Annotated in this window: 48 protein-coding genes and 1 pseudogene (1 of these 49 running past the window's edge); 24 read left to right on the top strand and 25 right to left on the bottom strand. The window is 70.5% G+C overall.

Features of this window, described 5'->3' with window-relative positions:
* A protein-coding gene (locus ACWDYJ_RS14455; RefSeq protein ID WP_451565844.1) for a helix-turn-helix domain-containing protein crosses the window boundary here: on the top strand, positions 1-2,201 show its 3' portion. Its footprint begins 79 nt before the window's first position; only the last 2,201 of its 2,280 coding nucleotides appear in the window; the start codon falls outside the window, past its left edge; it ends in the stop codon at positions 2,199-2,201.
* A 1,478-nt stretch (positions 2,202-3,679) separates the two neighbouring features.
* Here the strand turns inward: ACWDYJ_RS14455 and ACWDYJ_RS14450 are convergent.
* The 3 genes from ACWDYJ_RS14450 to ACWDYJ_RS14440 all read right to left on the bottom strand — a co-directional run bounded on the left by ACWDYJ_RS14450 (position 3,680) and on the right by ACWDYJ_RS14440 (position 6,944).
* A complete protein-coding gene (locus ACWDYJ_RS14450; RefSeq protein WP_451565843.1) occupies positions 3,680-4,351 on the bottom strand; it encodes a hypothetical protein in 672 nt (223 codons plus the stop codon).
* Positions 4,352-4,473: 122 nt separating this feature from the next.
* Positions 4,474-6,516 carry a hypothetical protein gene (locus ACWDYJ_RS14445; RefSeq protein ID WP_451565842.1) on the bottom strand — a complete coding sequence of 681 codons (2,043 nt, stop codon included), beginning with the start codon at positions 6,514-6,516 and terminating at the stop codon, positions 4,474-4,476.
* Entirely contained in the window at positions 6,513-6,944 is a 432-nt protein-coding gene (locus tag ACWDYJ_RS14440) for a hypothetical protein (protein WP_451565841.1), read from the bottom strand. Before ACWDYJ_RS14440 ends, ACWDYJ_RS14445 begins: the two co-directional genes overlap by 4 nt.
* A gap of 574 nt (positions 6,945-7,518) precedes the next feature.
* Between ACWDYJ_RS14440 and ACWDYJ_RS14435 the strand changes: the two genes are divergently transcribed.
* The 4 genes and pseudogenes from ACWDYJ_RS14435 to ACWDYJ_RS14420 all read left to right on the top strand — a co-directional run bounded on the left by ACWDYJ_RS14435 (position 7,519) and on the right by ACWDYJ_RS14420 (position 11,698).
* Positions 7,519-8,994: an ATP-dependent nuclease gene (locus tag ACWDYJ_RS14435; protein WP_451565840.1), complete on the top strand. Its 1,476-nt coding sequence runs from the start codon at positions 7,519-7,521 to the stop codon at positions 8,992-8,994.
* Positions 8,995-9,132: 138 nt separating this feature from the next.
* Positions 9,133-9,512: pseudogene (locus ACWDYJ_RS14430) on the top strand (DUF5958 family protein).
* Positions 9,513-9,696: 184 nt separating this feature from the next.
* Positions 9,697-10,719 (top strand): hypothetical protein, encoded by a 1,023-nt coding sequence (locus ACWDYJ_RS14425; protein ID WP_451565839.1) that lies wholly within the window; start codon positions 9,697-9,699, stop codon positions 10,717-10,719.
* 469 nt (positions 10,720-11,188) lie between these two features.
* Complete coding sequence (locus ACWDYJ_RS14420) at positions 11,189-11,698, top strand: hypothetical protein (protein WP_451565838.1); 510 nt, start codon at positions 11,189-11,191, stop codon at positions 11,696-11,698.
* A 300-nt stretch (positions 11,699-11,998) separates the two neighbouring features.
* Here the strand turns inward: ACWDYJ_RS14420 and ACWDYJ_RS14415 are convergent, their stop codons facing one another.
* The 5 genes from ACWDYJ_RS14415 to ACWDYJ_RS14395 form a co-directional block, all read right to left on the bottom strand.
* Positions 11,999-12,478, bottom strand: a complete 480-nt coding sequence (locus tag ACWDYJ_RS14415) for an N-acetyltransferase family protein (RefSeq protein ID WP_451565837.1) — start codon at positions 12,476-12,478, stop codon at positions 11,999-12,001.
* Between the two features lie 11 nt (positions 12,479-12,489).
* Positions 12,490-12,813: an ArsR/SmtB family transcription factor gene (locus tag ACWDYJ_RS14410; protein ID WP_451565836.1), complete on the bottom strand. Its 324-nt coding sequence runs from the start codon at positions 12,811-12,813 to the stop codon at positions 12,490-12,492.
* Positions 12,814-12,876: 63 nt separating this feature from the next.
* The gene (locus tag ACWDYJ_RS14405; RefSeq protein WP_451565835.1) at positions 12,877-13,290 is read right to left on the bottom strand and encodes a PaaI family thioesterase; all 414 of its coding nucleotides are present in this window, start codon (positions 13,288-13,290) and stop codon (positions 12,877-12,879) included.
* A 47-nt stretch (positions 13,291-13,337) separates the two neighbouring features.
* Complete coding sequence (locus tag ACWDYJ_RS14400; protein ID WP_451565834.1) at positions 13,338-14,183, bottom strand: alpha/beta fold hydrolase; 846 nt, start codon at positions 14,181-14,183, stop codon at positions 13,338-13,340.
* A 26-nt stretch (positions 14,184-14,209) separates the two neighbouring features.
* Entirely contained in the window at positions 14,210-16,252 is a 2,043-nt protein-coding gene (locus ACWDYJ_RS14395) for an oxidoreductase (RefSeq protein ID WP_451565833.1), read from the bottom strand.
* 190 nt (positions 16,253-16,442) lie between these two features.
* On the opposite strand from ACWDYJ_RS14395, the gene ACWDYJ_RS14390 reads away from it, so the two are divergent.
* The gene (locus tag ACWDYJ_RS14390) at positions 16,443-17,906 is read left to right on the top strand and encodes an alpha/beta fold hydrolase (RefSeq protein ID WP_451565832.1); all 1,464 of its coding nucleotides are present in this window, start codon (positions 16,443-16,445) and stop codon (positions 17,904-17,906) included.
* 9 nt (positions 17,907-17,915) lie between these two features.
* On the opposite strand, the gene ACWDYJ_RS14385 is transcribed toward ACWDYJ_RS14390, so the two are convergent.
* The 4 genes from ACWDYJ_RS14385 to ACWDYJ_RS14370 all read right to left on the bottom strand — a co-directional run bounded on the left by ACWDYJ_RS14385 (position 17,916) and on the right by ACWDYJ_RS14370 (position 24,160).
* Positions 17,916-20,939, bottom strand: a complete 3,024-nt coding sequence (locus tag ACWDYJ_RS14385; RefSeq protein WP_451565831.1) for an alpha-mannosidase — start codon at positions 20,937-20,939, stop codon at positions 17,916-17,918.
* Between the two features lie 97 nt (positions 20,940-21,036).
* Entirely contained in the window at positions 21,037-21,912 is an 876-nt protein-coding gene (locus ACWDYJ_RS14380; RefSeq protein WP_451565830.1) for a carbohydrate ABC transporter permease, read from the bottom strand.
* Positions 21,909-22,802 (bottom strand): carbohydrate ABC transporter permease, encoded by an 894-nt coding sequence (locus tag ACWDYJ_RS14375; RefSeq protein ID WP_451565866.1) that lies wholly within the window; start codon positions 22,800-22,802, stop codon positions 21,909-21,911. The genes ACWDYJ_RS14380 and ACWDYJ_RS14375 overlap by 4 nt, the downstream gene beginning before the upstream one ends.
* A gap of 23 nt (positions 22,803-22,825) precedes the next feature.
* Positions 22,826-24,160, bottom strand: a complete 1,335-nt coding sequence (locus ACWDYJ_RS14370; RefSeq protein WP_451565829.1) for an ABC transporter substrate-binding protein — start codon at positions 24,158-24,160, stop codon at positions 22,826-22,828.
* 597 nt (positions 24,161-24,757) lie between these two features.
* Here ACWDYJ_RS14370 and mdlC point away from each other — a divergent pair.
* The 6 genes from mdlC to ACWDYJ_RS14340 all read left to right on the top strand — a co-directional run bounded on the left by mdlC (position 24,758) and on the right by ACWDYJ_RS14340 (position 32,777).
* Positions 24,758-26,365, top strand: coding sequence for a benzoylformate decarboxylase (gene mdlC / locus ACWDYJ_RS14365; RefSeq protein ID WP_451565828.1), 1,608 nt, complete (start codon positions 24,758-24,760; stop codon positions 26,363-26,365).
* Positions 26,366-26,427: 62 nt separating this feature from the next.
* Positions 26,428-27,840, top strand: coding sequence for an FAD-binding oxidoreductase (locus ACWDYJ_RS14360; protein ID WP_451565827.1), 1,413 nt, complete (start codon positions 26,428-26,430; stop codon positions 27,838-27,840).
* Positions 27,837-29,192: a cytochrome P450 gene (locus tag ACWDYJ_RS14355; RefSeq protein WP_451565826.1), complete on the top strand. Its 1,356-nt coding sequence runs from the start codon at positions 27,837-27,839 to the stop codon at positions 29,190-29,192. Before ACWDYJ_RS14360 ends, ACWDYJ_RS14355 begins: the two co-directional genes overlap by 4 nt.
* A 54-nt stretch (positions 29,193-29,246) precedes the next feature.
* Positions 29,247-30,611: a hypothetical protein gene (locus ACWDYJ_RS14350; RefSeq protein ID WP_451565825.1), complete on the top strand. Its 1,365-nt coding sequence runs from the start codon at positions 29,247-29,249 to the stop codon at positions 30,609-30,611.
* Positions 30,612-30,621: 10 nt separating this feature from the next.
* Positions 30,622-32,532 (top strand): peroxidase family protein, encoded by a 1,911-nt coding sequence (locus ACWDYJ_RS14345; protein ID WP_451565824.1) that lies wholly within the window; start codon positions 30,622-30,624, stop codon positions 32,530-32,532.
* Positions 32,529-32,777: a hypothetical protein gene (locus ACWDYJ_RS14340; protein ID WP_451565823.1), complete on the top strand. Its 249-nt coding sequence runs from the start codon at positions 32,529-32,531 to the stop codon at positions 32,775-32,777. The genes ACWDYJ_RS14345 and ACWDYJ_RS14340 overlap by 4 nt, the downstream gene beginning before the upstream one ends.
* A gap of 25 nt (positions 32,778-32,802) precedes the next feature.
* Here ACWDYJ_RS14340 and ACWDYJ_RS14335 read toward each other — a convergent pair whose 3' ends face one another.
* Positions 32,803-33,738 (bottom strand): serine/threonine dehydratase, encoded by a 936-nt coding sequence (locus ACWDYJ_RS14335; protein ID WP_451565822.1) that lies wholly within the window; start codon positions 33,736-33,738, stop codon positions 32,803-32,805.
* Positions 33,739-33,760: 22 nt separating this feature from the next.
* Positions 33,761-34,402 (bottom strand): TetR/AcrR family transcriptional regulator, encoded by a 642-nt coding sequence (locus ACWDYJ_RS14330; RefSeq protein ID WP_451565821.1) that lies wholly within the window; start codon positions 34,400-34,402, stop codon positions 33,761-33,763.
* Between the two features lie 166 nt (positions 34,403-34,568).
* Here ACWDYJ_RS14330 and ACWDYJ_RS14325 point away from each other — a divergent pair, with 166 nt between their 5' ends.
* The 3 genes from ACWDYJ_RS14325 to ACWDYJ_RS14315 all read left to right on the top strand — a co-directional run bounded on the left by ACWDYJ_RS14325 (position 34,569) and on the right by ACWDYJ_RS14315 (position 38,985).
* Positions 34,569-36,257 carry a ricin-type beta-trefoil lectin domain protein gene (locus tag ACWDYJ_RS14325; RefSeq protein ID WP_451565820.1) on the top strand — a complete coding sequence of 563 codons (1,689 nt, stop codon included), beginning with the start codon at positions 34,569-34,571 and terminating at the stop codon, positions 36,255-36,257.
* Positions 36,258-36,302: 45 nt separating this feature from the next.
* A complete protein-coding gene (locus tag ACWDYJ_RS14320) occupies positions 36,303-38,564 on the top strand; it encodes an alpha-N-acetylglucosaminidase (protein WP_451565819.1) in 2,262 nt (753 codons plus the stop codon).
* A gap of 244 nt (positions 38,565-38,808) precedes the next feature.
* Positions 38,809-38,985, top strand: a complete 177-nt coding sequence (locus ACWDYJ_RS14315; RefSeq protein WP_451565818.1) for a hypothetical protein — start codon at positions 38,809-38,811, stop codon at positions 38,983-38,985.
* Between the two features lie 9 nt (positions 38,986-38,994).
* On the opposite strand, the gene ACWDYJ_RS14310 is transcribed toward ACWDYJ_RS14315, so the two are convergent.
* Positions 38,995-40,293 carry a cytochrome P450 family protein gene (locus tag ACWDYJ_RS14310; protein ID WP_451565817.1) on the bottom strand — a complete coding sequence of 433 codons (1,299 nt, stop codon included), beginning with the start codon at positions 40,291-40,293 and terminating at the stop codon, positions 38,995-38,997.
* Positions 40,294-40,407: 114 nt separating this feature from the next.
* Between ACWDYJ_RS14310 and ACWDYJ_RS14305 the strand changes: the two genes are divergently transcribed.
* Positions 40,408-41,343 carry an SDR family oxidoreductase gene (locus ACWDYJ_RS14305; protein WP_451565816.1) on the top strand — a complete coding sequence of 312 codons (936 nt, stop codon included), beginning with the start codon at positions 40,408-40,410 and terminating at the stop codon, positions 41,341-41,343.
* A 10-nt stretch (positions 41,344-41,353) separates the two neighbouring features.
* Here the strand turns inward: ACWDYJ_RS14305 and ACWDYJ_RS14300 are convergent, their stop codons facing one another.
* Positions 41,354-42,121, bottom strand: coding sequence for a TetR/AcrR family transcriptional regulator (locus ACWDYJ_RS14300; protein ID WP_451565815.1), 768 nt, complete (start codon positions 42,119-42,121; stop codon positions 41,354-41,356).
* A 97-nt stretch (positions 42,122-42,218) separates the two neighbouring features.
* Between ACWDYJ_RS14300 and ACWDYJ_RS14295 the strand changes: the two genes are divergently transcribed.
* The 3 genes from ACWDYJ_RS14295 to ACWDYJ_RS14285 all read left to right on the top strand — a co-directional run bounded on the left by ACWDYJ_RS14295 (position 42,219) and on the right by ACWDYJ_RS14285 (position 45,607).
* Positions 42,219-42,677: a VOC family protein gene (locus ACWDYJ_RS14295; RefSeq protein WP_451565814.1), complete on the top strand. Its 459-nt coding sequence runs from the start codon at positions 42,219-42,221 to the stop codon at positions 42,675-42,677.
* Between the two features lie 42 nt (positions 42,678-42,719).
* Complete coding sequence (locus ACWDYJ_RS14290; protein ID WP_451565865.1) at positions 42,720-44,954, top strand: ATP-binding cassette domain-containing protein; 2,235 nt, start codon at positions 42,720-42,722, stop codon at positions 44,952-44,954.
* An 89-nt stretch (positions 44,955-45,043) separates the two neighbouring features.
* Positions 45,044-45,607, top strand: a complete 564-nt coding sequence (locus tag ACWDYJ_RS14285; RefSeq protein WP_451565813.1) for a dihydrofolate reductase family protein — start codon at positions 45,044-45,046, stop codon at positions 45,605-45,607.
* Between the two features lie 9 nt (positions 45,608-45,616).
* Here the strand turns inward: ACWDYJ_RS14285 and ACWDYJ_RS14280 are convergent, their stop codons facing one another.
* The 4 genes from ACWDYJ_RS14280 to ACWDYJ_RS14265 all read right to left on the bottom strand — a co-directional run bounded on the left by ACWDYJ_RS14280 (position 45,617) and on the right by ACWDYJ_RS14265 (position 47,559).
* Complete coding sequence (locus tag ACWDYJ_RS14280) at positions 45,617-46,093, bottom strand: ATP-binding protein (RefSeq protein ID WP_451565812.1); 477 nt, start codon at positions 46,091-46,093, stop codon at positions 45,617-45,619.
* A 61-nt stretch (positions 46,094-46,154) separates the two neighbouring features.
* Complete coding sequence (locus ACWDYJ_RS14275) at positions 46,155-46,520, bottom strand: STAS domain-containing protein (protein WP_451565811.1); 366 nt, start codon at positions 46,518-46,520, stop codon at positions 46,155-46,157.
* 106 nt (positions 46,521-46,626) lie between these two features.
* The gene (locus ACWDYJ_RS14270) at positions 46,627-47,082 is read right to left on the bottom strand and encodes an SRPBCC family protein (RefSeq protein WP_451565810.1); all 456 of its coding nucleotides are present in this window, start codon (positions 47,080-47,082) and stop codon (positions 46,627-46,629) included.
* Positions 47,083-47,139: 57 nt separating this feature from the next.
* Positions 47,140-47,559, bottom strand: a complete 420-nt coding sequence (locus ACWDYJ_RS14265; RefSeq protein WP_451565809.1) for an SRPBCC family protein — start codon at positions 47,557-47,559, stop codon at positions 47,140-47,142.
* Positions 47,560-47,678: 119 nt separating this feature from the next.
* On the opposite strand from ACWDYJ_RS14265, the gene ACWDYJ_RS14260 reads away from it, so the two are divergent.
* Together ACWDYJ_RS14260 and ACWDYJ_RS14255 are read left to right on the top strand one after the other, a co-directional pair.
* Complete coding sequence (locus ACWDYJ_RS14260; protein WP_451565808.1) at positions 47,679-47,993, top strand: ArsR/SmtB family transcription factor; 315 nt, start codon at positions 47,679-47,681, stop codon at positions 47,991-47,993.
* A complete protein-coding gene (locus ACWDYJ_RS14255) occupies positions 47,990-48,451 on the top strand; it encodes an SRPBCC family protein (RefSeq protein ID WP_451565807.1) in 462 nt (153 codons plus the stop codon). The genes ACWDYJ_RS14260 and ACWDYJ_RS14255 overlap by 4 nt, the downstream gene beginning before the upstream one ends.
* Positions 48,452-48,526: 75 nt before the next feature.
* Here the strand turns inward: ACWDYJ_RS14255 and ACWDYJ_RS14250 are convergent, their stop codons facing one another.
* The 5 genes from ACWDYJ_RS14250 to ACWDYJ_RS14230 form a co-directional block, all read right to left on the bottom strand.
* Positions 48,527-49,870 carry a phytase gene (locus ACWDYJ_RS14250; protein ID WP_451565806.1) on the bottom strand — a complete coding sequence of 448 codons (1,344 nt, stop codon included), beginning with the start codon at positions 49,868-49,870 and terminating at the stop codon, positions 48,527-48,529.
* Positions 49,819-50,349: a GNAT family N-acetyltransferase gene (locus ACWDYJ_RS14245; RefSeq protein ID WP_451565805.1), complete on the bottom strand. Its 531-nt coding sequence runs from the start codon at positions 50,347-50,349 to the stop codon at positions 49,819-49,821. Before ACWDYJ_RS14245 ends, ACWDYJ_RS14250 begins: the two co-directional genes overlap by 52 nt.
* 86 nt (positions 50,350-50,435) lie before the next feature.
* Entirely contained in the window at positions 50,436-51,881 is a 1,446-nt protein-coding gene (locus ACWDYJ_RS14240) for a glyceraldehyde-3-phosphate dehydrogenase (RefSeq protein ID WP_451565804.1), read from the bottom strand.
* A 58-nt stretch (positions 51,882-51,939) separates the two neighbouring features.
* Entirely contained in the window at positions 51,940-52,941 is a 1,002-nt protein-coding gene (locus ACWDYJ_RS14235) for an MASE1 domain-containing protein (RefSeq protein ID WP_451565864.1), read from the bottom strand.
* 45 nt (positions 52,942-52,986) lie between these two features.
* Positions 52,987-53,847 carry a PP2C family protein-serine/threonine phosphatase gene (locus tag ACWDYJ_RS14230; RefSeq protein WP_451565803.1) on the bottom strand — a complete coding sequence of 287 codons (861 nt, stop codon included), beginning with the start codon at positions 53,845-53,847 and terminating at the stop codon, positions 52,987-52,989.
* Positions 53,848-54,099: 252 nt separating this feature from the next.
* On the opposite strand from ACWDYJ_RS14230, the gene ACWDYJ_RS14225 reads away from it, so the two are divergent.
* The 3 genes from ACWDYJ_RS14225 to ACWDYJ_RS14215 all read left to right on the top strand — a co-directional run bounded on the left by ACWDYJ_RS14225 (position 54,100) and on the right by ACWDYJ_RS14215 (position 57,447).
* Positions 54,100-54,516, top strand: coding sequence for a YciI family protein (locus ACWDYJ_RS14225; protein ID WP_451565802.1), 417 nt, complete (start codon positions 54,100-54,102; stop codon positions 54,514-54,516).
* 17 nt (positions 54,517-54,533) lie between these two features.
* Positions 54,534-55,775: an RNA polymerase sigma factor gene (locus ACWDYJ_RS14220; RefSeq protein WP_451565801.1), complete on the top strand. Its 1,242-nt coding sequence runs from the start codon at positions 54,534-54,536 to the stop codon at positions 55,773-55,775.
* Between the two features lie 127 nt (positions 55,776-55,902).
* Positions 55,903-57,447 carry a fused MFS/spermidine synthase gene (locus ACWDYJ_RS14215; protein ID WP_451565800.1) on the top strand — a complete coding sequence of 515 codons (1,545 nt, stop codon included), beginning with the start codon at positions 55,903-55,905 and terminating at the stop codon, positions 57,445-57,447.
* Positions 57,448-57,671 lie beyond the last annotated feature (224 nt).

The raw sequence follows: 57,671 nt of genomic DNA, 5'->3' as shown, positions 1-57,671 counted from the left end.
CCTGCCAGGTGCCCAAGGCGACCGTGCACCGGCTGCTCGACCAGCTGGTGGCGCTCGGCGCCGTCGAACGCCGTGGCAGCCGCTGCCTTGGCCCCGCATCCGGCGGCTCTACGGGCAGAGGAATCGCACGTTGCGGGGCGAGCCTCGCCCAGGCCTCAGCACTGCCACTCCCAGCGGACCATCCCGCCCTGCGAGCCTGCGCCGTCGTCCAGCAAATCATCGAGCGGGACCACGCCGACTTTGGTGTCTACGCCAGTGATCCGCAGCCTGCTCGCACGGTGCTCTCGGATGTACGCGTCCTTGCTTCCCGGGTCCTTGGTCATGCGATGCGGGACCAACTGGCGGAGAGAGTCCCTGAAGATCTCGTGGCTGCGTACGAAGAGGCACTCACCCGGCCTCGCCGCCACGCCCGCAATCCTGAATCCAACAGGCCTGAAGTCCCTGGGTTCATGGCACCCCCGTACGCCATCGACGTGGCGATCGGTGTCACCGCCGCATTGCAGATCCTCTCGCAGTCCACTCCCCAGGAGGCCGGGGAGGCGCTGCGCTTCCTTGCCCGGCTCAGGAGCGACGGAGTGCCTCCGCCAACGCCCGGCGATCTCGCCCGGCGGGGAAACGGCATCAGCCACCACCTCAGCAGCATCCGACTAGCGGCCATCGGGCCGGGGCTGAACCCCAGCAGTCAGCTGCGCTACCGCACCACTACTACACGTCCCCGTATCCCGCGGTCCTCGCCGGCCCAGATCCGGGCGCGGGCCCGCTCGATTCCTTCCTTGCTGTGGGCCGAGCCAACGCTCCGACTAAGTCCAAGGGAGAGTCCTCGTGCCCGTGTGCTGCGCCCGGGCCTGTCGGGACTGCTCCTGATGGTCGACTCCCAGATGAAACCGGCCGACCTGACGGACCTCCTCGGCGGAGTAATCAGCGGGCGGACCCTGAACTACGTGCTGAAGGTGCTGCACAAGGATCCGCAGTGGCCCAACGTCCAGGCCCTCCTCGTCCGGCTCGCCGATCACTTGGACAACCAGAGCGCACCGATCAACTATGGGCGGCGCCGCCACCTCGACTACACCGCCCTCCTCCCCGAACGTGCGTGGCGTGACATCTGCCGACGCTGCGATGCGGAGCCCGGAAAGGAAGACCGGCACCTGTCCGCGCAGCGACGCCTCTACGAACTGCTGAGCGGTATGCCCGCGGACCGGGCGCCGGCCTCCTTCGCCACGATCAGCTCCATGGACCGCACCAGGCTCGCGCTGTTCACCGCGGCCCTCACGCCCCAGCAGACCCGTGAACTCGACCAGGCCGGATCCCACTTCCTGTCTCTCCACGACATTGTCGACGAGCCCGCCTCCTGGCAACCGCCTTCAGAGATCTACAGCGGCTTGTGCCTGCCGGGCATCGACCCCACCGCTTTCGACACCACCGCTATCCATCGCCTGCAGCGCGACCAGCGGGCACTCAGCGACATTGCCGAGCAGCTTGCCATCTCTCTCGATGCGGCTCGCCACCTACTGGAACTCCACCCCATACCTGCGGAGGCGACGTCGGGCCCGTGGACGAGCATGCACGGATCAGCCCGCCGCTACCTGAGTGAGCTTCTGCCTGAAGGGGAACTGCGGAGCCTGTACAGCACCATGTCTCTGGAACGGATCGCCGACAGCTTCGGCGTAAGCCGTCACCTCATCAGCGCGCTCGCTGACGACTACGGCGTCGATCGGCGCACGCCCACTCAACGCCTCCGCCGCGAGATCGATCCCGCTTGGCTCTACGACCAGTATGTTCTTCATCAGCGCACCTTCCGCGAATTCGGCGGCCAGATCGGCATGACCGGATCAGCACTGCGCGCAAGGGCTCGCTCCTACGGCATCCCCGTCCGCCGCAAGGGCGCCACTCACGTGACGGCCCTGCGCATCACCGCGCAGGTTGCAGACGGGCCCTTGCCTGAAATTCTTCTGCCCGCCCTCAGCACCCCTCGAGGCCACGAACTGCTGTTCCGATTCGCAACCGCGGCGAGCTACCCCACCCTCCAAGCCGCCGCGCAACACCTCGGTATCAACCCGGCCACATTCAATTACCAAATGCGGAGCCTGGCCAAGACCCTCGGCGGTCGCCTGTTGGAGACCGCCTATCGGGACCACCCTCAGCGCTTGACTGATCTCGGCGTCGCGGTCATTGAAGCGACCGCCCAGCTCACCAGCCCCTAGCGTCGTCAGGATGCTCTCCAGGCCGCGTCGCACGATGCGGGCCAGTCGCGGCCCGGCCACCCAACCGACCCTCCAACCTTGCCTCCTGGTGCTCTCAGTACGCGACGGGCCCAGCAAGTAGCCAGTGCACCTCGTCCACTGCTGTGTCGATAGTCACGGAACGCGCAGCACCGCTCGCTCGGAGAGCTTCCAGCACAACTGCGAGGTCAGTCATCGACAAGGCGCAACACCGAGCCAACCGCTCCACGTCCGCCCCGCCGGTAGTTGTCCCTGCCGGAGTGTGGGCAGCCAACACGAGGAACACAAACTGCTCTACGGTATCCAGGCCGTGGCGACGGGCAATGGCCGTCGTCCTCAGCGCCCAGTCAGCGGCACGCCCTCTCTGGACTCGCCCAGATGCCTGGTCGAGCGCGATGCGGTCAAACACACGGGCCTCATCCGAGACACCTGCGAGCCTCCGCGAATGGGACAGCGGGAAGTGGTGGAGCCAGCCTTCATGCTCCAGTGCCTTCCACGCTGAGCTGTGCAGCCGGCGTCGGCTGTTCGCGACGCTCCTTCAGCGGCGAGGAGAGAATCGCCGCCTCCGGGATGGCGTGGGCGACGCGATCAGCATCGCCAGCCAGACATCACCTGAAAGGCCACTCCTGTCGGAGGCCATCCGCACGGCCCGAGAGGAGCTCGTACGCCGCCACCCGGACCTGTACCAGGTGATCCGAGATGTTCTCGCGCCACACGAAACGCGGTACGGGCGGCTCACTCTTCGTACTCCCCATCAACGGCACGAGGTTCGAGACGAAGCCATCCTGGCGCTCACACGCGCGATGGCTCCCGGTACACCGCGACACATCAGCCGCAGCAGCTGAGTCCCTCAACGGTCGACTGCGCTACGACGCTCGAGGAGAACGACGTCGCGCCAGCGACCGTGGTGACCGCCGATGCATTCGCGTAAAGGTGACCGAAAGCGCATCTCTGTTCTTTCCGGAAGGCAGACCTCATCGCCGCAGGTCAGAGACCCGAAGAACTCACCCCATACCTCATGCCAAATTGGCATGCGATCAGGGCCACGGCGGGACGGTCGCGGTCCCTCGGATGGACGCGTAGGTACCGTCACTCCCCACGGCTCGATTGCTCCGTTCGCCGACCCCAGTCGACCACGCTCAGACCAGCCCGCTCGATCACTTCCTCATCCAGTCCGAGTCGCTGGATGGGTGATACTTGCCGGCGCTGGAGCCAGTGGTCTCTGCGAGCACGCTCCCGTCCGCTGAGCGTGCTCCAGTCGTCATGCCTGACTCCTGGGGCATCAAGCACACCCGCCTCGCGTACGGCCTGCTGAGCAAAAAAGAACTCGTTGGGGGCATGTCGCAAGGCGATCAGAGCCCACGCGGTCGGGTAGGCAAGGGAAGGCCCATGCTGCTTCATGAGCCGGTGGGTACGCCACTGCCGGGAGGGGGCGAGGAGCCAGCGTCTGGTGCGCATGTTCATGCGGTATCGCCTCCGGAATCGGTCAGGTGGGTGGGCAGCCAGGAGGTCGCCGCCTGCTGGAGTTCCGTGCTGCCGAGAACGTGCAGAGCCTGGGTGAGAGCCCGCAGGAACACCTCGCGCTGCTGCGGAGTGCGCATGTCAGTGAGCAGTTGGTCGACGAAGCGGACAACCTCGCCCCGGACGACGTCGCTGTCCGTGGCATGAGGGGCTCTGAGGCCCTTCACCTGTTCCTTCAAGTCCTTCAGAGCATCGAGGTGGTCTGGATGCTGATCGATCCACCACACGCGGCATAGGTCCGGGTCAGCCAGGAGGCTTTGAAGGAAGACAAGACGGCGTTGGGCATCGCGCTGATCAAGGTCGGTCAGCTGCGCTTTGCGCAGGTGCTCCTGAGCGACATTCCAGTCCGCTTCATCCACAGTCAGGTGTGCGGAGCCGAACGCGGCGAACCCTCCAACCGGATGGATAGGACGGGCCATTGTCAGGTTCACATCGTCCTGCGCGGCCGGTAGTTCGAGCACCGAGTAGCGGGAGAGAGTGCGGCGGACACAGTCGCGGAGGACGTGACGAGCCCGTGCCGGCAGCACGGCGAGGTCGAGCTGTTCCTGCGGCCCCTCCCCCGGTACCTGCCAGGATCCGTGGATGTGCGCGGTGAAGAAGATGCTGGGCACACTGCTGGCAAACCGTTCGCCATGGAGTTCAACGACTCTCTCTGACGCAGCCTCCGAGACCGCCGCCGGGCCGGTTGAGGCCGGCGGCGGCTTCGGACGTCCGAACCGACGGGAGAGGAAACTCATGCGGTCGCGGCGTCAGCTACTTCGGAGGCAGGGGTTGCAGGGCCCCCACCCGCGGCTGCGGGGGCGGGTTCGGGTGACGCGGAGGGAAGGAGTCGTTCGAGCACGACGAGGCGGCGTCGAATCCCGGCGCTCGTGGTGACGCCCTCTTTTCCCACGAGCAGGTTCGATACCCCTGGGGCTCCGACTGTGCCCTTGAGGACGGCTTCAGCGATGTCGATGCACTGGCTCTCCGGTACTGCGGAGGAGTCCAGCCAGGCGGCCAGTGACTCCACAGCCCTATCGGAGGCCTGGCGCCATGCAGCTCGCCAGCCGCGTACGAACAAACTGTCCTCGATCGCCAGGTCCATCGCGCCCGGCTCGCCCACGAGCGACAGGGCGATGGGATGCTCGCCGGCCAGGCTGGTCAGAGCGAGGAAGGCAGTTGCCCCGGCCTGCCTGATCTGGTCGTCGTCGTCCTCGGCCCACCCGACGATCTCGCTGATGACAAGATCCCGCAGTCCAGGATCCTGGGCCAGCGTGCGGATGGCTTGGGCGACGGCGTCAGTGCCGCTTCGATCAGCGCGAGAGGCCAAGAGCCGGAGTCTGGTGAGCGCTACCCGCGGAAAGGCGTGCCCCAGGCTGCCCGCGCAGACCTCGGCGACCGTCATGGCCTGTGCCTCAGCAAGGTTCTTCTGCTTGGCCGTGTCATAGAGGTACTTGCGGACCGCCACGCCTATCCCCGGGTGGGTCGCCGTGTTCTCCAGGACGCCCACCGCGAGCCTGCGGTGGGCGGCGCTGTCCATGGCGGTCCACTCCTTGACGATGCCCAGAACCGCCTGCCCTCCAGGTCCGGCGGCGAGACGAGTGATCGCCTCGGCGACTCGCTCCCTGTACTTTCCAGCGACTCCACCTTGAGCCGTGATATCCGAGGCCCAACGCAGCAGCACTTCACGCAGGGGTGGACGCTGCGACCAGACATGAGACAGCACCGCTTCATGCAGCCCGTGGCGGTCCTTGCTCAGAGATAGGCCGTCCCCTCCGACCCGCCTTGCGCCGACGTTGTCCAAACGGACCTGAAGATCCGGCCCGGCCAGCGGGCCGCCCGGTGGAAGGATTCCTTCGACCAGATTGAAGAGCTTGTCCGCGGCAGCCATCACGACCCCGGCCGGCAAGCCCTCCAGGAGTGCGGTGGCGATCAACAGGGCCCGATCACGGAGATGTTCCACGCCTTCGTGGAGGTTGAACCAGTCCGTGAGGTAGTCCTGCCAGTCCCCGAACTCGCCCTTGGCGTTCTGTTCGCCATCGGGCTCGCCCTCGGCAACGATCCGGGCAAGCCGCACCGCGTCGGACGGCTGCGTCGTCGGGCCGAGGAGACCGGCGAGATCCGTACCGTCGGCAAGCCATCCGAGCCGGTCGGATTTGACGTAACGGAGGTGGGCCCTGGCGACCTCGATCGCCGAGGGCTGCACTTGGTCAACACGAGGCACCGACGCCCGCGTGCCCGGCCTCCATGCCTCAATCGTGGTCAGGATGACTAGGTACGCCCCACGGGCAGCACTGTCCTTCTGATAGCTGCTCAGCCCCTGATAGAAGTCGGCAGGCAGGATGCTGTATCCCGACAGGTCCAGGATGAAGCCGTGGTCGGGCGTGGACGGGATCTGCTCGGTCCGCGGGCGATCCCAGTCCAGGACCAGGCTGCGAGTGTTGTCGCCCTTCACACCCACGTCCCGCAGGACGCGCAGGGCTGTGGTTCGCCGCCCCGATCCGGCCTCACCAGTCAGGACCACCACACTGTGCTGGCCTGCCGGACGCTTCAGTAGCCGGGTCGCCCGGGCGACCGGGCCTTCCTGCCCGCCGGCCGGCTCAGCGTGGACGTACTCACTCTCGACGAGGGCGATCTCGTCCGCGTCGACGCCGACGGCTTTCAGGTACTGCCACTCGCGGACGTACTTGTGATGGTGCTCTTCGTAGTCACCGGCCACCTGGGTGACCCGCGCATTCTCTGCTGCCTCTGCCTCTTGGTGGACGCCTTCCCCCGGCCCCGGCTCACCCTCGTTCATGAGCGCCCCGGATTGATGACGGTCTGGCTGCCACCGACCTGGTTGATCCGAGCCTTACCGCTGGCTTTGGCACTCTGCCGGACCACGGACGCCTTCTCCGCGGCTTCGGGGCTCTGCTCCCTCCACCGGTTGACGAACTCCAGCAGTGCGCGGCCCGCTTCCTGATCTTCGTCGGCGAGATCCTGCAGACGAACCGTCCAGGACGCCGATACCTCCCCCGACCGGTCCTCGCCTTCCGGAGCAGCCAACAGCAGTTCCCTGTCGCGATCCAGGCGGGCAACGTGGCGCGCCTCAGCTTCCACCTGCCCATGCCCGAGCAGGCGCGCCACCCAGTCCCTGACGCCGCGCCACCCGTCCGACATCATGGCTGCGACCAGCGCCGAGGCGCCCGCCACCCCCACGGTCGCCAGCTCTCCGGATACGTCCAAGTCCGTCCCCTCCCGTGCGGCAACAGTGACAAGCCCCATCTGTTCCCCTACTCCATCCCTTCATGAACGCGGGGCGAAATTAGGCGAGTTCACTGCGTTACACGGCTGAAAGCTGCAGTCGCCATCACTGTCCGGTTGCACCGAGGACAGTTTGTCCGGATGCGGATGCCCTACATCCGGTGGCCGCGCCTTCGACGGAAGTGTCAGCTTCCGGACAGTCCCAGGAGCGGCGCGCCCGGTCCACGGGCACCGGCACGGCGGGTCTGAAGACCGACTTGGAACTGGCCCGTCAGGAGAGCGCCTCGATGCGGGGCCGCCCGGGACAAACTCACTGAGGTCTTGCGGCGCCAGCTCGGCCAGCGGCTCGACCAAGTCTCCGCCGGCGATCTCTTGACCCGCGTGAACGAGCTCACCGCTCAGAACCAATGGCTCTCTGACGACCTCGCCGCGGCCCACGGCAGTCTGCGGAAAATCATCCGCGCCGAGAACCACGGCAGGCAAGATGATGTCTGGAACAAGGGAACCATCGCACTTTCCGGCCGCTGCGCGAGTCGGGGCAGAGGGAGAATACTGAGTGAGCACTCCACGCAAAACACCCCCCACGCTTTCACCACTTACACACGAGTGGAACACAGCACGGAACACGGCAAAGGGATGGCCGCAATTCCTGGAAGCCGTGCATGTTGACGGACTGCGGGGATGGAACGGTGAGACCGTAGAATTCAGATTCCCAGTCGTTGCAGTTGCTGGCGAAAACGGGGCCGGAAAGAGCACTGTCCTCAAAGTTGCAGCTGCCGCTTATGTGGCAAACCAAGAGGACGGATTGACTTTCTACCCGGACGACTTCTTTCCTAATACACCATGGGAAAGCGTCGAAGGCGTTGCCTTGGGTTACCAGATCAGGCGCGGAAATTCCGTCACCAACCTAGCCTTGAGGAAGCCTACCAAGCGATGGCGTGGAATGCCTGACAGATTTCGGCGCCCCGTATTCTTTCTCGACATCAGCCGCACACAACCCATCAACACTCTAGTCGGCTATGGAAAGATCGCTAAGGAGCTGAATTTCCCCGGGGATATCACTCCATTTAGCGAGTCTGACCGGGCGCTGCTATCTCGGATCATGAACAAGTCGTACACTGCGAGCGGCATGGCGAAGTACGAAAACAAGCAGGTCGGAGTCCTTACCACCGATGCGGGCGAGTACTCCAATTTTCATCAAGGTGCTGGCGAGGACGCCACTACAGACCTGGTCGCATTGCTCCGCTCCGCTCCTGCACAGTCCCTCGTCATCATTGATGAGGTTGAAGCCTCTCTCCACCCAAGGGCTCAGCGTCGCCTGATGGCAGAACTGTTCGCCATCTCGAAAGAGAGGAAGATTCAATTCATTCTGTCCACCCACTCGGCCACCATTCTTGAACAACTGCCTACTGAGGCTCGCGTCTACATTCAGGCTCAGCGCAAGGGGCCGCGAAACATTATCTATGGAGTGACTCCAGAGTTCGCTATGTCACTCATGGATGATGTTGACCATCCAGAGCTCACGCTATATTGCGAGGACGAGCAGGCACAGACTCTTACTGACGCATTGATCTCCCAGGAAATGCCTGAAATCAGGAACCGAGTGGCAGTGATACCGGTGGGTGCTGCTTCCACAGTGAAAACACTCGGGGAGCTAGCATCGAAAGATAAGCTCCCCAATCGGTCGCTCGGAATTCTCGATGGAGACCAGGAGAAGAGCGCAGGCTGCATTCTACTCCCAGGCACTCAGGCGCCCGAGAAAGAGGTCTTCAGCGCCCTTGATGAACCGGCGTGGGAGAAGGTTGCCAATCGCCTCGATATCAGATTTGCTGATCTACTAGAAGCCGTCGACGACGCACGCCAGATCGTCAACCACCATGCGTGGGCTCGCAAGGTAGCAGAACGGCTTGGCCCGCGAGTTCGCATTGGACGGGTTTGGGAAGACATCGCCTCGGTGTGGTCCAAGGAAGTAGTCGATCCAGTCGAGCGATCAGCGTTCGTCGAGGCGATCTTCCAGCATCTGATCAAGTGACCGGGTGCGCGCCCAAGCGTGATCGCGTCGGGCGCGCCAGCCAAGGCGTCGGCTCGTCATCTTGCCGGCCTACATGGCAACACTGCTCGGAATCCTGATCACCACGGCGGAGCGCCGCCTGTACAACGGGAGGCAGTCATGGCCGAACGCGACGTCATACTCAACGAGCTTGTCCGAGGGCTGCGCCCGATGTCACAGGGCATCGAATGGTTCCACACACTGGGTCCCGAGGAACAGTCCGAGACTCTGCTGTTTCTGCGTGGGCCGTCGCCGAAGATGGATCGGAGAGTATCCGCCGCGCCTGGCTGCGCCCGACGCATACACCCGCAGTACTAATCACGCGCGGCCGGATCGGCCAGCAACTGCGGAAGACGTCCTCGCTCACGCCGCTCGGAGAACGCCGCAAGGCGTTCCGTCTGGTCATCGCGGTACTCGCGATCGCAGACGAACGGCGCGGCGAGCGCTTCCACTCCGGCGGATGCGGTCACTGGTGGCACAGGCTGTCCGTCGCTGACTGATTGCGTGCGAACCATCCGCACCCATCTGAAACAGAGGCACTCCTGTGATCGCCATAGGTGGCCGTACGGGCCGCCTACGGCGATCAGTCACAGCCCATCTCGACGATTCTTACGGTCATATGCCCGATGAAGGTGCAGACAGCGCGTAACTGGGGATAACCAGGGCGAGACGAAGGGAGTACTGATGAAAGAGAAGTCCCTGAAACAACTCCTCGAAGAGGCCCGCCACCAGATCGAGGTCACCGACGACGAGCTCGCCGAGGCAAAACGCCGAAGACAGCTTCTCGCCAGCGCACTTGGACGCGCCTTTCCCGGATCAACCATCTACTTCAACGGCAGCGTCGCCCACGGGGACGCCAACACCCCCCTGACCGATGTCGACCTCGGCGCCAAGCTGAGCCCGGAAGACGCGCAAGGATTCGGACCCGATGGCGACGATGCGCTCCCCCTGATGGAGCGCGCGCGGGACGCGGTACGGGAGGATCTGGCCGACGAATTCCCCAAGCTCACCGTAGAAGTCGCGGGTCGACGACGAGCCGTGCTCGTACGCTTCGGCGACCCGGTGAGCGCCAGCCAACCGGACTTCACAGCCGACGTGATGACTGCGATCCCGCACCCTTCCGGCAAGGGCCTCTTCATCCCCAACATGGAGATCGCCGACAGGTGGGACCGGGCCGACCCGATCACGCATACCGGGATGGTGCTGGAAGCCATCGACAGAACAGAGAACACGTTCGCCCGGACGGTGCGACTGCTGAAGCACTGGAACTGCACCCACAGCAAGCCGCTCTGCTCCTGGAACATCAAAGCGCTCGCGCTGGAGTGCATCACGACGCCGATGCCGCTGGCCGAGGCACTCCAAGCCTTCTTCGCCCACGCGACCCAAGAGCTCAAATCCGGGCCGACTGACGACCCGGCCGGTGTCGCCGGCCTCATCCCGCTCAACCTGCCGATCGGTGAAGTCCGCAAACGACTCGACACAGCCCGGGAATACGTCGACCTCGCCATAGAGCACGAGGCCGAGAACCGACCGCTGAGCGCCCAGCACGTCCTGAGCCGGGTCTTCCCCGAGATCGTCCCGGATGCGGACCCCACTCAGGAGGAGGCCGCCCGGCTCCGTCGGGACGTGATCCTCACCGGGAGTGCAGCATCCGGACTCGGGCTGGTGGTCCCGCGAGTCACCCCCACCCGGGCCTGGGCGCCGTAGAGATGGGGATCTGGTACGGGGTTCATCCTGCCTGGTGGGCCCCACTGGAACGGGACGCTCGGCATCGTTTCGGCGACGACCTCCGGCATGCCTACGGCAGCGGTCGGCTCACCTATCGGTTGAGCGGACTCGACGTGATCGGCGAACCGACTCCTGTGTCAGTGACCGTCCGCTTCTTCGACGAGCCGTGCTACCCCACGTTCGGGCAGCGCCCTCAGGACTTCCCGCGGGTCTACGCGAAGCCCGGCGCTGCATCAAAGCACCGACACGACACCGACGACGCCCTGTGCCTCTGGCAGCCGTACGATCCTGAGGAGCGGCGGTGGACCAGCTCGAAGGGCCTCCTCGACCTGTTCGAGATCGTCCGGACCCACTTGTTCATGGAGCACTGGTGGCGCCTCACCGGCGGAGACGACGGGGGCGAATGGCTCATCGAGGACGCACCACACGGCCTGCCGGGGAGTAACACGTGGGCACCGTCGTCATCATCTCGGCCGCGCCGCAGGCGGGCAGCTGGACGTGGGCCCAGACCACCGCTCTGATCGTCCCCGCCATCGCACTGGTCGGCGTGTACATCACCTTCGCCCTCAACCAGCGTGCAGCACGGCGTGAACGCCGCTCCAAGACGTTCGCAGAAGCGCTGACGGCGGTCGAGGAGTATCTGGAGATGCCGTACCGCATCCGTCGCCGGTCGGCCTCACCAGACGCCCGACGGGAGCTGACCGACGATGCCAGCTCCCTTCTCGCCCGCATGGCTTTCCACCACGCCTGGCTCCAGATCGAAGCCTCGGCGGTCGCCGAGCCGTACGCCGCCCTCGTCGCCGCCGCGCGCTCCGAGGCCGGCGTTCACATGAGCGAGGCATGGCAACAGCCACCGATCGACACAGATAGCGGCATGAACCTCGGCACCGCCTACCCTCGCGACCGCTCGATTGCGGCCCGAGCTGCCTGTATCCAGGCGATGCGCCGACACCTCTGACGAAGGTTCCAGCCATAACGCGCAGGCACGCAAGTTCGATGACAGTGACCGCAGTACTGGCGTACGTCACTCCGGATCTGTTTCACGTCCGGATTGGTCAGCCGACCTGGACACCAAAATGAGGAATCACGATGGACACGCCGCAGAATCCGAGGTCACAGCTGCGGCATTGGTCAGAGGATTCTGGACCCTACAGTGCGTCAACCCGACCGAACTCCCGTTCTGTACTCCGCCGTTGGAACCGCGACGGACGGTACGCGACGAGCTCCCGGCCTGTCACTCGCGTTTTCGCGCTGCGGCTCAGTCGCCGACCGCGTCGCTACGGCGCTCCAGCAGGACGACGTCCCGCCAGCGGCCGTGGTGGCGGCCGACGCGTTCGCGGGTTCCGATGACGCGGAAGCCGGCGCGCTGGTGGAGGGCGAGACTCGCGGTGTTCTCGGGGAAGACGCCGCACTGGACGGTCCAGATGCCGGCCGCCTCGGTGGAGGCGATGAACGCGGCGAGGAGGGCGTGGGCGACGCCCCGGCCACGAGCAGCGGGGTGGACGTAGACGGAGTGCTCGACGACGCCCGCGTAGGCGCGGCGGTCGGAGACCCGGCTCCCGGCGATCCAGCCGAGGACGTGTTCGCCGCCGCTTTCCAGGGCGGCGAAGCGGTGTCGGGGAAATTTCGCCGTGTCGAAGGCGGGCCAGTCGGGGGCTTCGGTCTCGAAGGTCGCGTCGCCTTCGTCGATGCCGTGCTGGTAGACGGCCAGGACCTGCCGGGCGTGGGCGGACGTCATGGGGGCGATGTTCACGACTGCCCCATGATGGCGCGGACGGCCGCCGGGAAGCAGTCGAGGCAGGCCGTGTTGACCTCGTGGCGGGTGCTGGTTCCCTGCCGCTCGGGCAGGACGAAGCGGACCTCGGCCAGCAGCTTGAGGTGGTGCGAGACGGTCGACTGCCCGATGGGGAGGCGCGCCGTGATCTCGCCGACGGTCATCGGTCGGCGTTCGGCGGCGAGCAGGTGCAGCAGCCGCACGCGCATGGGGTCGGACAGGGCCTTGAACCAGCCCGCGTAGGTGGCGGCGTCTTCGTCGGTCAGCGCGGCGAGGGCCCGCTGCGGAGTCTCATTCATCGGTCATCGACGATAATCGATGAATGGTCGGTGCGAAAGCCCTGGTTCCCACCGGCCGCGGGCTCAGCCGAGCAGGGCGTAGACCGTGGACGCCTTGGCCGCCGGCTCCGCGGAGCCCTCGGGGGTCAGGGTGATGTCGGCGAAGGCCATCCGCTTGCCGAGCTTGGTGATGCGTACGTCGATCAGCACGTCCGCGCCGACCACGGGCCGCTGGAAGCTGGTCGACTGCTGGACGGTGGTCATGGGCCCGTACCCGCCGCGCGCGGCGGAGATCGCCACGACGGTTGCGGTGTCGGCGGCGGCCATGAGGGCCTGGCCGCTGAGGCCGCCACCGTCCCGGGCCAGCGTGTCGGACCAGGGCAGCCGCAGCACGGCGTGCCGCTCACCGGTCTCCTGGACCGTGAGGCCGAGGGCGAGCACCCAGGGGGCGAAGTTCTGGCTGAGGATCTGGTCCGCGTCTGCCGGTGTCAGCGTCACCCGGTGATTGTGGCGGTCCGGGCGGGCCGCCACAACTCCCCGGACGGTCAGGGCAGTACGCGCTCCAGCCAGGCCAGCAGGTCGGCGACGACCTCGGCGCGGACGGTCTCGTTGAACAGCTCGTGCCGGGCACCCTCGTACGTGCGGTACTCGACGTCGGGGTGGCCGGCCGCCCGGTAGCGCTCCACGACCAGGTCGCTCAGCTCCAGCCCGTAGTTCAGCGGGTCGGCGGAGCCGACGGCCACGTACAGCGGGACGTCGGGCCGTACGCCGGCCGGATCGTGGAACCGGGTCGTGGCGGCGGCGTACAGATCGCCCATGGACCGGTCGTCGAGGGCGAATCCGCACAGGGGGTCGGCGAGGTACGCGTCGACCTGGGCGGTGTCGCGGCTGAGCCAGTCGGCGGGCGTCCTGGCGGGCTGGAAGGGCGCGTTGAAGGCGCTCAGCGCGTCCCCGCCGGCCTGCGCGACCCGCAGGAACATCAGGTCCACGGCGGTCGTGCCGAACAGCGCGACCGCGTCCGCGCCGCCCGGCCGCTCCAGCAGCTGGTGCTGCGCGGCGAACGAGCCGAGGCTGTGGCCGAGCAGCGCGAGCGGGATGCCGGGGTAGCGGCCCCGCGCGGCCGCGCCGACCGCCGCGAGGTCGTCGACGAGCAGCTGCCAGCCGTTCTCGCCGAGCACCCCCGCGCCGGCGGCCGTCGTCAGGCCGTGGCCCCGGTGGTCGGGCGCGTAGACGGCGTACCCGCGCGCCGTCAGGTCGTGCGCCAAGGGGGCGTAGCGCAGGGCGTGTTCACCCATGCCGTGGGCGATCAGTACGATCGCCCGCGGCGGGCCGTCCGGGAGCCACTCGTGCACGGTCACGGTGATGCCGTCGGTGCTGTCGAAGGTGAACATTCCCGTCGCTCCTCCTGGAGGGTGGCCTACAGAGTGGCGGCCAGTTCGGTGCCCTGGCGGATGGCTCGCTTGGCGTCCAGTTCGGCGGCCACGTCGGCGCCGCCGATCAGGTGGGCTTCCACTCCGGCCGCGCGCAGCGCCTCGTACAGGTCGCAGCGCGGTTCCTGGCCGGTGCAGAGCACCACCGTATCGGCGGGCACGAGCCGCTGCTCGCCGTCGACGGTGATGTGCAGGCCCTCGTCGTCGATCCGCTCGTACGTGGCTCCGGCGACGGAGACGACGCCGCGGTGCTTGAGCTCCGCGCGGTGGATCCAGCCGGTGGTGGTGCCGAGGTTGGCGCCGACCTTGGTGGTCTTGCGCTGGAGCAGGTGCACCTGGCGCGGCGGTACGGGCCGCTCGGGGCGCGTGAGGCCGCCGGGGCCGGCGTACTCGGTGTCCACGCCCCAGTGGCGGAAGTAGACGGCGGGGTCCTGGGAGGCGCCTTCACCGCTGTCGGTGAGGAACTCGGCGACGTCGAAACCGATTCCGCCCGCGCCGACGACGGCGACGCGCTCGCCGACGGGGGCGCCGTCGCGCAGGACGTCGAGGTAGCTGACGACGTTGTCCCGGTCCACGCCCTCGATGGCGGGGGTGCGGGGGGTGACGCCGGTGGCGACGACGACCTCGTCGTAGCCCTCCAACGTGGCCACGTCGGCGCGGGTGCCCAGGCGGACTTCCACCCCGCTCTCGACGAGCTGGGTGCCGAAGTAGCGGATGGTCTCCTCGAACTCCTCCTTGCCCGGGATGCGCCGGGCGACGTCGAGCTGTCCGCCGATGCGGTCGGAGGCCTCGAAGAGGGTGACGGCGTGACCGCGCCCGGCGGCGGAGACCGAGCAGGCCAGACCGGCCGGACCGGCGCCGACGACGGCGACGCGCTTCTTGCGCCGGGTGGGCGCGAGGACCAGCTCGGTCTCGTGGCAGGCGCGCGGGTTGACCAGGCAGCTGGTGATCTTGCCGCTGAAGGTGTGGTCGAGGCAGGCCTGGTTGCAGCCGATGCAGGTGTTGATGGTCTCGGAGCGGCCGGCGGCGGCCTTGGCGACGAAGTCGGCGTCGGCGAGGAAGGGGCGGGCGAGCGAGACCAGGTCGGCGCGGCCGTCGGCGAGCAACTCCTCGGCGATCTCGGGGGTGTTGATGCGGTTGCTGGTGACGAGGGGGACGGAGACCGCGCCCATCAGCCGCTTGGTGACCCACGTGTAGGCGCCGCGGGGCACGGAGGTGGCGATGGTGGGGATGCGGGCCTCGTGCCAGCCGATGCCGGTGTTGATGATGGTCGCGCCGGCGGCCTCGACCTCCTTGGCGAGGTGGACGACCTCGTCGAGGGTGGAGCCGCCGGGGATGAGGTCGAGCATGGAGAGCCGGTAAATGAGGATGAACTCCTCGCCGACGGCCGCGCGGGTGCGGCGGACGATCTCCAGCGGGAAGCGCACGCGGTTCTCGTACGCGCCGCCCCAGCGGTCGGTGCGCCGGTTGGTGGCGGCGGCGATGAACTCGTTGATCAGGTAGCCCTCGGAGCCCATGATCTCGACGCCGTCGTACCCGGCGAGCTTGGCGAGGCGGGCGGCGCGCACGAAGTCCTCGATGGTGCGCTCGACCTCGATGTCGGTGAGCTCGTTCGGGACGAAGGGGCTGATGGGGGCCTGGAGGGGGCTGGGGGCGACCAGGTCCTTGTGGTAGGCGTAGCGGCCGAAGTGGAGGATCTGCATGGCGATCTTCCCGCCCTCGGCGTGCACCGCCTCGGTGATCACCCGGTGCTCGGCGGCCTCGTCCTCGGTGGTCAGGCGGGAGCCGCCCTCGAAGGGGCGGCCGGCGTCGTTGGGGGCGATGCCGCCGGTGACGATCAGGCCGGCGCCGCCGCGGGCGCGCTCGGCGTAGAAGGCGGCGAGGCGCTCGAAGCCGCCCTCGTGCTCTTCGAGGCCGGTGTGCATCGAGCCCATGACCACGCGGTTCGGCAGGGTGGTGAAGCCGAGGTCCAGGGGGCTCAGCAGGTGCGGGTACCGGCTCGGGGAACTCTGCGGACTCTGCGCACTCATCAGGGACTGCCTTTCGCACGGGGTGATGACCCTGTTCTAGCGAGGCGCGGGCGGTTTTGCAACTAAGTGCAAAACCGGGCGGAGGCCCGTCCGCTCCCGTATCCCGAGGCCACGGGCCCGGCCGGTCGGGAGGTGTGGCGCAGTTCACGGGCCGTACCGGAGGTAGCCGCCCCGCCGGTACGGTCGTCGCGTGATCGAACGACGTGCGGTGACGGTCGGCGGGGTCCGGCTGGCGTACGAGGTGGCCGGGCCGCCGGACGGCGAGCCGCTGGTGCTGCTGCCCGCGCTGGGCGAGAGCGCCGGCGACTGGGCCCCCGTACGGGACGCCCTCGCCGGGGAGCGGCGGGTGTACGCCCTGGACCTGCGCGGGCACGGCCGCAGCGAGCGGACTGCGGCGTACTCGCTGGAGCTGATGCGGGACGACGTACTGGGCTTCCTGGACGCCCTCGGGCTCGAGCGGGTGGAGCTCGCCGGGCATTCGATGGGCGGAGTCGTCGCCTACCTCGCCGCGCAGGAGCAGCCGCACCGGGTGGTGCGGCTCGTGCTGGAGGACGTACCGCCTCCCCTCCCGCGCGAGGCGGCGGCGCCGGTCCGGCCCGAGGGGCCGCTGACCTTCGACTGGGACATGGTGCTCGCGGTCCGGCGACAGCTCGACCGGCCCGATCCGCTCTGGCTGGAGCGCCTGGACCGGATCACCGCGCCGACCCTGGTGGTGGCGGGCGGGCCCACCAGCCACATCGCACAGGACCGCCTCGCCGAGCTGGTCCGCCGGATCCCCGACGCGCGCATGGTCACGATCCCCGTGGGCCACCTGGTGCACGCCGCCGCGCCGGACGAGTTCACCGAGGCGGTGGCCGGTTTCCTCGACGACCGGACGGACCGGACGGACACGGCGGACCGGACGGAGCGGACAGACGGCGCGCTCGCGCGGCGCTGGCTCGCCGAGGACGGCATCACCGAGGCCGGGGGCGGCGTGTGGGCCGACGCCGACTCCCCCGGCGAGGTGCTGACCAGGGACGACGTCGCGGAGGGACTCGGGTGGCAGGCCTTCACGGACGAGCGGCTGGACCTGGCCGGGCGCCTGCGGGTGGCGATGGGACTGATGGACCTGCTCGGCAGCCACACACGGGTGACCGTGCAGGTTCACATGGCACATATCGGGCCCGAGGGGCCGCTGCCCCCGGACGTGCTCTGGGACGGCTACCGGCGGCGGCTGGAAGCCGCCGAGGAGTGCGAGGCGTTTACGGACTCGCTCTGGTTCGACTGGTTCGAGGACCGCAGGACCTCGGCCGAGGCCTTCGCCGAGGTCCTCGGCAACGACCTGGGACAGCTGTCGCCCGGGGCGCCGGAGCCGCTGCTCCGGCGGGCCCGGCGCGTCCTGGGGCGCTCCGGCCCGGTGCCGTGGCCGGTCAAGGCCGCCGCCTGCGAGACGGCGGCCCTGGTTCCGGCGCTGCGCATGGCCGTGTTCCGGGCCCTGCTGGCGGGCTACCACGACCTCTACGGCGGTCTCGAACCGGCGCCGGCGCTGGCCCTGCTGGACCGGCTGCGCCTTCCTCCGGACACCGAACACCTGGCCCCGCTGCGCAGGGTGCTGGCCGAGGGGCACCGCAACCACTTCCGCGGCCCGGACGCGTGGGACCGGGCCGCGGAGTGATCCGACCGGTCAGGCGCGGTGGAGGCGGACCGTGACGATCTGGAACGGGCGCAGGGTGAGCGCGACCGTGCCGTCCGCCGCCGGGGCGGCCACGGCCGCGCCCTCCAGAGGGCGTTCGAGCAGGTCGCTCTCGACCGCCGCCGTGACCGGGAAGCCCGCCGCCAGCGTCGCCGTGGCGCGCCCGCCCCGGGACTCGTAGAGGCGGACGATCACGTCGCCGCTGCGGTCCTCGGCCAGTTTGACCGCCTCGACGACCACCGCGTCCTGGTCCACCGCCACCAGCGGGGCGACCGGGCCCGCGCCGGACACCACGCGCTCGGGCAGGTTCAGGCCGTGGCCCTCGCGGACCGCGTCGCCGATGGTCGCGCCGGGCGCGAGCGAGAAGCGCAGCGTGTGGCGGCCCTGGTCGGTTTCGGGGTCGGGGTAGCGGGGGGCCCGCAGCAGGGAGAGCCGTACGGTGGTGGTCTGCCCACCGCCGGCTCGCATGTCACGCGTGACATCGTGGCCGTACGTGGAGTCGTTGAGCAGCGCCACACCCCAGCCCGGCTCCTGCGCGTGGATCCAGCGGTGGGCGCAGATCTCGAACTTGGCCGCCTCCCACGAGGTGTTGGTGTGGGTGGCCCGGTAGACGTGCCCGAACTGCGTCTCGGAGGCGGACCGTTCGGCCTTCACGTCCAGCGGGAAGGCGGCCTTGAGGAACTTCTCCGTCTCGTGCCAGTCCACGTCCGTGACGATGTCGACCGTCTTGGCGCCGGCCCGCAGGGTGACGGACTGGACCGCCTTCGAAGCCCCGAACGAGCGGACCACCCGCACGGTCACCGACTCCGGTCCGCTCTCGGTGACCTCCAGCGCGTCCAGCTCCACGAGGTCGGTGACCTTGTTGCGGTAGAAGGCGTCGATGTCCCACGCGTCCCACATGTTCGGGAAGTCGGGATGGATCTGGAGCAGGTTCGCCGCGGCGCCCGGAGCGAGCGACTCCCGGCGCGCTTCGAGGTCGTAGGCGCGGACGATCAGGCCGCGGCCGTCGATCTCGACCCGCAGCCGCCCGTTCGCCAGGACGTGCCCGCCGCCGTGCCGCTCCTCCACCGTGACCGGCTGCCCGGCGGCTGACGGAATGCCCGCGCCGCCGGCCGGGATGCCGCGCCGGGTGTGCGGGGCGCAGTTGAAGACCAGCTCCTCCTCGCCCTCCCCCGCCAGCGCGAGCTGCGCGGCCAGGGTGATCCCGCGCAGCTCGTCGCGTACACGTGCGTACGTGGCACGCGCCTCGCGGTGCACCCAGGCGATGGAGGAGCCCGGCAGGATGTCGTGGAACTGGTGCAGCAGCACCGTCTTCCAGATCCGCTCCAGGTCCTCGTACGGATAGCCGAAGCCCGGGACACGTACCGCCGCCGTCGCCGCCCACAGCTCGGCCTCGCGCAGCAGCGACTCGCTGCGGCGGTTGCCCTGCTTGGTCCTGGCCTGGGAGGTGTAGGTGCCGCGGTGCAACTCCAGGTAGAGCTCGCCGGCCCAGACGGGCGCGTGCGGGTACTCGGCGTGGGCCTTCTCGAAGAAGGCGTCGGGCCGTTCGATCTCCACGCGCGGGGAGCCTTCGAGGTCCCGCTGCCGCTTGGCCCGGGCCAGCTGCTCGCGGGTGGGGCCGCCGCCGCCGTCGCCCCAGCCGAAGGGGGCCAGCGAGCGCGTACCCCTCCCCTTCTCCTGGTAGTTGCGGGCGGCGTGGGCGAGCTGGGCGCCGCCGAGGTCGCTGTTGTAGGTGTCGACGGGCGGGAAGTGCGTGAAGACGCGGGTGCCGTCGATGCCCTCCCACCAGAAGGTGTGGTGCGGGAACTTGTTGACCTGGGACCAGCAGATCTTCTGGGTCAGGAACCAGTGGGAGCCGGAGAGTTTGACGATCTGCGGCATGGCGGCGGTGTATCCGAAGGAGTCGGGCAGCCAGACGTTGCGGGTCTCGATGCCGAACTCGTCCAGGAAGAACTTCTTGCCGTAGAGGAACTGGCGGGCCATGGCCTCGCCGCCGACCATGTTGGTGTCGGACTCCACCCACATGCCGCCGACCGGCACGAACTGACCGTCCGCGATCTTCTTCTTGACCCGCTCGAACAGCTCGGGCCGGTGGGTCTTGATCCAGTCGAGCTGCTGCGCCTGCGACATGGCGAAGACGAACTCGGGGTGCTCGTCCATCAGGTTGACCATGTTGGAGGCGGTACGGGACACCTTGCGGACCGTCTCGCGCAGTGGCCACAGCCAGGCCGAGTCGATGTGGGCGTGGCCGACCGCGCTGATCCGGTGCGCGGAGGCGTTGGCCGGCGCGGCGAGCACCCCGGCGAGGCAGGCGCGGGCGGCGGGCGCCGTGCCGGGGACGTCGGCCAGGTCGACCTCGTCCAGGGCGGAGTCGATGGCGCGCAGGATCTCGTAGCGCCGGGCGTCGCTCTCGCCGAGCTGTGTCATCAGGTCGTAGAGGACTTCCAGGTCCTGCACGAGTTCCCAGACCTCGGTCTCGAAGACGGCGAGGTCCATCCGGGCGAGCCGGTAGAGGGGCTGGTCGCCGCTGGTCTGCCGGTCGCCCTCGTACGTGGGCACGTGGTCGACGAGGACGGGGTTGGAGGCGGCCTCGACGTACCACTCGACGGACTCACCGCCCATGGCGCGGTCGGTGACGCGCACCCAGTCGTTGTACGGGTTGAGCGCCTTGATCTCGCTTCCGTCGGCGCGGTGGACCAGGCCCTCGCACTGGAAGCCGGGCATCATCCGGTCGAAGCCGAGGTCGAGTACGGCTTCCACGGTGCGGCCCGCCCAGTCGGCGGGTACGACGCCAGTGACCTTGAACCAGGTCGTGCCCCAGGCAGGGCCCCACAGGTCGCCGGTCGAGCAGGGCTCGTAGGTGGCGGCCAGGCCCTCAGCGGCGGGGACGGGCTCGCCCGGGGCCTCCCAGCGCTCGACGGTCAGCGGGACCGGGCGGGAGTGGACGGCGGGCTTGATGCGCTCCTTGAGGACCCGGCGGAGGCGGTGTTCGGTGACGCTGCGGTCGTCATGCATGGCGGCTGCTCCAGGGAGGGAGAGGCGGTGCAGTGTGAACGGTGAAAGTGCAGTGTGGTGGGTGAAGGTGCGGCATGCGGTGTGAAGCTGCGCGCGGTCAGGTCTTGACCGCCCCCTCGCCCACGCCCTTGAAGAAGAAACGCTGGAGGGCGAAGAAGAGGAGCATCATCGGGATCAGCGCGGCCATGGCACCGGCGGCGATGATCCGCTGGTCGCTGGTCGTGGTGGCCCCGGCCAGGGTCTTCAGACCGAGCTGGAGGGTGTAGTTGTCGCTGTTGGTGAGAACGAGCAGCGGCCACAGGAAGTCGTCCCAGGCGCCCATGAAGCTGGTGATGCAGACGACGGCCAGGGCGCCCTTGGCCGCGGGCAGGAAGACCCGCGTGAAGCGGGTCCACTCCCCCGCGCCGTCCAGCACGGCGGCCTCCTCGACCTCCTTGGGTACGGAGAGGAAGGCGGCCCGCATGATCATGATGTTGAGGACGGAGACCGCGCCGGGCAGCCAGACACCGATGAGGGTGTCGACCAGCCCCATCTCGCGCACCGTGAGGAACATCGAGATCATCACGGACTCGAACGGGAACATCAGGGTCGCCACGAGCACCGTGAAGACGGCCTTGCGGCCCTTCCACGCGGCCCGGGAGAGCGCATAGCCGCCCATCGCGGCGAACAGCATGTTCGAGGCGATGGCGAGCAGCGCCACCGTCAGGGTGTTGCCGACGTACTGGAGCAGCGGGAAGGACTCCGCGACGCGGAGGTAGTTGTCGAGGGTGGGCCGTGAGGGCAGCACCCCGTCGTACACGTTCTCGGTGCGGCCCCGGATCGACGTCAGGAACTGCCAGACGATCGGCCCGAGCATGATCACGAGCATCAGGACCAGTGTGGCGTACCGGGCGGCGAGACCGACCCGGCGGCGCCCGCGGTCGGCCCCGGAGCGCTCGGCCGCCTCGCTCCCGAAGGAGGACCGGGTGCTCAACTCTCGTCTCCCTTCGACAGACGGCGGCCCAGCAGGCTGAAGACCAGCGTCAGGAGGAACAGCAGGATGGAGATGGCCGAGGCGTAGCCCGTCTCGCCGGCGAAGCCCAGGCCGGCCTGCCGGATGAGGAAGGGCAGGGTGCGGGCTCCGCCGCCGGGGCCGCCGCTCTCGCCGCCGAGGATGTAGATCTCGGTGAAGACGCGCAGCGCCGAGATGGCGGAGAGCGTCCCGACCAGCAGCATCATCGGCTTGACCTGGGGGATGGTGATGCTGAAGAAGCGGCGTACGGCTCCGGCACCGTCGATGGCGGCCGCCTCGTAGAGGGAGGCGGAGACGTTTCCGAGGGCCGCCAGGTAGAAGACCATGTAGTAGCCGAGGCCCTTCCACACGGTCACGATCATCGCGGAGACCAGCAGCATGGTGCTGTCGGTCAGGAACGGGATCGGCTCGGAGATGACGCTGAGCTTCTGGAAGACGGTGTTGATCAGGCCGTCGCTGCGCAGCACCCACTGCCAGATCAGGCCGACGACCACGGCCGAGGCGATCACGGGCGTGTAGAAGGCGGAGCGGAAGAAGCCGATGCCGGGGATCTTCGTCTGTACGAGGACCGCGAGGGCCAGCGGCAGCAGGACCAGGCACGGTACGACGACCACCAGGTAGAGAACGCTGTTGCCGGTGGCCACCCAGAAGTCGGGGTCGGCGAAGGCGCGGGTGTAGTTGTCGAAGCCGACGAAGGTCCCGCCGCGCAGGATCTGCGAGTCGGTGAAGGAGAGGACGACGGTGTTGACGAACGGCCAGAGGCTGAAGAGCGTCACCATCGCCAGGCCCGGGGCGAGGAAGAGGTAGGGCGTCCACCACGCGCGGTGGCGCAGCCCGGTGTCGGCCTCCATGGCCCGCAGGGCCTTCGTACGGGTCACTTCTTCGCCGCGGCGGCGAGCAGCTTGTTGGCTTCCTCCTGGGCCTTCCTCACCGCCGTCCGGGCATCCTGCTCGCCCTTGATGGCCTTCTGCATCTCGCGCACCACCGCGTCACCGACCTGGTTGGTCCACTGGACGGGGGTGTTGGCGTCGAGTGCGGCACTCTTGAGCTGCTCCGCGCCGATCGCACGGGCCAGCGTCTCGGCGTCCTTGCCGTCGCCCTTGTCGGCGAAGTACGGGTCGGCCAGGCCCTGGGCGTTGGACGGGTAGATGGTGGCCTTCCTGGCGAACTGCACCTGGTTGGGGCCGTTGGTGACCCACTTGGCGAACTCGGTCGCCGCGTCCACGTGCTTGGTGTCCTTCTTGATGCCGAGCGACTGGGCGTAGATGCCGATGTGGCCGAGTCTGCCGGTGACGGCGCCCGCGACCTGGGTGCGCTCGTAGACCTGGGGGGCGTTCTGCTTGATGTCCTTGACGAAGCCCGGGGAGCCGGGGCCGAAGACGAGCTTGCCGCCGCCGTAGAGCTGGTTGATGTCGTCGGACTTGAGGAGGGACTCCTTGGGCATGGCGCCCTTGGCGTAGAGGTCCTTCATCCGCTCGACCCATCCGACGGCCTGGTCGGTGTCGAAGGTGAACCGGTCCTGCTCGGCGTTGAGGATGGGCACGCCCATCTTCTGCCAGTCCCCGGGGAGGCGGCCCTTGGGGTCGGCCATGAAGGCGGAGTACTTGCCGCCGGAGGCGGCGGCGATCCGCTCGGCGTAGTCGAAGAACTGCTCGACGGTGACCGGCGGTTTGCCGACGTCGAGCCCGGCTTTCTCGAAGAGGTCCTTGTTGTACGTGAGGATCTCGGGGGTCACGTACCAGGGGTAGGCGTACACGCCGTCGCCCTTGCCGGGCAGTTTGAACTGTTCCCAGGCGCCGGGCACGTAGTCCTTGGCCACCTCGCCGTCCAGCTTGGCGACGTCGGCGAGCATGCCGCGGTCGCCGAGGAGCTGGAAGGAGTCGGTGGAGAGGTTGACGACGTCGGGGAGGGCTCCGGCCTGGGCGTCGGCGACCAGCTTCTCGTTGTACCCGTCGCCGGGGACGTCCTCCCATTTCACCTTGACGTCGGGGTGGCGCGCCTCGAAGGCGTCGATGACGCCCTGGACGTAGGCCGTGAACGTCGGCTTCAGCTGCAGGGTCCGGAACGTGATCTCGCCGGCCACCTTTCCGGTCTTCTCCGCCTCCTTCACGTCACCTCCGCCACCGCTCATGCCGCACGCGGAGGTCGAGAGGAGCGTGCCTGCCGCCATCATGGCGATGGCAATACGGGTCAGGTTGAAACGAGTCATCGTCGCCGCCTTCAGGGGGAGTTCCGGCCTCACTGCCGGAGCGCGCCGCCCACGCTGTCCGGAAACCGAGATCCCGTCAATGTGCCCGAAGTCCCCATGGCCGACGGTACATACGTCCCGAAACGAGACAGGGGGACCCGCAGGTACGCAAAGGCGCTCACCACCTGGGCCATTGACCTGGACTGATGCGCTTTAGTTGAGAACCCTCCCGCGATCATATCGTTTTCATAACGAAGGGGATCGCCAGCCGGGGTTTGACTTCTTATCGCCGGTCCGTGAAAGGCCCGCACTAATGCGGTTTACCGCACATACCGCGAAACCGCTTTACGTTCCGCCACCGGCGCCGCCCCGGCCGGCGCACCGGCGTCCCGCTCGACCCTCCCCACCGGCCCGTTACAGGCACTCGCCGCCACGCACACCCGCCGCACCGAACACCACCGGCCGAGCGGCGTGACGACCCGTTAACACGCCCGCCGGGCAACCGGTCGATCTTCACGGGCGACGACCCGAACGGATCATGGAGCTTTGCCTTGGGGCAACGCCATGTGATGCATTGGTCACTCAACGTTCCCGTCAGCCCTTGCGGAGGAACCTCCCATGCGTACGGTCCGAGAGTCGGTTCTGGATGTTCTGCGTACGCGCGGCATGACCACGATGTTCGGGAATCCCGGCTCCACAGAGCTGCCCATGCTCAAGGAGTTCCCGGACGACTTCCGTTACGTACTGGGCCTCCAGGAGGCCGTCGTCGTCGGCATGGCCGACGGCTTCGCCCTCGCCTCCGGCACCACGGCCCTGGTCAACCTGCACACCGGCCCGGGTACCGGCAACGCGATGGGCGCCATCCTGGGCGCTCGCGCCAACCGCACGCCCATGGTGGTCACCGCCGGTCAACAGGTCCGCGCCATGCTCACCATGGAGGCCCTGCTGGCCAACCCCCAGTCCACCCTCCTCCCCCAGCCCGCCGTGAAGTGGGCGTACGAGCCCCCGCGCCCGGCGGACGTCGCCCCGGCGCTGGCGCGCGCGGTGCAGATCGCCGAAACGCCGCCGCAGGGCCCGGTGTTCGTCTCCCTGCCCATGGACGACTTCGACGTGGTGCTCGACGAGGCCGAGGACGGGGCGGCGGCGCGGACGGCGGCCCGCACCGTGACGCACGCCGCCGCGCCCTCCGCCGAGGTCGTCCGGCAGCTGGCCCAGCGGCTGGCCGGCGCCCGCGACGCCGTACTCGTCGTGGGCAACGACGTCGACGCCGCCGGAGCGTGGGACGCGGTCGTCGCGCTGGCCGAGCGCACCGGCCTGCCCGTCTGGTCGGCGCCCACCGAGGGCCGCGTCGCCTTCCCCAAGTCGCATCCGCAGTACCGCGGGACGCTGCCCCCGGCCATCGCGCCGCTCTCCCGCTGCCTCGAAGGACACGACCTCGTCCTCGTCATCGGCGCCCCGGTGTTCTGCTACTACCCCTACGTCCCCGGCGGCTACCTGCCCGAGGGCGCCGAGCTGGTCCAGCTGACGCGCGACGCCGACGAAGCGGCCCGTGCCCCCGTCGGGGACGCCGTCGTCGCCGATCTCGCCCTGACGGTACGGGCGTTGCTCGCCGAGCTGCCCGGACGGCAGGCCCCGCCCGCGCCCCGGATCGCGCCGGCCGAGTCGGTCGAGGAGATCGACGGAGTCCTCACCCCGCTCGCCGCGATGACGGCCATCGCCAAGGGCGCCCCCGAGAACACCCTCTGGGTCAACGAATCCCCTTCCAACCTCGGGCAGTTCCACGCGGCGACCCGCATCAGCGCCCCCGGTTCCTTCCTCTTCACCGCGGGCGGCGGCCTCGGCTTCGGCCTCGCCGCGGCCGTCGGCGCGCAGCTCGGAGCCCCCGACCGGCCCGTGGTCTGCGTCATCGGCGACGGCTCGACGCACTACGCCGTCCAGGCGCTGTGGACCGCGGCCGCGTACAAGATCCCGGTCACCTTCGTCGTGCTGAGCAACCAGAGCTACGCGATCCTCCAGTGGTTCGCCCAGGTGGAGCGGGCGCAGGGCGCCCCCGGTCTCGACATCCCCGGGCTGGACATCACCTCGATCGCCACGGGCTACGGCGTGCGCGCCCACCAGGCGTCCGGCGCCGGTGAACTGACCAAGCTGGTACGGGAGTCCGCCCTCCAGCAGGACGGCCCGGTGCTCATCGACGTGGCGGTCACCACCGAGCTTCCCTCCATGTGATCAACGCGGTCCAGCTGTTCCCCGTACCCGGCGTCGCCCCCGTACCGTCCCGGAAGGCCGGCATGTCCCTCACCACCGACACCCCCCTCCTGCTCACCAGACTCCGCTCGGAACTCCCCGCCGAGGTCCTGCTGACCGATCCGGCGGCCCTCGCCGCGCACTCCCGGGACTCCGCTCCCTTCTCCGACTGCGGAACACCCGCGGTCGTCGCCGTCCCCCGCAGCGCCGAGCAGGTCGAGCACATCATGCGGACCGCGTACGCGCTGGGCGTCCCCGTCGTGCCGCAGGGTGCCCGTACCGGACTCGCGGGCGCCGCCAACGCGATCGACGGCTGCGTCGTCCTGTCCACCGCCGCGATGAACCGGATCCTGTCCGTCGACCCCGCCAACCGCCTCGTGCGCTGCGAACCCGGGGTGACCACACGCCGCCTGGGCGAGGCCGTCGCCGCGTACGGACTGACGTACCCGCCGGACCCGGCTTCCTGGGAGCAGTGCACCATCGGCGGCAACATCGCCACCGGTGCGGGCGGCATCTGCTGCGTGAAGTACGGGGTCACCGCCGACTACGTCCTCGGGCTGGACCTCGTACTGCCCGACGGGCGGCGCATGCGTACCGGCCGGGACACCGCCAAGGGCGTCGCCGGATACGACCTGACGCGCCTGATCGTCGGCTCGGAGGGCACCCTGGCCGTGGTCGTCGGCGCCACCCTCGCCCTGCGACCCGCCCGGCCGCCGGCCCTTTCCCTGCTCGCCCAGTTCCCCAGCCTGACCGCCGCCGGCGACGCGGTCGCCGCGATCACCGCCGCCGGCCACACCCCCTCCGCGCTCGAACTCCTCGACCGGGCGACCACCGAGGCCATCGTGGACCTCGGCCGCCACCGGCTGCTGCACCCCGGCAGCGCCGCCACCCTCATCGTCGAGAGCGACACCGCCGACCCCTCGGCGGACCTGACCGCGATGGAGCTGCTGTGCAAGGAGGCCGGGGCCGACCACGTGGCGACCTCGGCCACCAGTGAGGAGGCCCGCGAGATCATCGAGGCGCGCCGCCTCGTCAGCCCGGCGCTCGCCGCGTACATGGCCTCCCACGGCGGCGGGCTCACCGCCTTCATCGAGGACGTGGCGGTGCCGCGCTCCGAACTCCCCCAGCTGATCGGCCTGATCGAGGGGATCGCCGACCACCACCGGCTGAAGATCTTCACCCTCGGCCACGCCGGGGACGGCAATCTGCATCCCACGGTCGTCTTCGACGCCTCCGACCCCGACGAACTGGGCCGGGCCCGGTCCGCCTACGACGACATCATGGCCGCCGGCCTCGCCCTGGGCGGTACGACGACCGGGGAACACGGCATCGGCACCCTGAAGCGAGCATGGCTGGAGCGCGAGCTGGGCCCGGTCTCCCTGGAACTCCAGCGCGGACTCAAGCGGCTCTTCGACCCGAAGAACCTGCTCAACCCCGGCAAGGTCGTGGCGGCATGACGCACACCACCGAGGAGCGGGACGCCGTCGGCCAGGGCCCGGCTCCCCTGCGGCCACCGGTCCGCGCCGGGCGGGCCGAGACCATCCGCTTCGTCGCCACCCACACCCTGCCCGTCTTCGTCCGCGGGGTCGCCAACCCCCGGTTCAAGATCATGGCCCTGTACTCGCGCGTGAACCAGCCCGGCTGGTCCAGCGCGACCCTGCGCGCGATGAAGCTCCGCCACGGCGGCGCCCCGGTCCAGGTGCGCGCCCTCTCGGGCGAGATGCTCGTGCTGTTCGACCGGGCGGACATCGAGCGGTTCTTCGAGGAGCCCGTGGAGCTCCTCGCCATGGACGCGGAGGACAAGTACAACAGCCTGGCCGTCTTCGAGCCCACCGGCGTGATCTGCTCGCACGGCGCCCAGCGCGAGGACCGCCGCCGGGTCAACGACGAGGCGCTCGCCGCCGGGAAGCCCGTCCACCCCTCCTGCAAGGAGTTCCAGGCCGTCGTCGAGGAGGAGTGCCGGCGGCTTACGCAGAGCCGCACCATCGACTTTCCCCTGATCTGGCAGACCATGACCCGCATCTCGCGGCGGGTGGTGCTCGGCGACCGGGCGGCCGACGACGAGGAACTGGCCGACTGGCTCGTCACCCTCCGCGCCCAGGCCAACTGGATGGGCAGGAGCAGGCCCGAGGCGAACAAGGCGCTGTACGCGAGGATCGAGGCCCGGATCGCGCGGTACGCGGCCGACGCGCCGGCGCACACCCTGGCCGCCCGCGCGCTGAGCGTGCCCTCCCCGCAGGACACCGATCCGCTGGGCCAGACCCACCACTGGCTGCTCGGCATCGACCTCGCCGCACCCGTCGTCGCCCGTACCCTGCTGCTCCTGGCGATGCACGCGGCCGAACAGGACGCGGTCCACGCCGAGGCGGTGGAGGGCGTCGCGGGGCTGCCGCGGCTGCGGGCCTGTCTGCGGGAGTCGGTGCGGCTGTACCCGATCGTCCCCGACCTCGTACGGGTCACCCGCGGCGAGACCGAATGGCGCGGAGTGCGCTACCCGCCCGGTACGAACCTCCTCGTCCCGATCGGCTTCCACCAGCGCGACCCCGACCAGGTGCCGGGCGGCCATCTCTTCGCGCCGGGTCGCTGGCTGGCTCCGGACGCGGAGGCGGACACCCGCATGGCCCCGTTCAGCCACGGCGGCGCCCGCTGCCCCGGCGAGAACGTCGGCCTGCTGGTGACCTCGCTGGTCTGCGCCGAGGTGCTGCGCGGCCACCGCCTGACCGGGGCGCGCCCCGTTCTCGACGTTGGGCGCCCGCTGCCGGGGATCCTCGACACGGCCGGCATCCGGCTGCGCCTCACCCGCCTCTAGGGAGTGTCCTCGCCCGTTCCCGTGCCCCGTGCCGCCCCACTGGAGGAGCACCCCATGCCCGAAGCCGTCAGGTCCGCCACCGAACCGGACGTCGCCTCCCTGCACCTCGTCTGCCGCGAACTCGGCGAGGCCGCCGACGCCGTACGCGAAGCCGCGCGCTACGCCTCCTCGCTCGCCCTCGGCCCCCGCCTGCCCCTGGCCGCGACCGGTCCCCGCCGGGCCCGGATCGCCCAACGCACCCTGCTGAGAACCCTGATGGACCCCAAGGGCCTCGGCTGGTCCGCCCGCGGGCGCACTCCGCTCGCCGGCGCCGTCTGGCTGGCGGGTGTCCTGACCAGCCGGGAGAACCTCGCCGTCAGCCTCGCCGTCGCCGGGCTCAAGGCGCGGATCCGGGCGGCCGCCGTGCGCCACCCCGAGCTGCTCGACCACCCCACCACCTCCAAGGTGATGCGCGCCATCGACGAGGACCGCCAGGCCGAGGCCGCGCGGGTCTTCAAGGCACTGCTCACGGAGAAGGGCGCCGAGTACGCGCTCGCCCTGCTCGCCCCGTCCTTCGCCGACATCATGGCCTGGAACGCCCTGACCGACGAGAACCCCCTCAACGACAACGCGGGCTGGCAGATCGCCACCGGCCGGGCCCTGACCTCGGACTACCTGCTGGGCCTGAGCAGTTCGGTCTGGGCCTTCCTCGACCGGGGCAACGGCCGCGCCGAGCCCCACACCCCGTCGGCCGAACTGCGCGACGGCCTCGACACCTCCGGCACCATCGTGGGCTACATCCGCAACATCGGGCTGATCGGCACCCGGGGCCTCCTCCTCGTCCAGCAGACCGTCGGACCGGACGGACTGCGCCGGTTCGTGGTCCAACTGGCGGGTATGGCACGCGGGTTCAACGAGGAGTCCCCTCAGGACCTCGTCGGCAGCCTGGACGCGGTCGGCTCCACCGACACGGCGTACACCCGCGCGGTGGGCAAGGCGCTGCGCCGGCTCGTCCCCTCCGGTACCGAGGTGGCGCTCGTCGGCCACAGCCAGGGCGGGATCACGGCCATGAACCTGGCGGCGAGCCGGGACTTCAACGCGCTCTACAGGGTCACGCACGTCGTCGCGATCGGCTCGCCCATCGACCAGAAACGTGCCGCCGATCCGCGCACCAAGGTGGTCTCGCTCGTCAACGAGCACGACATCGTGCCCAGCCTGGAGGGCCGCTCGGCGGTCTCCCCCTACTCGCTGCCCGCCGAGTTCACCGAGTTCACCTGGACCGACGACACGCACGCCTTCCCGCTGTGCCACGCCGCCGAGCGGTACGCGCACAACCTCGAACACGACGTCCCCCACGCGAGCGCGCACGTCGATTCCGAACTCGCCGCCTTCCGCGGCCGGGTCACCGGCACGCACCTCTTCACCCTCCACGACCGCTGAGGACCCCGTCATGACCGACACCGCTTCCCACACCCCCGCGCAGGCGCCCCCGCACACCGCGCCACCGGACCCCGAACGGCTGCCCGAGCCGGCCCGCCGGACCCCGCCGCCTGCGAACGAGGCGCCGGGTCTGCTGGAGCGCCTGGAGTCAGCGGCCTTCGCCCGGATCAACCGCAGCCGCGAATGGTACGAACTCCCCGGCCCGATCGGCCTGATGAACCTCGCCGTGCTCCGCGAGGACCTGCGCCGGCACAACCTGCACGACACCTTCGGCGCGGGCGGCGAACGCGACCGCCGACCCACCCCGCGCCTGGCGCCGTACCGCTCCTACGACGGCTCCGGCTACGACCCGTACGACGTGGACATGGGCCGGGTCGGTACCCGGCTGGACCGCAACTCCCCGCTGCACATGGCGTTTCCGGACGACGACGAGTCCCTGATGTCGCCCAGCCCGCGCGAGGTCAGCCGGCAGCTGCTGGCCCGCCGCGGCTTCATCCCCGCACCGACCCTCAACCTGCTGGCCGCGGCCTGGATCCAGTTCCAGAACCACGGCTGGGCCAACCACGGCGACAACGAGAAGGCCGAGCCCTTCACCGTCCCGCTCGCCGCGGACGACGACTGGGCCGAGCACGGCGGCACCTGCCCGATGCGGGTCAACCGCACCCGCCCCGACCCCGTCTCCCACACCACCCCCGACGCCCCGCCGACGTACGAGAACACCGTCACCCACTGGTGGGACGGCTCGCAGGTCTACGGCTCCGACGAGGCCCGCTGCCGCTCCCTGCGCACCGGGGAGCACGGCCGCCTCGCCCTGACCGGAGGCCGCCTGCCCCCCGACCCGCGGCCCGGCATGGAGTGCCTCGACGCCACCGGCATGAACAGCGACTACTGGGCCGGCCTGTCGCTGCTGCACACGCTCTTCGCCAAGGAGCACAACGCGATCTGCGACCTGATCCGCTCCCACCACCCCACCTGGGACGACGAGCGGCTCTTCCACACCGCGCGGCTGGTCAACACCGCCCTCATGGCGAAGATCCACACGGTGGAGTGGACCCCGGGCGTCCTCGACACGCCGGTGCTCCAGCGTTCGATGGACGCCAACTGGTACGGCCTGCTGCCCCGCTGGGTCACCCGCCGCTTCGGCCGGATCGGCGGCGAGGCCCTCAGCGGCATCCTGGGTTCGCGCACCGACCACCACGCCGCGCCCTTCTCCATGACGGAGGAGTTCGTCTCGGCGTACCGGCTGCACCCGCTGATCCCCGACGAGATCACGGTCCGCGACCACCGGCGGGGCGCCGCCCGGGAGCTGATCGGCTTCGACTCCATGCAGGGGGCGACCACCCGCGGCTCCGTCGACACGTACGGGATGAGCGACCTGCTCTACACCTTCGGTGTCACGCACCCCGGAGCCCTCGTCCTGCACAACCACCCGGACGCGCTGCGCAACCTCTCCCGGCTCTCCGGCGAGCACGTCGACCTCGGGACCGTGGACATCCTGCGCGACCGCGAGCGCGGCATCCCCCGCTACAACGCCTACCGGCAGATGCTGCGCAAGCGCCCGGTCACCTCCTTCGAGGAGCTGACCGGAGGACATCCGGCCGACACCCCGGTCCTGCGGGAGCTCTACGACGGCCGGCTCGACCGCGTCGACACGCTGGTCGGCAACCTGGCCGAGCCCCGTCCGGCGGGCTTCGGCTTCAGCGACACCCTCTTCCGGATCTTCATCCTGATGGCCAGCCGCCGCCTGAAGAGCGACCGCTTCTTCACCACCGACTACCGGCCCGAGATCTACACCGCCGAGGGCCTGCGCTGGATCGACCGGAACTCGATGGTCACGGTGCTGCTGCGGCACCACCCCGAACTGGCCCCCGCCCTCGACGGAGTGGCCAACGCCTTCGCTCCCTGGAAGGAGCGCTCATGAGCGGCCACCCCACCGCCGAGCGACGCCTGCCCGGCCCGGCCGAGGGTTTGCGCACCCACGCGGCGGCGCTGCGCGAGCGCGCGGACCGGCTGCGCGGCGCCACTGAGGGTCTCGACTGGCACGGCCCACAGGCCGAGGCGTTCCGGGCCCGCGTGGAGGAACTCGCCGGGCGGTGCGCCACCGCCGCCGACGGGCTGGCGCTCTGCGCGGCCCAGCTCGACGGCCGCCGCCCCGGCTCCGTGTGATGTTCCCGGCGCCGGCGCCCTCCGCTCAGGGCGCGGCGTGCGTCAGGTCCGCCGGGTCGGTGTTCGCCCCGCACAGGACGACGGCGACCCGGCGGCCCAGCGGCCGCGATGCGGTGCGCACGCCCGCCAGGGCGGTGGCGGCGCCCGCCTCGACCACGATCCGGTGCTCCTCCCAGAGCGCGCGCCGGGCGGCGGTGATCGCCTCGTCCGGGACGAGCACCGAGTCGACGTCGCCGTGTCGGGCGGCGGCCAGCGCGTCGGCCGAGACCCTGGTGGCGCCGAGGGAGTCGGCGGCCACGGAGGCCACCGGAACGTCGACCGGCCGGCCCGCCTCCAGGGCGGCGTTCAGGGCCCGGCAGTGCTCGGGCTCGACCGCGACCACCCGGACGCCGTGTTCGCGCGCGGCGGTGGCGACTCCCGCGAACAGCCCGCCGCCGCCGACCGCGACGACCACGGTGTCCAGGCCGGGCAGGGCCGTGCGGATCTCGTCCAGCAGCGTTCCGGCGCCCGCCGCGACGAGCGGGTGGTCGTACGCGTGGCTGCTCAGGGCCCCGGTGGCCGCGGCGAACTCCTGGCAGGCGGCGAGCGCTTCGGCGTACCGGTCGCCGACGAGGCGTACGTCGGCGCCGTAGCCCCGCAGCCGCTCCACCTTGACGCGCGGCGCGTTGGCGGGCAGGAACACGGTGGCGGGCGCGGCCTGGGCGCGCGCCGCCCAGGCGCAGGCGAGTCCGGCGTTGCCTCCGGAGGCGATGGTGACTCCGGCCGCCGGCAGGGTGCCCGCGCGGCGGTGGGCGGCGAGGAAGTTGTGCGCGCCGCGGGCCTTGAAGGAGCCGGTGTGCTGGAGGTACTCCAGCGCGTACCAGACGCCCTCGGCGGCGGGCACCACAGCGACTGGCCGGACGGCGCCGGATATCCGGCCGGCGGCGGCGCGGACGGCTGCGTAGTCGAGCTGCTGTTCCATGCGTGGACTGCCTTTCAGGCTTTCAGGCGGCGGGGCGGGCACACTCGATCAGCTGGCGCAGGGCGCCGTAGTACACCTCGTGGTCGGTCAGCGGGGGCAGTACGTCGGCCACCGCGCCCGCGAGCACCGGGAACTCGGCCGGGTCCAGCGCGGCGAGGGCCGCCCGGGACGCGGCGGTGGCCGCCGCGGGGTCGCGGTGGTCCACGAAGGCCGCGCTGCCCAGGGTGAGCAGGTACATGCGGCGGTACACGGTCATGGCCTCGGCCGCGGTCATCCCGGCGGCGACGCTGTCGGCGAGGGCGGGCTCGACGAGCCGGGCCAGCAGCTGGCGGCCGAGCCAGGGCCGGCCGCCGCGCAGCACGAGCAGTCCGGGGTGGGCGGTGAGCAGCCGGTAGAAGGAGGTGAACCGCAGTTCGGTGGCCTCGGCCCAGTCCGTGCCGACCGGGATCTCGGGGAGTTGGGCGGCCAGGTGCTCGGTGCAGAGGTCGAGCAGGCCTGCGAGGTCGGTGCAGCGTCGCTGGACGGTGGCGTGCGAGACGCCGAGCCGGTCGGCGAGGGCGCGGAAGCTGAGCGCGGCCGGGCCCTCCTCGTCGAGGATCCGCAGGGCGGCGCGCGCGATGGCCTCGGGGGTCGCGCCTTCCAGGGCGGCTGATCTTCGCGGCATGAGATACAACGTATCAGCCACTGTCACATACCACGGACGACCTCGGTCGCCTGACGCCGACTGCACCCATATTGCTGGTCATTGAGCGAGAATCATCGACTTATGTTGACAGACGGTAGTCACGTCGATGCACTGGGCGCACGACCGCCCCCCTCAAGGAGACCCCGTGCCGCCTCGCCTGCGTGCGTCGCTCCCCTGTCTGACCGCGGCCACCCTGCTCGCCCTCGTGCTCTGCCCCGCTCCGGCGACGGGCGAGCCGACCGCGACCCGGGACACTCCGCTCGCCCTCACCCCACCCATGGGATGGAACAACTGGGCGCACTACATGTGCGACATCGACGAGGCCACCGTGGTCGCCAACGCCGACGCGCTCGTGTCCACCGGCCTCGCCGCCAAGGGGTACGACACCGTCACCATCGACGACTGCTGGATGCTGAAGGACCGGAACGCACAGGGCGATCTGGTCGTCGACCCGCAGAAGTTCCCGCACGGCATGGCCTGGCTCGGCGAACATCTCCACGCCAAGGGCCTGAAGTTCGGCATCTACGAGGACGCCGGCTCCCTCACCTGCGAGCGCTACCCGGGCAGCGGCGCGCCCGAGGGCGGCGGCGAGGACCACTACGCGCGCGACGCCCGGCTGTTCGCGTCCTGGAAAGTGGACTACGTCAAGATGGACGGCTGCAACCTGTGGGTGCCGCCCGGCAAGACGAAGGAGCGGGCCTACCGGGACGCGTACAACGCGGTCGCGAAGGCGCTGCGCGACAGCGGCCGGGCGATGGTGCACTCCGCCTCCGCGCCCGCCTACTTCCAGGAGGGCGAATGGGGCGGCTCCGACTGGCACAGGGTCCTCGACTGGGTCGGCGAAACGAGCCAGCTGTGGCGCGAGGGCCGGGACATCAAGGTCTACCAGCCCACCGCTCCCGCCACCTCGCGGTGGAGCTCGGTGATGGGCAACTACGGCTACAACCGCTGGCTCGGCCGGTACGCGGGCCCCGGCAACTGGAACGACCCCGACTTCCTGATCGCGGGCGCCCCCGGGCTGAGCGAGGCGGAGAGCCGCAGCCAGGTGGGGCTGTGGGCCATGATGGCGGCCCCCTTCATCCTGTCCTCCCAGGTCTCCGAACTGACCCCGGCCGGGCTCGCCGCACTCGGCAACACCGACATGATCAAGTTGGACCAGGACCCGATGGGCCGCCAGGGCGCGGTGGTCTCCTCCAACGCCACCTTCGAGGTGCTCGCCCGCCCGCTGGCGAACGGCGACCGTGCGGTGGCCGTACTCAACCGGTCGGCCGGCACCCGTGACATCTCCGTACCGCTGGCCGACATCGGGCTGTACTCCTGCGCGGTGGACGCCCGGAACCTGTGGAACGGGCAGCGCACGGCGGTCGCGGCCTCGGGCTCGCTGACCGGCCGGCTCGCCGGGCACGACACGGCCGTCTGGCGGCTCACCCCGCGCGGCTGCGCCGAGGCCGTGCCCACCGGGCAGATCGTCGGGCTCGGGGCCAAGTGCGCCGACGGCGCGAACACCACCGGGGTCGGTGCGGTCGTACTGTCCTCCTGCACCGCGGGCGCCGACCAGCGCTGGATCCTGGGCGAGGGCGGGCAGCTGCGGCTGGCCGGTGAATGCCTCTCGGCGGGCGGGCTGGGTCAGGTGGAACTGGCCGACTGCGCACCGGGACGGGAGCCGGGGCAGAGCTGGAAGCACCGGCGCGACGGAGCCCTGGTCGAGGCGTCGAGCGGGCTGTGCCTGACGGCGCCGGCTGCCCCGGCGACCCCCGACGCCCCGGCCGAGCGACTGCGGCTGACGGCCTGCGGCGACCACCAGGCCGACCAGGCCTGGGCCCTGCCGGTCTGAGGCGCGCGGATGACTCTCTCGACAGCGACAGCGACAGCGACACCGATGCCGCGCCGCCGGCGACCGGCGCGCGCCGCCCTGCTGGCGCTGCCCGTCGCGCTGCTCACCCTGGTGTGCGCGGGGGCCGCCCCGGGGACCGCCGCCCCGGCCGCGGGTCCGGCCGTACGGGCCGACGTACGGCCGTCGGCGCCGCGGCCCCAGACCTTCGACGCCGCGCCGGCGCGGGCCGCGCTGGAGCGGCTGCTCCCCCGGCACGCCGGGCAGTTCACCCTCGTACCGGACCCGGCCGCCGGGGCCGACACCTTCACCGTGTCCGGCCGGGCGGGCGCGGTCACCGTGCGCGGCTCCACCGGCGCGACGCTGCTCACCGGGGTCGGCTGGTACCTCCAGCACGTCGCCGGGGCGGACATCGGCTGGCCCGGCGACAGCCTGGGGATGCTGCCCGCGACGCTGCCGGCGGTACCCGCGCCGGTGACCCGCGGCGCGCTGGTCCCGCACCGGTACGCGCTCAACGACACCGACGACGGGTACTCCGGCCCGTACCGCTCCTTCGAACAGCACCAGCGGCAGATCGACCTGCTCGCCCTGCACGGGGTCAACGAGGTGTTCGTGCAGGTCGGCGCCGAGTACCCGTACTACCGCGCGCTCCAGGGCTTCGGCTACTCGGCCGCGGAGCTGCGGGAGTGGATCCCCGGGCCGGGGCACCAGAGCTGGTGGCTGCTGCAGAACCTGAGCGGCTTCGGCGGTCCGGTCTCCGAGCGGATGATGCGCGAGCGCGCCGAGCTGGGCGGGCGGATCGCCGAGCACCTGCGCGGCCTGGGGATGACGCCGGTGCTGCCCGGCTACTTCGGCACGGTGCCGCCGAAGTTCGCCGGCCGCAACCCGGGCGCGGTCACGGTGGCGCAGGGCGACTGGGCGGGCTTCGACCGGCCGGACTGGCTGGATCCGTCCTCGCCGGTCTTCGGGCGGCTCGCGGCCGCGTACTACGCCGAGCAGCGCGCGGTGTTCGGGGACAGCACGATGTACCGGATGAGCCCGATGCACGAGGGCGGGCGGACGGGCCCGGTGGACGTCCGCTCCGCCGCCGGGGCCGTCCAGCGCGCGCTGCACGCCGCCCACCCGGGGGCGCTGTGGGCGGTGCTGGGCTGGCAGGACGATCCGGCCCCGGAGCTGCTCGCCGGGGTGGACACCTCGAAGCTGCTGATCCTGGACGGGCTGTCCGACCGGTACAACCGCCTGGACCGGGAAACCGGTTGGGGCGGCGCCCCGTACGCGATGGGCACGATCTACAACTTCGGCGGGCACACCACGATCGGCGCCAACACCTCGGTGTGGACTGACCGCTTCGCCGCCTGGCGGGGCAAGGCCGACAGCGCGCTGACGGGGATCGCCTACCTGCCGGAGGCCACCGGGACCAACCCGGCCGCCTTCGACCTGTTCACCGACCTCGCCTGGGAGCCGGGCCCGATCGACCAGCGGGCCTGGTTCGCCGGTTTCGCGGCCCGCCGGTACGGGCGGCCCGACGCCGGGGCCGCCGCGGCCTGGGAGGAGCTGCGCAAGGGCCCGTACAGCACCTCCTCGGGGCTGTGGTCGGAGTCCCAGGACAGCCTGTTCACCGCCCGGCCGAGCCTGACCGCGGCGGGGGCGGCGTACTGGAGTCCCAAGTCCATGCGCTACCCGGCCGGTTCGGTCCGCCGAGCCCTGGACCACCTGCTGCGGGTCGCCCCCGAGCTGCGCGGCTCCAGCGCCTACCGGTTCGACCTGGTGGACACCGCCCGCCAGGCCCTCGCCAATCACTCGCGGGTGCTGCTGCCGAAGATCAGGGCAGCCTACGAGGCGAAGAACCTGCCCCTGTTGCGCGGCCTGACGGCCGAATGGGAGCGCGGGGAAAGGCAGTTGGACGCGCTCACCGGATCCGATCCGAACTTCCTGCTCGGCGGCTGGCTGGAGGCGGCCCGCTCCTGGGGTGCGGACGCGCGGGAGAAGACGCGCAACGAGTACGACGCGCGCTCGATCCTGACCGTGTGGGGCCGCCGCGACACCAGTGAGGGCGGCTTCCTGCACGACTACGCGAACCGCGAATGGAGTGGTCTGATCTCGGAGTTGTACGCCCGGCGCTGGACGGTCTACTTCGACTCGCTGGAGGAGGCGCTGGTACGGGGGACCGCGCCGCGGGAGATCGACTGGCACGCCTTCGAGGAGGAGTGGGCCAGGCGCACCACCCGCCATCCGGCCGCGCCGAGCGGCGATCCGTACGCGCTGGCGGCCGGGGTCGCGGCCATGCTGCCCCCGGCGGCCACCGGCTGACCTACACCACCGGCCGGGGCCGCGCCCGCACCACGCGGTCACGATCATCCACCCGAGGGAATCACGCCACCCGTGCGGGGGACATCCGACCGAGGGGATCCCCGAAGGGCGCCGGCACTGGGTTCACTGGCCCGGAAACGCTCAGGGGCGGCCACCGGAACGTTCCGGCGGCCGCCCTTTCCGACGCCATGACGACATCGGGCCGAAGCGCCGCCGCGCCGACGGGCCCCAGGAGCAGACCGACATGTCCGAGACCGAGCAGGAGCGACCGCCCGGGACCACGGCACCGGCCGCCGGAGCCTGCGACCGCTGGGACGGGCTCGCCGAAGGCGTGGTGGAACTGCGCAAGCGCAGGCCGGCCGCCCCGGGCCCGCTGATCCCGCCGCTGCGCATCGCTGACGGGGCGTACGAAGACGGGTGAACGGGCGCCTTACGCCCTGACCGGGCGGACCGGGCGGACCGGCAGTGCCTCGACGCTGTTGCCGATGAAACTGCGCTGGTGCGGGAGTTCGGCTCCGGGCGCGGCGAGGTCGAGATCGGGGAAGCGCGCGAAGAGCCGCTCAAGGGCGATGGTGGCCTCCAGCCGGGCGAGCGGGGCGCCGACGCAGTAGTGGGCGCCGTGCCCGAAGGAGAGGTTGCGGGCGGCCCCGGGGCGGGTGACGTCGAAGCGGTCGGCGTCCGGGCCGTGGAAGGCCTCGTCGCGCCCGGCTGCCGTGTAACCGGCGAGGACGGGGGTGCCCCGCGGGATCACGGTGCCGTCGACGGTCAGGTCACGGGTGGGATAGCGGAAGGGGAACCAGCTGACCGGCCCGTCCCAGCGCAGCGTCTCGTCCACCACGTCCGACCAGGTGGCCTTGCCCTCCCGGACGAGGGTGAGCTGGTCGCGGTGGGTGCACAGGGCGCGGACGGCGTTGGTGATCAGGTTGAGGGTGGTCTCGTGGCCCGCGACGAGCATCAGCCGCATGGTGCCGATGAGTTCGGCTTCGCTGAGGCGGTCGCCGACGCCGTCCCCGCCGTCCCCGTCCCCGCCGTCCCCGTCGCGCGCGGCGATCAGGGCGCTCGTGAGGTCCTCACCCCCGTTTCCCAGAGCCACGGCCTCGCGACGCGTGGCGGCGATGGTGCCCATCAGCTCGACGAGCTCCCGTACGGCGGCCATCGCCCGGGCCGGGGTGGTGTCGGTCGCGATGATCACCGTGTTGGACAGGTCGTGCAGGCGGGCGCGGTGCTCGGGGTCCACGCCGAGCAGTTCGCAGATGACGCTCATCGGGAGCGGCAGGGCGAAGTGGGTGCGCAGGTCGGCGATCCCGTCCGGGGACTCGGCCGCGGCCCGGCCGAGGTCGTCGAGCAGGGTGTCGGCGAGCTCTTCGACGCGCGGCCGCAGCCGTTCCACCTGGCGTGCGGTGAAGGCGTTGCCGACGAGGGAGCGCAGGCGCCGGTGGTCGGCGCCGTCGGCGGTGTGCATGCCCTGGGCGTTGGCGAAGACCCGCAGCGGCCAGTCCGCGGGGACGGTGCCGTCGTGCAGCCCCGGGAAGTGCCGGGCGTCCTTGGCCACATCGGGGTGCGCGAGGAACTCCCTCAGCGCGTCGTGGCCCAGGACCACCGCGCCGGGTACGCCGCCGGGCAGGACGACCTCTGCCACGGCACCCTGGGCCCGCAGCCGTGCGTTGAGGGCGTGCGGGCAGCCGCCGGACGGGTCGATGACGTGCCGGGGTGAGGTGTGCGGTGACAAGAAGATCTCCTGATCTGACGAACGGGACTCGGTCAACAGTGCGGCCCGCACCGTGTGTTGTTCAAGGCCGCGTCGGCCGTGCCGCACCGCCGGGGCGCGGCATAGGGTCGGCGCATGGCGAGTTCGGAGCAGGGTGCGGGGCGCGGTCTCACGGGCAGGGTCGCCCTCGTGGCCGGTGCGACCCGCGGCGCCGGCCGGGGCATCGCGGTGCAGCTGGGCGCCGCCGGCGCGACGGTGTACGTATCGGGGCGCAGCACCGCGGCGCGCCGCTCGGAGTACGACCGGCCGGAGACGATCGAGGAGACGGCCGAGCTGGTCACGGCGGCGGGCGGGCGGGGCGTCGCGGTGGTGGCCGACCATCTGGTGCCCGCGCAGGTCGAGGCGCTCGTGGGGCGGATCGAGGCCGAAGAGGGCCGCCTGGACGTGCTGGTGAACGACGTCTGGGGCGGGGAGCTGCTCTTCGAGTGGGACAGCACCGTCTGGGAGCACGATCTGGACAAAGGGCTGCGGCTGCTGCGCCTCGCCGTGGACACGCACGCCATCACCAGCCACTTCGCCCTGCCGTTGCTGCTGCGGGAGCCGGGCGGGCTGGTGGTGGAGATGACGGACGGCACGGCCGAGTACAACGGCAGCCGCTACCGGGTGTCGTTCTTCTACGACCTCGCCAAGTCGGCGGTGCTGCGGATGGGGTTCGCGCTCGGGCACGAGCTGGGGCCGCGCGGGGCGACGGCGGTGGCGCTGACCCCGGGGTGGCTGCGTTCGGAGATGATGCTCGACGCCTTCGGGGTGACGGAGGCGAACTGGCGCGACGCCCTGGCCAGGGTGCCGCACTTCGCGATCTCCGAGAGCCCGTCGTACGTCGGGCGGGCGGTCGCGGCGCTGGCCGGCGACCCGGAGGTGGCGCGCTGGAACGGCCGGTCGCTCTCCAGCGGGCAGCTCGCCCAGGTCTACGGCTTCACCGATCTCGACGGCAGCCGTCCGGACGCCTGGCGCTACATGGTCGAGGTACAGGATCCGGGCCGGCCGGCGGACACCACCGGCTACCGCTGAGGCGACGGGCTTACCGCTGAGGCGGCCTGCTCTCGATCAGGCGGGCCAGCCCGTCCAGGACGCACCGCAGACCGAACGCCCAGACGGTCTCGGGGTTGTACGCGCCCACCGCGCTGCCGACGCGGCCCGCGAGGGGGTAGCGCTCGGGGTCCATGGCCCGCTCCAGCAGCGGCGCGCTGAGCGCCCACCACTCCTCGTCGCTCTGGCGGCTGTTGTGGGCCGCGGCGTCGGCGGCGCCCAGGGCGTTGGCGTGGACGAAGCCGAGGAGGTGGGTGAGGGCGGCGTCCATCTCCACGTCGGTGAGACCGATGCCGTCGAAGGCCGCGAGTTCGTAGTCGTACTTCGCGATCACTCCGGGGCCCAGGGGCGGCCGGGTGACGGAGAGGTCGGCGATCCACGGATGGCGCGTGAGCAGGTCGCGGTTGTCGTCGGCGACCCGGGTGACCCGCACCGGCCACGCCTCCTCGGCGCCCGGCTCCCGCCGCGCCATGTGCCGGTACGCCTCGTCCAGCATCAGGTCGAGCAGCTCGGCCTTGCCGGGGACGTACGTATAGAGGGTCATCGGGGTCACACCGAGGCGCTGCGCCAGCGCCCGCATGGTCAGCGCGGCCAGACCCGCCTCGTCGGCGAGGGCGATCGCGGTGCGGACCACCACGTCGACGCTCAGCCCCTGACGCGGGCCGCGCCGTCCCGGGGGCGCCTCGTACCCGGGCTCGCGCCACAGGAGCTCCAGCGTACGGACGGGGTCGCCCGCGCCGCTCCGGTCCTTCGCAGACATGTCCGATCCCTTCCCAGCCTGTATTCAATAATTACCTACAGTGTATAGAGTACACTGTATAGAGTAAGCCCGAGACACCCCGACCGCGAGGAGTTCCGTGCAGATCACCAGTACCGCCATATCGCTGAACGTCGACGACGTCACCGCCTCCGCCGCCTTCCTGAGCAAGCACTTCGGCTACGAGGAGGCCATGGCCGCCGACGGCTTCGTCTCCCTCGCCCACCCCGGCGGCGGCCACCATGTGATCTTCCTGCGGCGCGGCCTCGACATCCTGCCCGAGGGTTTCCGCGACCAGCACGCGGCCGGCCTGATCCTCGTCTTGACCGTGGCGGACCTCCTGGGTGAGTACGAGCGGCTGCGTGCGGAGGGCGTCGCCATCACGATGGAGCTGCGCGAGGAGCCCTGGGGCGAGCGGCTGTTCCAGGTCACCGACCCGAACGGCGTCATCATCGAGCTCGTCGACTGGGTCGCGCCGGCCGGCGGCGACCAGCCGGTCGACAGCCAGTCCGGCGACATCCAGTCCGGCGACATCCAGTCCGTCGACGACCACAAGTAGGGAAGCCACGTGAACCTCGCACACCCGGCCGACAGCCACCAGGTGATCCAGGTCCGGGGCGCGAGGGAGAACAACCTCGCGGACATCTCCCTCGACATCCCCAAGCGCCGCCTCACCGTCTTCACCGGGGTCTCCGGCTCCGGCAAGTCCTCGCTGGTCTTCGGCACCATCGCCGCCGAGTCGCAGCGCATGATCAATGAGACCTACACGGCCTTCCTCCAGTCGTTCATGCCGACCCTGGGCCGTCCCGACGTGGACGGTCTGCACAATCTGAGCGCGGCCATCGTGGTCGACCAGGAGCGCATGGGGGCCGGCTCCCGCTCCACGGTGGGCACCGCCACCGATGCCTTCACCATGCTGCGCATCATCTTCTCGCGGCTCGGCACCCCGCACATCGGCACCTCCTCCGCGTTCAGCTTCAACACCCCGGACGGCATGTGCCCGCGCTGCGAGGGCATAGGCCAGGTCTCCGACATCGACGTGGACCAGCTCGTCGACCGCGAACTCTCCCTCAACGAGGGCGCGATCACGGTTCCGGGCTTCGCGGTCGACTCCTGGTACTGGCAGATCATGGCCAACTCCGGCTTCTACTCCGCCGATACGAAGCTGAAGGACTTCACCGAGCAGGAGTGGGCCGACTTCCTGCACAAGTCACCGGTGAAGGTGAAGGTGGGAAGTAACAATTTCACGTATGAAGGTCTGATCACGAAGATCAGCCGCACGTACCTGGCCAAGGACCGCGAGTCCATGCAGTCCCACATCCGGGCCTTCGTGGACCGCGCCGTGGTCTTCGCCGACTGCCCGGACTGCGGCGGCGCCCGCCTGTCCGCGGCAGCGCTGTCCTCGCGGATCGAGGGACTGAACATCGCCGACTGCTCGGCGATGCAGATCAGCGACCTGGCCGAGTTCGCGAGCCGGATCGACGACCCGGGCGTGGCCCCGCTCCTCGCGAACCTGCGCGGCCTGCTCAGCTCCCTCGTCGAGATCGGCCTCGGCTACCTCAGCCTGGACCGCCCCTCCGGCACCCTGTCGGGCGGTGAGGCCCAGCGGGTCAAGATGGTCCGGCACCTGGGCTCCTCGCTGACCGACATCACGTACGTCTTCGACGAGCCGACCACCGGCCTGCACCCGCACGACATCGAGCGGATGAACAGCCTGCTGCTGCGGCTGCGCGACAAGGGCAACACGGTGCTGGTGGTGGAGCACAAGCCGGAAGTCATCGCGATCGCCGACCACGTCGTCGACCTCGGCCCGGGCGCGGGCACCGCCGGCGGACAGCTCTGCTACAGCGGGGACGTGGCCGGGCTGCACACCTCCGGCACCCTCACCGGCCGGCACCTCGGTCACCGGGCACGGCTGCGGGACCAGGTCCGCACGCCGCGCGGGCAGCTGTCGGTCAAGGACGCCGACCTGCACAACCTCAAGGACGTCAGCGTGGACGTGCCGCTCGGCGTGCTGGCCGTGGTGACCGGTGTGGCGGGCTCCGGAAAGAGTTCGCTGATCCACGGCTACCTGGCCGGGCGGGACGGTGTCGTGGTGGCGGACCAGTCGCCGATCCGCGGCTCGCGCCGGTCCAACCCGGCGACGTACACGGGCCTGCTGAATCCGATCCGGACCGCCTTCGCCAAGGCCAACGGGGTCAAGGCGGCACTGTTCAGCGCCAATTCGGAAGGCGCCTGCGCCCACTGCAACGGCCTCGGGCTGGTGTACACGGACCTGGCGATGATGGCCGGGGTGGCCTCGGTGTGCGAGGAGTGCGAGGGCAGGCGGTTCACGCCCGAGGTGCTCACGTACCGGCTGCGCGGCAAGAACATCAGCGAGGTGCTCGACATGCCGGTGGCCCAGGCGTACGAGTTCTTCACCACCGGCCAGGCGCGCGCGATCCTGGGCCGACTCGCCGACGTGGGGCTGGGCTACGTACGGCTCGGGCAGCCGCTCAACACCCTCTCGGGCGGTGAGCGCCAGCGGATCAAGCTGGCCATCAGCATGGCGGAGAAGTCGGCGACGTACATCCTGGACGAGCCGACGACCGGGCTCCACATGGCCGATGTGGACAAGCTGCTCGCGCTGCTGGACCGGCTGGTCGACGACGGGAACTCGGTCATCGTCATCGAGCACCACCAGGCGGTGATGGCGCATGCCGACTGGCTGATCGACATCGGCCCGGGCGGCGGCCACGACGGCGGGCACGTCGTCTTCGAGGGCACCCCGGCCCGGCTGGTGGCCGAGGCGGACACGCTGACCGCCCGCCATCTGCGGGAGTACGTCGGCTCGTAGGGGCGACGGAAGCGGATGCCGGAGTTCGATCACCGCCGCAGCGGTGTCGCTCCGGCCTTCGCACCGGCCGGTGAGTAACCTCTGTCGCCATGCGAAAGATCGTGCTCGTGATGTCGGTGTCCCTCGACGGCTTCATCGAGGGGCCCGAACGGCAGATCGACTGGCACGTCGTCGACGACGAACTGCACCAGCATTTCAACGACACGCTCCGCCAGATGGGCGGTTTCCTGCACGGCCGCGTCATCTACGAGCTGATGGCCGACTTCTGGCCCACGGCCGACGCCGACCCGGCGATCAGCGGGCCCATGGCCGAGTTCGCCGGGATCTGGCGGGACATGCCGAAGTACGTCTACTCCCGCACCCTGCCGCGCGCCGACTGGAACACCACGGTCGTACGCGACGTCGTCCCCTCGGAGGTCGCCGCGCTCAAGGCCCGGCCCGGCGGCGACCTCTGCCTGGGCGGGGCCGATCTGGCCGCCTCGTTCCTGCGCCACGACCTGGTGGACGCGTACCGGATCTACGTCCACCCCGTGCGCATCGGGCGGGGCAAGCCGCTCTTCCCGCCCACCGACACGCCCGTCGTCCCCCTACGCCTCGCGGACACGCACGCCTTCGGCAACGGGGTGGTCCTGCTCCACTACGAGCGCCCCTGACGGCCGCCGTCAGCCGGCGGCGCCGCGCCCCGACTCGCCCCGGACGGCCGAGGCCCGGGCCGTCGGGCAGGGCACCTCCAGCCACACGCACTTCCCGCGCGCACCCGGCCGGGAGCCCCAGGCCCGCGCCAGCCGGTCCATGATGAGCAGCCCGTGTCCGCCCGGCCGTCCCGGATCGACCTGGTGGATGGTCTTCGCCACGGGCGGCGCCGGGTTCGTGTCCGTCACCTCGATCCGCAGCCGCTCGTCGGTGCAGTCCAGGACGAGCGCCCCGGGCCCGCCGCCGTGCAGGCAGGCGTTGGCGACCACCTCGGAGACCAACAGGAGTACGTCGTCGGCGGCGTCGCGCATCGCCTCGCCCTCGGCGGGCAGCCAGTGCCAGGCGGTCAGGGCCCGGCGGGTGAAGTCGCGGCTGCGGGAGACGGGGTCGGGGATCCCGTCGAGAACCAGGAGCCAGTTCCGGTCCGCCGACCCGCGCTGCTCCATCGTTCTCCGACCCCTTTCCCTATCAGTCCCACCCGCTCTGTCGCGCGTACCGGCTCCTCACTCACTCTCCCGAGGGCAGGTCCAGCGCCTGCGCCACATCCGTGTGGACCGGGAAGACCCCGTCCGCGCCGGTGATGCGGAACATCCGCGCGACCGAGCCGCGCAGTCCGGCCAGCTCCAGGCTGCCGCCGGTTTCCTGGACCGTGATCCGGCTGTGCAGCAGGGCGTTGAGCCCGGTGGAGTCGCAGAACTCCAGCCCCGCCATGTCCACCACCAACCGGCCCCCTCGCCTGGCCGCCGCGTCGAGGGCCGCCCGCAACGGCCCGGCCGTGTCGTGGTCCAGCTCCCCGGCGAGGGTGAGGACGACCGCGCCGTCGATCGGCTGTACGGCGACCGTGAACCGCTCTTTGTCCGTTCCGAGCACCATCCGGCATCACCCATTCCCTCCGGCTGCCCCTACGCCTGCCCCCGTCCCGGCGGGATATGCGCCCGCCGGCCTCCCGGACTGGCGGGATCCGGCTCGGGCAGCCGGCTCAAGCGGGCGTCCGTAGCCGCCGCTCCAGGTCGCGCAGATCCTTGACGAGGGACGAGCGGACCTTCCTCGCCATGAGCGGTGCGGCCACGCGGTAGAGACCGCCGGCGTCGCCCCGGACGCGGATGCGGGCGAGCGTACCGCCACCCGGGTCCGGGTCGAAGGTGTACGTGACGTGCATGGGCATCGGACCGGCGACCGACACCATGTCCAGCAGCCGCCCGGGTTCGTACGCGGCGACGCGCAGCACGTAGTCGATGCGCTTGCCGAGGAAGTACGCCGTACGGGTCACCTCGGCGCCGACGCCGAACCCGCCGCCGGCGTCCGCCTGCCGGGTGAGGGCCGCCTCGCGGATGCCCTGGGTCCACTCGGCGTCGTGGCGCCAGTCCATGGCGTACGCCGCAACTGGGCCGGGCGGGAGCGGGATCACGCGCTCGGCCGTCACATCGATCGTCATGGCTGCCTCTCGGGGGACTGCTTGCTCAAGCGTGGTGCGTGTCAAAGGGGCTGCGTGTCAGAGGGAGAAGAAGGGCTGGGGGGTACCCGTCTCGCTGTATCCCTTCAGCCTGCCCATCAGCAGGCCCCAGGTGTCGGCCGTGTGGGCGAGGTCGGGGTCGCCGTCGGCGAAGCCGGCGTGCCGGAAGCCGACCCGGGTGCCGCTCCCGCCCGGGGTGTCGGCCAGCTGCCAGGTGATGACGGTGCCGGTCCAGTGGGGCGGGAACGCGCCGACGGAGGTCCACACGACCTCGTCCCGGTCCGCGCGGTCCTCGCGGAGCCGGAAGGGCTCGGGGATCCCGGGGAAGCCGAGGAGGAGGGTCCCGCCCTCGTGGTTCACGTCGGTGGTCCACCAGCCGGGGAGGCCGTCGTGCGTCAGAGCCTGCTGGACGGTGGTCCGGTCGGCGTCGATGTCGGTCTGGAAGGTGATCTCGGACATGGCCGCTCCTGTGCCTCTCTGCGGGGGTTCCGGCGGGAATGCCGGAGCATTCGCTTTAGTCCACACTAAAATGAACGCCGCCGGGATGGCAAATTGAAGCGGTGGCTAAAATGAGGGGCATGGACGCGGTACGGGCGGTCGGCGAACCCAGGCGGCGCGAGATTCTGCGGCTGGTCTGGGACGAGGAGCTGTCGGCGGGCGAGATCGCCGAGCGGTTCGAGGTCACTTTCGGCGCGGTCTCCCAGCACCTCAAGGTGCTGAGGGAGGCCGGCCTGGTTACGCTGCGCCGGGACGGCAAGAAGCGCTTCTACCGAGCGGACCGGGAGGCCATGGGCCCTCTCGCCGACTACCTGCGGTCCATGTGGACCACGAAGCTCGACGCCCTCGCCGAACTGGCCGAGGCCGCCGAGCGGGCGGAAGGGACGGACGCGTGAGTGCGAACGGCGGCGCGGCGGCCGACGGCGTGGTGACGGTCGAGCGGCACATCGCCGCGCGCCCCGAGACCGTGTTCTCCTTCTTCACCGACCGCGACAGGTGGCTGTCCTGGATGGGCCGGGAGGGCGAGTTCGTGTTCGCGCCCGGCGGCGCCTACCGGACGAACGTGACGGGCGAGAACGTCGCCGAGGGGCGCTTCGTCGCGGTGGACCCGCCGCACCGGCTGGTGTTCACCTGGGGCTGGGCCGAAGGCGGCATGCCCGTACCGCCCGGCTCGACCACGGTCGAGATCACGCTCGCCCCCGCCCCCGACGGCACCACCCTGCTCCGCCTGACCCACAGCGGCCTGCCCTCGCCCGAGGCCCGCGCCGCCCACGAGGAGGGCTGGCAGCACTACGTCGAGCGTCTCGCACTGCGCGCCGAGGGTGCGGACCCCGGACCGGACCTGTGGATGTAGGCCCGCCACCGCGCTCCGCGCGGGCCGGAACGCGGGAGAGGGCGGACGCCTCCTCGCGTCCGCCCTCTCCCGCCGTCAGAGGCGGACCGTGCGGGCCACCGTGCCCCAGTCCACGAACTTGAAGTCCGTGTCCGTCCGGGTCTCCCCGGCCGCGTCCACGCCCGCGGGTGTGTTCGCGCCGTCCTGGACGACCAGCAGGCCGTGCGGGAAACGCGTACCCAGCGGTGCGCTGGTGGCCGCGGCGCCGTCGCACTCCTCGGATCCGTCGGGCGTCCCGGCCGCGGCGCCGGCGCCGATGCGGAAACCGCGGACGAAGTCGTTGTCGTCGTCGCGGTCGAAGACGGCGAAGGTGTTGTCACCCTGGCTGGAGGCGATCAGGTAGCCGTCGTCCTCCGGGTCCTCGGGGTCACGCCAGATGGTCAGCCCCTCGACGTCGTCGCTGATGTGGCGGCCGCCGAAGCCGGGATCCGCTCCGGTGACGCACTCCTCGCCCGTCTCGTCGTAGGTGCCGGGAACTCCGTAGGAGCGGACCTTCTCGATGAGTTCGGCGTCGTCGCGCAGGTCGGCGTCGAGCTTCCAGATCCCCACGTCCTCCTGACCGGCGTACAGGTCTCCGCTCTCCGGGTCGACCACCATGCCCTCGACCTGGGGCAGTTCGCCGGGCTCGGCGCACGGCGACCAGGTGGCGCCGTTCGGGAGGGTGAACGCGGAGGGGAGGGACGCGGTGCGCACCACCCGGTAGCCGACCTTGCCGGTCGCCGCGGGGGTGAGTTCGGTCAGGGCGAGCGTGGTGGTGTGGCGGCGGCTGGTGACGGCGTAGGAGCGGCCGGTGTCCGCGTCGGTCCAGGCGGCGAGGCCGTAGGCGGTGCGCTGGTCGTTGACCTCGGCCTGGTCGGCGGAGAAGACCAGCGGCGCGGCCGACTCGTCGGTGACGTCGACCAGGGGCGCGGAGGGCCGCGAGGGGTCGATCCGGTAGACGCGCAACTGGTCGCGGCCCCGGTCGGAGACGACGGCCACGTCGTGTCGGCGGCCGTCGGGGAAGCGCAGGCCGGTGACCAGGTCGACGTTGTTGAACCGGCCGGGCTTGTCCTCCTCCCCCGGCGCGGCGGGCGCGGACAGCGCCTGCACCTGGCGGCCGTCCAGGTCGTACACCCGCAGGCCGCCCTCCTTGGCGGTGGCGATCACCAGACTGGCGTCGGGGTTGCGGTGGTTGCGCCAGATGGCCGGGTCGTCGGCGTTGGCGTTGCCGCCGGCCTCGTCGTCGAAGAGCGACGGCGTCTCGACTGCGGCGGTGACGACGGGGAGCGCAGCCGTACGCGGACGCAGGTCGCCCAGGGCGTGCGCGGGCATGGCCGCGGTCCCGAGGATCACCGCGGTGGCGGCGGCGACGGCGGAACCACGGCGTGAGGTCTGACGCACCTTGTCTCCTGAGGGGATGGGGGGTTGCGGGGACAACCCAACGTCACCTGTCGCACCGTATTGATCGCCAAGGAGGAATGGCGAACGCGTAACCAGTGGGTGAACTCGGCCGACGGCCCCCGCGACGGCGGGTACCCGGGCGTCTTCCCGCCGTGAAGCGGCCTACACGCTACGGGGGCGGGGGCGGCCCCGGGGCGGTCGGAGACCAGGAGGCCGAAGAGCAGGTCGTCTGTCCATGCGCCCTTGCCCCAGGTGGCCTGGCGGCGGCCTTCCCGCGTGAAGCCCACGCGGCGCGGGAGCGCCGCCGAGCGCAGGTTGCGTGCGTCGCACTCGGCGGAGACGCGGTGCGCGCCCCGGCGCTGGAACAGGTCGGCCAGTACCACGCGCACCGCTTCGGTGGCGTAGCCGTGGCCCTCGTACTCGGCGGCCGACCATCCGCCCCCGGCGGGCTCGGTGCCCGTGCCGGCTCCATCGGGCACCGTGCACCGTGCGCGGGCCGGAACGCCGACGGGGGCAACCGGGTGCCGATGGGCACCGGTTGCCCCCGCCGGGCGCGATCAGGCCATCAGGCCATCGGGACCGGGTACGTCGGGTACTCCACACCGGAGACGTGCTGGACGACCCGGATGACCTGGCAGGAGTAGCCGAACTCGTTGTCGTACCAGAGGTAGAGGATCGCGTCGTCACCCTCGACCTTCATGGCACCGGCGTCGATGATCGAGGCGTGGCGCGAGCCGATGAAGTCGCTCGACACCGCGTCGGGGGCGCTGATGAAGTCGATCTGGCGCTTGAGCGGCGAGGCCAGCGACACGTTGCGGAGGTAGTCGAGGACTTCCTCGCGGGTGGTCTCGCGCGCGAGCCGCAGGTTGAGGATCGCGATCGAGACGTTCGGGACCGGGACGCGGATCGAGCTGCCGGTGATCCGCGCCTTGAGGTCGGGCAGCGCCTTGGCGACGGCGGAGGCGGCCCCCGTCTCGGTGATCACCATGTTGAGCGGCGCCGAGCGACCGCGGCGGTCCGACTCGTGGTAGTTGTCCAGCAGGTTCTGGTCGTTGGTGAACGAGTGGACGGTCTCCACGTGGCCGCGCAGGACGCCGTACTCGTCCGCCATGGCCTTCAGCGGCGGGACGATCGCGTTGGTGGTGCAGGAGGCGCAGGACAGGATCTGCTCGTCCGGCTTGATCGTGTCGTGGTTGACGCCGTGGACGATGTTGGGGACGTCGCCCTTGCCCGGCGCGGTCAGGACGACCTTGGCGATACCGGGCTGGAGGTGCTTCGACAGGCCCTCCCGGTCGCGCCACCGGCCGGTGTTGTCGATGAGGATCGCGTCCTGGATGCCGTACTCGGTGTAGTCCACCGACGTCGGGTCGCTGGAGTAGATCACCTTGATCTCGTTGCCGTTGGCGATGATCGTGTCGTTCGCCTCGTCAACGGTGATCGTGCCCTGGAACTGGCCGTGGATGGAGTCACGGCGCAGCAGCGAGGCCCGCTTGACGATGTCCTGGCCGGCGCCCTTGCGGACGACGATGGCGCGCAGCCGCAGGCCGTTGCCGGAGCCGGACTTCTCGATGAGCAGGCGGGCGACGAGGCGGCCGATGCGGCCGAAGCCGTACAGGACCACGTCGCGCGGCTCGCTGCGCTCGATCTTGTTGGCACCCGTGGCGCCGGCGACGGCCTCGGCGGTGAACTCCTCCACCGAGAGACCGCGGTCGTCGGTCTTGTACGTCGCGGCGAGCATGCCGATGTCGATCTGGGACGGGCCGAGATCGAGCGTGGTGAGGGCCTGGAGGAACGGCAGCGTCTCGGTGACCGAGAGTTCCTCACCGGCGATCTGCCGGGCGAATCGGTGGGTCTTGAGGATGCTGACCACCGACTTGTTCACCAAGGAGCGGCTGTGAAGCAGGACGGTGACGTCCCGCTCGCGGTGCATCTTCCCGATGATCGGGATCATCGATTCCGCGATCTCTTCGCGGTTCTTCCAGTTGGTGAACGAGTCGTCGTTGACAGTCACAGGTTTATCTTTCGAGCTAGGCGGCGCTCATATGCTAACCCCACCCCGGTTTGATCAATCAAAGGGGTCCCCCGCCCCGGGGACTGTCCTCCCCCGCCCGCGGCCAGCGGGGTGTCGGCTTCCCCGACGAGAGCTGCTCCACCACTTCGGCCAGGTCCTGACACGCCTGCTCGATCCTCAGGCGGATGTCGCTCTGCTCGGTGACGAGCGCCGACAGCAGCAACGAGGTCAGGGCCGCGCAGCCGTTGAGCGCCTGGAGGTTGGCCATGGCCTCGACCAGTGTGTGGTCCGAGAAGGGACCGGCCCGGTCGATGGCCGCCGAGTTCGCCAGTACGGACACCAGCAGCACGCAGGGTGCGCTCCCCGGCAACTGGAAGCGCAGGGCCGCCCAGATGAGGAGCGGGAAGACGAGGAAGAGCAGCGCCAGCTGGCTCCTGGTCGCCAGGAGGGTGACGGCGACGGCCGACAGCAGCAGGGCGCTCGCCTCGGCCCACCGGTAGACATCCTGCGGCAGGCGGGCTTTGCGCAGGACCAGGAGCAGCGGCGTGACCACGAGCACGCCCATGGCGTCACCGGCCCACCAAGTCCACCACACCGTCCAGAATCCGCTGTGCGGCAGGCTGTGGGTGAGTACGAGCAGCCACGTGCCGACGGTGGCGCTGATCAGCATCGGTGCCAGACCGCCGAGGAAGACCAGCGCCAGGCCGTCGCGGAGCCGGTCCAGGGCGACGCGGAAGCCGACCCGGCGCAGCATCAGACAGGCGCACACGGGAGCCAGGGTGTTGCCCGCCAGGATCCCGACACCGACGGGGTCGATCGGGCTGATCGACTGGATGACGAGGAAGGTTCCGAGTGCGATCCCCGGCCAGACGCGCAGCCCCCACCAGAGCAGGAACGCCACGGCGATGCCGGTGGGCGGCCACAGAGGCGTGACGACCGCGCCGTCGATCACCACCTGCTGGAGCAGGCCGACCCGTCCGCCCCCGTAGTAGGCGGCGGCCACGGCGAGGATCCGAAGCACAGCCGGGCACAGACGTCGCAGGTCCTCGGTGCGCATCACTTCATCAGACAGCAGTCCGCGGCCGCCGGTGGAGCGTGACACGCGCTACGGGGCCCCGGGAGTCACCCGGTCCGTGCCTGGACCTGGACTGCCCGCCTCGTGGCACAGGACGAGCACCGCCGCGTCGTCGGCGTGGCCGGTGGAATCGGCGACCTTCATCACCTCGGCGGCCAGCTCACGGGGGTCGGCGCCCGCCCCCGCCCTGACCACCTCGGCCACCCGCTCCAGCCCCGCTTCGATCGGGAACGACGGGCCTTCGACGACGCCGTCGGTGACCAGGACGAACGCGCCCTCCGTCGTCAGCCGGCGCCGGGTCACCGGGTAGTGCGAATCCGGCAGCATCCCCAGGGGCAGGCCTCCGTCGTCCTCCGCGATGCCGTGCTCACCGTCGATCGTGGCCCACACCCCGGGCACATGACCGGCGCGGGCGCTCTGGATCTCCCACGTGACGGGGTCGAACCGCAGGAAGGTGCAGGTCGCGAAGAGATCGCAGTCCACCGACAGCAACAGATCGTTGGCCCGGCTGAGCACCTCGCCCGGATCGGCGGCGGCAGCCGCGACCGCGCGCACGGCGATCCGTACCTGCCCCATGAAGGCAGCCGCCTCGACGTCGTGACCCTCCACGTCACCGATGGAGAACCCGAGGGCCCCCTCGGGGAGCCGGAAGCCGTCGTACCAGTCACCGCCGATGCTCAGGCCGTCCCGGGCGGGCGCGTAGCAGGCCGCTGTACGCAGCCCCGGCACGGCCGGAAGCGCCGCGGGCAGGATCTCCCGCTGCAACGCCTCGGCCAGCTCCACCCGGGCCTGCTGGAGCTCCGCCCCTTCCCTCGCCTGGGCGGTGAGCCGGCCGAGCCTGATCAGCAGGTCGTCGGCGGTCGCCGACCTCGTGGGCCGATGGGGGCTCATGGACCGCTCCGGGGTACGTCCGATTCCGGGCCCTGGCACACAAGCCCGGATTCATCCTATTTGGACGGTCCGCTGATCACATCGGGAGAGCGTCACCCGCGCTCCCGCCCCGGGCGGTCGGCAGGCCGTCGCGCGAAGCCGCGGCCGACGTGTCGAAATGGGAGGTACGGCTCCGACGTCCCCTGCGAGAGGCCACCGCGGTGGCGGCCGGCGAACAGGACAGAACAGAAGCAGCACAAGGAGTGACACCTCATGAAGTACATGCTGATGCTCCTGGGGAAGCAGTCCGACTACGACGCCATGGCCGGCAAGGCGAGCGCCGACAGCCCGGCCTGGTCCGAAGCGGACCTCAAGGCGATGTTCGACCACATGGGCGCGCTGAACGACGACCTCGCCGAGGTGGGCGAACTGGTCGACGGGCAGGGGCTCGCGGAACCCAAGCGGGCCCGCTTCGTCACCGCGGGCCCCGACGGCACCCCGGTGGTGTCGGACGGGCCGTACGGGGAGACCAAGGAGGTGCTCGCCGGGTACTGGATCGTCGACGTCCCCGACTTCGCACGGGCCGCCGAGATCGCCGCCCGCGCCCACGCCTGCCCCGTCCCCGAGGGCACACCGAACTACCCGGTCGTCGTCCACCCGGTCGGCGAGGGCACGGGGACCGAGATCTGATCGCCGGTCCCGCACCCGTGGACGAGTACCTGCTGCGTCGGCTGGCGCCGCAGGTCCTCGGCGCGCTCGTCCGCCGCTACGGGCACTTCGACCTCGCCGAGGACGCGGTGCAGGAGGCCCTGCTCGCCGCCGCGCGCCAGTGGCCCGGCGAAGGCCGCCCCGGCAATCCGCGCGGCTGGCTGATCCGAGTGGCCTCCCGCCGTCTCATGGACCTGCTGCGCGGCGAGGACGCCCGCAGGCGCCGCGAGGCGACGGCGGCGGCGCTGACCCCCCGCGACGAGTTCGTCGCGCCGCCGCCGGGCGAGAGCCGTGCCCCCGCCGAGGACGACACCCTCAAGCTGCTCTTCCTGTGCTGCAGCCCCGAGCTGAACCCGGCCGCCCGGGTCGCCCTGACCCTGCGCGCCGTGGGCGGCCTGACCACGGCGGAGATCGCCCGCGCCCACCTGGTGCCCGAGGCGACCGTGGCCCAGCGCATCACCAGGGCGAAACGGCGGCTCAAGGCCTCGGGCGCGCCTTTCGGGATACCGCACGACGACGCTTACGCCGAGCGGCTCGCGGACGTGCTCCAGGTGCTCTACCTGATCTTCAACGAGGGCTACACCGCCACGTCGGGCCGCGACCTGCAACGCGCCGACCTCGCCGCCGAGGCGATCCGCCTCACCCGCGCGGTCCACGCCCTGGTGCCGGCCGACGGCGAGGTGGCCGGACTGCTCGCCCTGATGCTGCTCACCGACGCCCGCCGGGCGGCGCGCACCACGCCCGACGGCAGCCTGGTCCCCCTCGCCGAACAGGACCGCGGGCTCTGGGACCGCGAGGCCGTCGCCGAGGGAGTCGCCCTGGTCAGCGACGCCCTCACCCGCACCCGGCTCGGCCCCTACCAGCTGCGCGCCGCGATCGCGGCCGTCCACGACGAGGCCGCGAGCGACGAGGACACCGACTGGGCCGAGATCCTGGGCCTGTACGAGATCCTGGTCCGCCTCGTCCCCGGCCCCGCGGAACGCCTGGGCCACGCGGTCGCGGTGGCGATGGTGCACGGGCCGCGGCAGGCCCTGGCCCTGCTCTCGGAGCTGGACGAGGACGAACACCTCGCCGGCCACCACCGCCTCGAAGCCGTACGGGCCCACCTCCTGGAGATGGCCGGCGACGGGGCGGCGGCCCGCGCCGCCTACGCGAAGGCCGCCGGCCTCACCCTCAGCATCCCGGAGCGCCGCTACCTCCAGTCCCGGGCCGCCCGCACCGCGAAGGACCCACCCGCGTGACCGGCCGCCGCCCACGGCGGTCGGACCCAACGTCCGTCGGCTGAGCGCGGTCTGACGCCGTCGCACCGGTCCTGGGCGGCTGGAGGAATGAGGATTTCCGCATGCTGTCGATGAGTCGCGTGCAAGGATGTCGCCCGTGACCAGATCGTCCTCCTCGCCCGTCGCCGAGGGCACGCCTCGCAACTACGGCCTGGGTCCCCGCGCCGCTGCCGTGCTTGTGTTCGGGTCGTCGGCCGCGGTTCTGGTGGTGGAGATCGTCGCTTTGCGGCTGCTGGCTCCCTACCTCGGCCTCACCCTCGAGACCAGCACCATGGTGATCGGCATCGCCCTCACCGCGATCGCCGTCGGCTCCTGGCTGGGTGGGCGCATCGCCGACCAGGTCAATCCACGCCGGCTCATCGGCCCCTCGCTCGGGATGTCGGGAGCGGTCGTGGCTCTCACCCCCGCCGTGCTGCGCACCACTGCGGAGTGGGCACCAGCGATGCTCTTGTTGATCGCGTCGCTGACCATCCTCGTGCCGGGCGCCCTGCTCTCCGCGGTGACGCCGATCGTGACCAAGTTGCGTCTGACCAGCCTCGCCGAGACCGGAACGGTTGTCGGTCGACTGTCCGGCGTCGGCACCGTCGGCGCCATCGTCGGCACGGTCCTCACCGGCTTCGTCCTCGTCTCGCGGTTGCCGGTCAGCGGCATCCTGATCGGTCTCGGAACACTGCTGGTGGCCGGCTCGGCGCTGGTTGAGTGGCGAACGCGCGGGTGGAGCGGTACCCCTGTCCTCACACTCGTGGTCGTCGCCGGCGGCCTCGCCACCATGGTCGCGCCCGGTGGCTGCGACGCGGAGACCAGGTACCACTGCGCACGGGTCGTCGCAGACCCCGACCGGGGCAGCGGCCGCACACTCGTCCTGGACGGCGTGCGGCACTCCTACGTCGACATCGACGACCCGACCTTCCTCGAGTTCGAGTATGTGCGCGCCATCGCGTCGGTGGTCGATGCCGCCTTTCCCAAGAGCGAGCCACTTGCCGCCCACCACCTGGGCGGCGGCGGGCTCACCTTTCCCCGTTACCTCGCGGCCACGCGGCCTGGGACGCACAGCCTTGTGTCCGAGATCGACAGCGGGGTCGTGCGCATCGACCGCGACCAACTGGGTCTGAGATCAGCAGGCGGAATCGACGTACGCGCCGAGGACGGCAGGGTCGGCCTGAGGCGACTGGACGCCGGCAGTCGTGACCTCGTCGTCGGCGACGCCTTCGGGGGCGTCAGCGTGCCGTGGCACCTCACTACGGTGGAAGCGATGACTGACGTACGGCGGGTGCTCGACGAAGACGGCCTGTACGTTGCCAACCTCATCGATCACGGTGGTCTGGCCTTCGCACGTGCCGAAGTAGCCACGCTCAGCGAAACCTTCGAGCACGTCGCCCTCGTCGGCGAACCCTCCGATATCGGCCTCGACCCGACCGCCACCTCCGCGGGCGGCAATCTGGTGGTGCTCGCCTCCAACCGCCCAGTCGACCTCCGCGCGACCCAGGAGGCACTGGACGCCCGGCAAACCGGCTGGAAGATCGCCACCGGCGACGACCTCACCTCCTGGATCGGCGACGCCCAACTGCTCACCGACGACTACGCACCCGTCGACCAGCTCCTCCAGCCCTACAGCCCACGGAGCAGCCGGTGAGGACACACGTCCAGGCCATGCCGTACTCCGAACCATCATTCCGACTGCTGAACCGGTTCGAGCGGCGGCGGTGAGCGGTCAAGGCGCACCGGTCCCCAACTGATCCTCAAAACGATCGAGGGGGCGGTTTTGTTTTGTAAAAAAAAGGCCCCCCATGGCACTCAAAGGGTATATATGAATTACAAAACAAATAAAAAAAAAAACAAAAAACTTAAAAACTTATT

This window comes from Streptomyces sp. NPDC003042 (genome assembly GCF_053591315.1).
This window is presented reverse-complemented; position numbering and strand designations above follow the sequence as displayed.

Coding starts and splice junctions, on each gene's coding strand:
- ACWDYJ_RS14385 (WP_451565831.1), bottom strand. CDS start 20,939: ATGCATGACGACCGCAGCGTCACCGAACACCGCCTCCGCCGGGTCCTC.
- ACWDYJ_RS14275 (WP_451565811.1), bottom strand. CDS start 46,520: ATGGTGCTCGGAACGGACAAAGAGCGGTTCACGGTCGCCGTACAGCCG.
- ACWDYJ_RS14395 (WP_451565833.1), bottom strand. CDS start 16,252: ATGAGTGCGCAGAGTCCGCAGAGTTCCCCGAGCCGGTACCCGCACCTG.
- ACWDYJ_RS14320 (WP_451565819.1), top strand. CDS start 36,303: ATGCCGCGCCGCCGGCGACCGGCGCGCGCCGCCCTGCTGGCGCTGCCC.
- ACWDYJ_RS14400 (WP_451565834.1), bottom strand. CDS start 14,183: ATGTTCACCTTCGACAGCACCGACGGCATCACCGTGACCGTGCACGAG.
- ACWDYJ_RS14270 (WP_451565810.1), bottom strand. CDS start 47,082: ATGACGATCGATGTGACGGCCGAGCGCGTGATCCCGCTCCCGCCCGGC.
- ACWDYJ_RS14300 (WP_451565815.1), bottom strand. CDS start 42,121: ATGTCTGCGAAGGACCGGAGCGGCGCGGGCGACCCCGTCCGTACGCTG.
- ACWDYJ_RS14215 (WP_451565800.1), top strand. CDS start 55,903: ATGTCGCCCGTGACCAGATCGTCCTCCTCGCCCGTCGCCGAGGGCACG.
- ACWDYJ_RS14360 (WP_451565827.1), top strand. CDS start 26,428: ATGTCCCTCACCACCGACACCCCCCTCCTGCTCACCAGACTCCGCTCG.
- ACWDYJ_RS14315 (WP_451565818.1), top strand. CDS start 38,809: ATGTCCGAGACCGAGCAGGAGCGACCGCCCGGGACCACGGCACCGGCC.
- ACWDYJ_RS14370 (WP_451565829.1), bottom strand. CDS start 24,160: ATGACTCGTTTCAACCTGACCCGTATTGCCATCGCCATGATGGCGGCA.
- ACWDYJ_RS14410 (WP_451565836.1), bottom strand. CDS start 12,813: ATGAATGAGACTCCGCAGCGGGCCCTCGCCGCGCTGACCGACGAAGAC.
- ACWDYJ_RS14265 (WP_451565809.1), bottom strand. CDS start 47,559: ATGTCCGAGATCACCTTCCAGACCGACATCGACGCCGACCGGACCACC.
- ACWDYJ_RS14285 (WP_451565813.1), top strand. CDS start 45,044: ATGCGAAAGATCGTGCTCGTGATGTCGGTGTCCCTCGACGGCTTCATC.
- ACWDYJ_RS14260 (WP_451565808.1), top strand. CDS start 47,679: ATGGACGCGGTACGGGCGGTCGGCGAACCCAGGCGGCGCGAGATTCTG.
- ACWDYJ_RS14330 (WP_451565821.1), bottom strand. CDS start 34,402: ATGCCGCGAAGATCAGCCGCCCTGGAAGGCGCGACCCCCGAGGCCATC.
- ACWDYJ_RS14280 (WP_451565812.1), bottom strand. CDS start 46,093: ATGGAGCAGCGCGGGTCGGCGGACCGGAACTGGCTCCTGGTTCTCGAC.
- ACWDYJ_RS14425 (WP_451565839.1), top strand. CDS start 9,697: ATGAAAGAGAAGTCCCTGAAACAACTCCTCGAAGAGGCCCGCCACCAG.
- mdlC (WP_451565828.1), top strand. CDS start 24,758: ATGCGTACGGTCCGAGAGTCGGTTCTGGATGTTCTGCGTACGCGCGGC.
- ACWDYJ_RS14355 (WP_451565826.1), top strand. CDS start 27,837: ATGACGCACACCACCGAGGAGCGGGACGCCGTCGGCCAGGGCCCGGCT.
- ACWDYJ_RS14375 (WP_451565866.1), bottom strand. CDS start 22,802: ATGGAGGCCGACACCGGGCTGCGCCACCGCGCGTGGTGGACGCCCTAC.
- ACWDYJ_RS14340 (WP_451565823.1), top strand. CDS start 32,529: ATGAGCGGCCACCCCACCGCCGAGCGACGCCTGCCCGGCCCGGCCGAG.
- ACWDYJ_RS14335 (WP_451565822.1), bottom strand. CDS start 33,738: ATGGAACAGCAGCTCGACTACGCAGCCGTCCGCGCCGCCGCCGGCCGG.
- ACWDYJ_RS14230 (WP_451565803.1), bottom strand. CDS start 53,847: ATGAGCCCCCATCGGCCCACGAGGTCGGCGACCGCCGACGACCTGCTG.
- ACWDYJ_RS14350 (WP_451565825.1), top strand. CDS start 29,247: ATGCCCGAAGCCGTCAGGTCCGCCACCGAACCGGACGTCGCCTCCCTG.
- ACWDYJ_RS14225 (WP_451565802.1), top strand. CDS start 54,100: ATGAAGTACATGCTGATGCTCCTGGGGAAGCAGTCCGACTACGACGCC.
- ACWDYJ_RS14345 (WP_451565824.1), top strand. CDS start 30,622: ATGACCGACACCGCTTCCCACACCCCCGCGCAGGCGCCCCCGCACACC.
- ACWDYJ_RS14305 (WP_451565816.1), top strand. CDS start 40,408: ATGGCGAGTTCGGAGCAGGGTGCGGGGCGCGGTCTCACGGGCAGGGTC.
- ACWDYJ_RS14445 (WP_451565842.1), bottom strand. CDS start 6,516: ATGAACGAGGGTGAGCCGGGGCCGGGGGAAGGCGTCCACCAAGAGGCA.
- ACWDYJ_RS14415 (WP_451565837.1), bottom strand. CDS start 12,478: ATGACGTCCGCCCACGCCCGGCAGGTCCTGGCCGTCTACCAGCACGGC.